The 56,841-nt window shown below is 61.4% G+C and carries 56 protein-coding genes, 1 tRNA gene and 1 pseudogene (1 of these 58 running past the window's edge); 42 read left to right on the top strand and 16 right to left on the bottom strand.

The genetic code is table 11. From position 1 onward, the window contains the following. Positions 1-350 precede the first annotated feature (350 nt). The 22 genes from XaFJ1_RS11835 to XaFJ1_RS11730 all read left to right on the top strand — a co-directional run bounded on the left by XaFJ1_RS11835 (position 351) and on the right by XaFJ1_RS11730 (position 19,401). Positions 351-1,622 (top strand): cation:proton antiporter, encoded by a 1,272-nt coding sequence (locus tag XaFJ1_RS11835; RefSeq protein ID WP_012916911.1) that lies wholly within the window; start codon positions 351-353, stop codon positions 1,620-1,622. Positions 1,623-1,712: 90 nt separating this feature from the next. Then, complete coding sequence (locus XaFJ1_RS11830; protein ID WP_012916910.1) at positions 1,713-2,042, top strand: FmdB family zinc ribbon protein; 330 nt, start codon at positions 1,713-1,715, stop codon at positions 2,040-2,042. A gap of 186 nt (positions 2,043-2,228) precedes the next feature. Next, positions 2,229-3,980 (top strand): aspartate--tRNA ligase, encoded by a 1,752-nt coding sequence (aspS, locus tag XaFJ1_RS11825; RefSeq protein ID WP_012916909.1) that lies wholly within the window; start codon positions 2,229-2,231, stop codon positions 3,978-3,980. A 41-nt stretch (positions 3,981-4,021) separates the two neighbouring features. Then, positions 4,022-4,324, top strand: coding sequence for a hypothetical protein (locus XaFJ1_RS11820; RefSeq protein WP_045756986.1), 303 nt, complete (start codon positions 4,022-4,024; stop codon positions 4,322-4,324). 3 nt (positions 4,325-4,327) lie between these two features. Beyond that, entirely contained in the window at positions 4,328-4,846 is a 519-nt protein-coding gene (locus XaFJ1_RS11815) for a GNAT family N-acetyltransferase (protein WP_012916908.1), read from the top strand. Between the two features lie 157 nt (positions 4,847-5,003). Next, complete coding sequence (locus XaFJ1_RS11810; protein ID WP_012916907.1) at positions 5,004-5,624, top strand: esterase/lipase family protein; 621 nt, start codon at positions 5,004-5,006, stop codon at positions 5,622-5,624. A gap of 79 nt (positions 5,625-5,703) precedes the next feature. Continuing rightward, positions 5,704-6,438 (top strand): YebC/PmpR family DNA-binding transcriptional regulator, encoded by a 735-nt coding sequence (locus tag XaFJ1_RS11805; RefSeq protein WP_012916906.1) that lies wholly within the window; start codon positions 5,704-5,706, stop codon positions 6,436-6,438. A 167-nt stretch (positions 6,439-6,605) separates the two neighbouring features. After that, a complete protein-coding gene (ruvC, locus tag XaFJ1_RS11800) occupies positions 6,606-7,118 on the top strand; it encodes a crossover junction endodeoxyribonuclease RuvC (RefSeq protein ID WP_045757374.1) in 513 nt (170 codons plus the stop codon). Between the two features lie 163 nt (positions 7,119-7,281). Continuing rightward, positions 7,282-7,866, top strand: a complete 585-nt coding sequence (gene ruvA / locus XaFJ1_RS11795) for a Holliday junction branch migration protein RuvA (protein ID WP_012916904.1) — start codon at positions 7,282-7,284, stop codon at positions 7,864-7,866. A 60-nt stretch (positions 7,867-7,926) separates the two neighbouring features. Then, entirely contained in the window at positions 7,927-9,840 is a 1,914-nt protein-coding gene (locus XaFJ1_RS11790) for a potassium transporter Kup (RefSeq protein WP_012916903.1), read from the top strand. A gap of 160 nt (positions 9,841-10,000) precedes the next feature. Further along, positions 10,001-11,035, top strand: a complete 1,035-nt coding sequence (ruvB, locus tag XaFJ1_RS11785) for a Holliday junction branch migration DNA helicase RuvB (RefSeq protein ID WP_045756985.1) — start codon at positions 10,001-10,003, stop codon at positions 11,033-11,035. Between the two features lie 61 nt (positions 11,036-11,096). Beyond that, the gene (gene ybgC, locus XaFJ1_RS11780; protein WP_012916901.1) at positions 11,097-11,570 is read left to right on the top strand and encodes a tol-pal system-associated acyl-CoA thioesterase; all 474 of its coding nucleotides are present in this window, start codon (positions 11,097-11,099) and stop codon (positions 11,568-11,570) included. Next, positions 11,567-12,343 (top strand): protein TolQ, encoded by a 777-nt coding sequence (gene tolQ, locus XaFJ1_RS11775; RefSeq protein ID WP_012916900.1) that lies wholly within the window; start codon positions 11,567-11,569, stop codon positions 12,341-12,343. Before ybgC ends, tolQ begins: the two co-directional genes overlap by 4 nt. 37 nt (positions 12,344-12,380) lie before the next feature. After that, on the top strand, positions 12,381-12,818 hold the full coding sequence (gene tolR, locus XaFJ1_RS11770; protein ID WP_012916899.1) for a protein TolR: 438 nt from the start codon (positions 12,381-12,383) through the stop codon (positions 12,816-12,818). Then, positions 12,808-13,809: a cell envelope integrity protein TolA gene (gene tolA, locus XaFJ1_RS11765; RefSeq protein ID WP_012916898.1), complete on the top strand. Its 1,002-nt coding sequence runs from the start codon at positions 12,808-12,810 to the stop codon at positions 13,807-13,809. Before tolR ends, tolA begins: the two co-directional genes overlap by 11 nt. A gap of 179 nt (positions 13,810-13,988) precedes the next feature. Further along, the gene (tolB, locus tag XaFJ1_RS11760; protein ID WP_012916897.1) at positions 13,989-15,308 is read left to right on the top strand and encodes a Tol-Pal system beta propeller repeat protein TolB; all 1,320 of its coding nucleotides are present in this window, start codon (positions 13,989-13,991) and stop codon (positions 15,306-15,308) included. A gap of 68 nt (positions 15,309-15,376) precedes the next feature. Next, a complete protein-coding gene (gene pal / locus XaFJ1_RS11755) occupies positions 15,377-15,895 on the top strand; it encodes a peptidoglycan-associated lipoprotein Pal (protein ID WP_012916896.1) in 519 nt (172 codons plus the stop codon). 3 nt (positions 15,896-15,898) lie between these two features. Continuing rightward, positions 15,899-16,714, top strand: coding sequence for a tol-pal system protein YbgF (gene ybgF / locus XaFJ1_RS11750; RefSeq protein WP_045756984.1), 816 nt, complete (start codon positions 15,899-15,901; stop codon positions 16,712-16,714). Positions 16,715-16,763: 49 nt separating this feature from the next. Beyond that, positions 16,764-17,441, top strand: coding sequence for a 7-carboxy-7-deazaguanine synthase QueE (gene queE / locus XaFJ1_RS11745; RefSeq protein WP_012916894.1), 678 nt, complete (start codon positions 16,764-16,766; stop codon positions 17,439-17,441). Between the two features lie 106 nt (positions 17,442-17,547). After that, positions 17,548-18,213, top strand: a complete 666-nt coding sequence (queC, locus tag XaFJ1_RS11740; RefSeq protein WP_012916893.1) for a 7-cyano-7-deazaguanine synthase QueC — start codon at positions 17,548-17,550, stop codon at positions 18,211-18,213. Between the two features lie 64 nt (positions 18,214-18,277). After that, a tRNA-Lys gene (locus tag XaFJ1_RS11735) sits at positions 18,278-18,353 on the top strand. Positions 18,354-18,963: 610 nt separating this feature from the next. Continuing rightward, positions 18,964-19,401, top strand: coding sequence for a hypothetical protein (locus XaFJ1_RS11730; protein WP_012916892.1), 438 nt, complete (start codon positions 18,964-18,966; stop codon positions 19,399-19,401). Here the strand turns inward: XaFJ1_RS11730 and XaFJ1_RS11725 are convergent. After that, positions 19,385-20,899 carry an MASE1 domain-containing protein gene (locus tag XaFJ1_RS11725; RefSeq protein WP_012916891.1) on the bottom strand — a complete coding sequence of 505 codons (1,515 nt, stop codon included), beginning with the start codon at positions 20,897-20,899 and terminating at the stop codon, positions 19,385-19,387. The genes XaFJ1_RS11730 and XaFJ1_RS11725 overlap by 17 nt on opposite strands. A gap of 774 nt (positions 20,900-21,673) precedes the next feature. Continuing rightward, positions 21,674-21,958: a 3TM-type holin gene (locus tag XaFJ1_RS11720; protein ID WP_045756983.1), complete on the bottom strand. Its 285-nt coding sequence runs from the start codon at positions 21,956-21,958 to the stop codon at positions 21,674-21,676. Positions 21,959-22,208: 250 nt separating this feature from the next. Here XaFJ1_RS11720 and XaFJ1_RS11715 point away from each other — a divergent pair, with 250 nt between their 5' ends. Beyond that, positions 22,209-22,691, top strand: coding sequence for a hypothetical protein (locus tag XaFJ1_RS11715; protein WP_012916887.1), 483 nt, complete (start codon positions 22,209-22,211; stop codon positions 22,689-22,691). On the opposite strand, the gene XaFJ1_RS11710 is transcribed toward XaFJ1_RS11715, so the two are convergent. After that, the gene (locus tag XaFJ1_RS11710) at positions 22,670-23,740 is read right to left on the bottom strand and encodes a cytochrome-c peroxidase (RefSeq protein ID WP_012916886.1); all 1,071 of its coding nucleotides are present in this window, start codon (positions 23,738-23,740) and stop codon (positions 22,670-22,672) included. The genes XaFJ1_RS11715 and XaFJ1_RS11710 overlap by 22 nt on opposite strands. Before the next feature lie 191 nt (positions 23,741-23,931). Between XaFJ1_RS11710 and XaFJ1_RS11705 the strand changes: the two genes are divergently transcribed. The 5 genes from XaFJ1_RS11705 (at position 23,932) to XaFJ1_RS11685 (ending at position 39,190) form a co-directional block, all read left to right on the top strand. Further along, positions 23,932-32,154 (top strand): IPT/TIG domain-containing protein, encoded by an 8,223-nt coding sequence (locus XaFJ1_RS11705; protein ID WP_012916885.1) that lies wholly within the window; start codon positions 23,932-23,934, stop codon positions 32,152-32,154. After that, positions 32,141-37,579, top strand: a complete 5,439-nt coding sequence (locus XaFJ1_RS11700; protein ID WP_012916884.1) for an RHS repeat-associated core domain-containing protein — start codon at positions 32,141-32,143, stop codon at positions 37,577-37,579. The genes XaFJ1_RS11705 and XaFJ1_RS11700 overlap by 14 nt, the downstream gene beginning before the upstream one ends. A 15-nt stretch (positions 37,580-37,594) precedes the next feature. Continuing rightward, on the top strand, positions 37,595-38,110 hold the full coding sequence (locus XaFJ1_RS11695) for a hypothetical protein (protein ID WP_012916883.1): 516 nt from the start codon (positions 37,595-37,597) through the stop codon (positions 38,108-38,110). A 94-nt stretch (positions 38,111-38,204) separates the two neighbouring features. Then, on the top strand, positions 38,205-38,672 hold the full coding sequence (locus XaFJ1_RS16390; RefSeq protein ID WP_155395659.1) for a hypothetical protein: 468 nt from the start codon (positions 38,205-38,207) through the stop codon (positions 38,670-38,672). After that, positions 38,663-39,190: a hypothetical protein gene (locus tag XaFJ1_RS11685; protein ID WP_161525187.1), complete on the top strand. Its 528-nt coding sequence runs from the start codon at positions 38,663-38,665 to the stop codon at positions 39,188-39,190. Before XaFJ1_RS16390 ends, XaFJ1_RS11685 begins: the two co-directional genes overlap by 10 nt. Positions 39,191-39,572: 382 nt before the next feature. Here XaFJ1_RS11685 and XaFJ1_RS11680 read toward each other — a convergent pair. Then, positions 39,573-40,399: pseudogene (locus tag XaFJ1_RS11680) on the bottom strand (IS3 family transposase). 138 nt (positions 40,400-40,537) lie between these two features. Here XaFJ1_RS11680 and XaFJ1_RS11675 point away from each other — a divergent pair. The 3 genes from XaFJ1_RS11675 (at position 40,538) to XaFJ1_RS11665 (ending at position 41,695) form a co-directional block, all read left to right on the top strand. Further along, entirely contained in the window at positions 40,538-40,810 is a 273-nt protein-coding gene (locus tag XaFJ1_RS11675) for a hypothetical protein (RefSeq protein WP_045756980.1), read from the top strand. Then, on the top strand, positions 40,807-41,067 hold the full coding sequence (locus XaFJ1_RS11670) for a hypothetical protein (RefSeq protein WP_155394443.1): 261 nt from the start codon (positions 40,807-40,809) through the stop codon (positions 41,065-41,067). Before XaFJ1_RS11675 ends, XaFJ1_RS11670 begins: the two co-directional genes overlap by 4 nt. Before the next feature lie 214 nt (positions 41,068-41,281). Further along, positions 41,282-41,695, top strand: a complete 414-nt coding sequence (locus XaFJ1_RS11665; RefSeq protein ID WP_045756978.1) for a hemagglutinin repeat-containing protein — start codon at positions 41,282-41,284, stop codon at positions 41,693-41,695. A gap of 413 nt (positions 41,696-42,108) precedes the next feature. Here XaFJ1_RS11665 and XaFJ1_RS11660 read toward each other — a convergent pair whose 3' ends face one another. The 4 genes from XaFJ1_RS11660 to XaFJ1_RS16555 all read right to left on the bottom strand — a co-directional run bounded on the left by XaFJ1_RS11660 (position 42,109) and on the right by XaFJ1_RS16555 (position 43,493). Beyond that, positions 42,109-42,303 carry a hypothetical protein gene (locus XaFJ1_RS11660; protein ID WP_012916875.1) on the bottom strand — a complete coding sequence of 65 codons (195 nt, stop codon included), beginning with the start codon at positions 42,301-42,303 and terminating at the stop codon, positions 42,109-42,111. 88 nt (positions 42,304-42,391) lie between these two features. Further along, the gene (locus tag XaFJ1_RS11655; protein ID WP_012916874.1) at positions 42,392-42,856 is read right to left on the bottom strand and encodes a phage terminase small subunit P27 family; all 465 of its coding nucleotides are present in this window, start codon (positions 42,854-42,856) and stop codon (positions 42,392-42,394) included. Beyond that, the gene (locus tag XaFJ1_RS15945) at positions 42,843-43,049 is read right to left on the bottom strand and encodes a hypothetical protein (RefSeq protein WP_012916873.1); all 207 of its coding nucleotides are present in this window, start codon (positions 43,047-43,049) and stop codon (positions 42,843-42,845) included. Before XaFJ1_RS15945 ends, XaFJ1_RS11655 begins: the two co-directional genes overlap by 14 nt. A 252-nt stretch (positions 43,050-43,301) precedes the next feature. Next, positions 43,302-43,493 carry an HNH endonuclease gene (locus XaFJ1_RS16555; RefSeq protein WP_425477010.1) on the bottom strand — a complete coding sequence of 64 codons (192 nt, stop codon included), beginning with the start codon at positions 43,491-43,493 and terminating at the stop codon, positions 43,302-43,304. A gap of 281 nt (positions 43,494-43,774) precedes the next feature. Between XaFJ1_RS16555 and XaFJ1_RS11645 the strand changes: the two genes are divergently transcribed. Together XaFJ1_RS11645 and XaFJ1_RS11640 are read left to right on the top strand one after the other, a co-directional pair. Further along, positions 43,775-44,245 (top strand): DUF3489 domain-containing protein, encoded by a 471-nt coding sequence (locus tag XaFJ1_RS11645; RefSeq protein WP_012916871.1) that lies wholly within the window; start codon positions 43,775-43,777, stop codon positions 44,243-44,245. A gap of 158 nt (positions 44,246-44,403) precedes the next feature. After that, positions 44,404-44,667 (top strand): hypothetical protein, encoded by a 264-nt coding sequence (locus tag XaFJ1_RS11640; protein WP_012916870.1) that lies wholly within the window; start codon positions 44,404-44,406, stop codon positions 44,665-44,667. Positions 44,668-44,781: 114 nt separating this feature from the next. Here the strand turns inward: XaFJ1_RS11640 and XaFJ1_RS11635 are convergent, their stop codons facing one another. The 8 genes from XaFJ1_RS11635 to XaFJ1_RS11600 form a co-directional block, all read right to left on the bottom strand. Next, entirely contained in the window at positions 44,782-46,080 is a 1,299-nt protein-coding gene (locus tag XaFJ1_RS11635) for a site-specific DNA-methyltransferase (protein WP_012916869.1), read from the bottom strand. Positions 46,081-46,248: 168 nt separating this feature from the next. Continuing rightward, entirely contained in the window at positions 46,249-46,677 is a 429-nt protein-coding gene (locus tag XaFJ1_RS11630; RefSeq protein ID WP_012916868.1) for a DUF6362 family protein, read from the bottom strand. Then, the gene (locus XaFJ1_RS11625) at positions 46,670-46,873 is read right to left on the bottom strand and encodes a hypothetical protein (protein WP_012917098.1); all 204 of its coding nucleotides are present in this window, start codon (positions 46,871-46,873) and stop codon (positions 46,670-46,672) included. Before XaFJ1_RS11625 ends, XaFJ1_RS11630 begins: the two co-directional genes overlap by 8 nt. A gap of 4 nt (positions 46,874-46,877) precedes the next feature. Beyond that, a complete protein-coding gene (locus XaFJ1_RS11620; RefSeq protein WP_012916866.1) occupies positions 46,878-47,342 on the bottom strand; it encodes a crossover junction endodeoxyribonuclease RuvC in 465 nt (154 codons plus the stop codon). A gap of 144 nt (positions 47,343-47,486) precedes the next feature. Then, a complete protein-coding gene (locus tag XaFJ1_RS11615) occupies positions 47,487-49,751 on the bottom strand; it encodes a phage/plasmid primase, P4 family (RefSeq protein WP_012916865.1) in 2,265 nt (754 codons plus the stop codon). After that, entirely contained in the window at positions 49,748-49,999 is a 252-nt protein-coding gene (locus XaFJ1_RS11610; protein ID WP_045756975.1) for a hypothetical protein, read from the bottom strand. Before XaFJ1_RS11610 ends, XaFJ1_RS11615 begins: the two co-directional genes overlap by 4 nt. A gap of 2 nt (positions 50,000-50,001) precedes the next feature. Next, the gene (locus XaFJ1_RS11605) at positions 50,002-50,277 is read right to left on the bottom strand and encodes a hypothetical protein (protein ID WP_012916863.1); all 276 of its coding nucleotides are present in this window, start codon (positions 50,275-50,277) and stop codon (positions 50,002-50,004) included. A 113-nt stretch (positions 50,278-50,390) separates the two neighbouring features. Beyond that, on the bottom strand, positions 50,391-50,654 hold the full coding sequence (locus tag XaFJ1_RS11600) for a helix-turn-helix transcriptional regulator (protein WP_012916862.1): 264 nt from the start codon (positions 50,652-50,654) through the stop codon (positions 50,391-50,393). 63 nt (positions 50,655-50,717) lie between these two features. Here XaFJ1_RS11600 and XaFJ1_RS11595 point away from each other — a divergent pair, with 63 nt between their 5' ends. The 9 genes from XaFJ1_RS11595 to XaFJ1_RS11555 form a co-directional block, all read left to right on the top strand. Then, positions 50,718-50,963 (top strand): hypothetical protein, encoded by a 246-nt coding sequence (locus XaFJ1_RS11595; RefSeq protein WP_045756974.1) that lies wholly within the window; start codon positions 50,718-50,720, stop codon positions 50,961-50,963. Positions 50,964-51,056: 93 nt separating this feature from the next. Beyond that, positions 51,057-51,248, top strand: coding sequence for a hypothetical protein (locus XaFJ1_RS11590; protein WP_012916861.1), 192 nt, complete (start codon positions 51,057-51,059; stop codon positions 51,246-51,248). Beyond that, positions 51,245-51,697 (top strand): DUF2924 domain-containing protein, encoded by a 453-nt coding sequence (locus tag XaFJ1_RS11585; protein ID WP_012916860.1) that lies wholly within the window; start codon positions 51,245-51,247, stop codon positions 51,695-51,697. Before XaFJ1_RS11590 ends, XaFJ1_RS11585 begins: the two co-directional genes overlap by 4 nt. After that, a complete protein-coding gene (locus tag XaFJ1_RS11580) occupies positions 51,694-53,082 on the top strand; it encodes a recombinase family protein (RefSeq protein ID WP_012916859.1) in 1,389 nt (462 codons plus the stop codon). The genes XaFJ1_RS11585 and XaFJ1_RS11580 overlap by 4 nt, the downstream gene beginning before the upstream one ends. Beyond that, positions 53,082-53,453 (top strand): hypothetical protein, encoded by a 372-nt coding sequence (locus tag XaFJ1_RS11575; RefSeq protein ID WP_012916858.1) that lies wholly within the window; start codon positions 53,082-53,084, stop codon positions 53,451-53,453. Before XaFJ1_RS11580 ends, XaFJ1_RS11575 begins: the two co-directional genes overlap by 1 nt. After that, complete coding sequence (locus XaFJ1_RS11570) at positions 53,450-54,040, top strand: hypothetical protein (RefSeq protein WP_012916857.1); 591 nt, start codon at positions 53,450-53,452, stop codon at positions 54,038-54,040. Before XaFJ1_RS11575 ends, XaFJ1_RS11570 begins: the two co-directional genes overlap by 4 nt. Further along, positions 54,037-54,255, top strand: a complete 219-nt coding sequence (locus XaFJ1_RS11565) for a hypothetical protein (protein WP_155393717.1) — start codon at positions 54,037-54,039, stop codon at positions 54,253-54,255. The genes XaFJ1_RS11570 and XaFJ1_RS11565 overlap by 4 nt, the downstream gene beginning before the upstream one ends. 55 nt (positions 54,256-54,310) lie before the next feature. Next, positions 54,311-55,165 carry a hypothetical protein gene (locus tag XaFJ1_RS15935; RefSeq protein ID WP_012916856.1) on the top strand — a complete coding sequence of 285 codons (855 nt, stop codon included), beginning with the start codon at positions 54,311-54,313 and terminating at the stop codon, positions 55,163-55,165. A gap of 167 nt (positions 55,166-55,332) precedes the next feature. Next, positions 55,333-56,841, top strand: partial view of an XVIPCD domain-containing protein gene (locus tag XaFJ1_RS11555; protein ID WP_238988310.1) — the 5' portion only. Its footprint extends 1,134 nt past the window's final position; 1,509 of the gene's 2,643 nt are visible here — the first part of the coding sequence; the start codon lies at positions 55,333-55,335; its stop codon lies off the right edge, out of view.

Here is a 56,841-nt window from a genome sequence, read left to right as displayed (position 1 = left end):
TCGGTGAAAGATCGTCTATGAAGATATGAAGGTTGATCCGATGCGACACGGCGGCGCGATGAAGGTGCTGTCCACGCTGTCCAAGCCGGTGCGATGGCGCATGTCGGTTTGGTGACCGGCCCGTAGATTTGCTCTGGATTCTTTGGTGCGGTGTGGCGCAACGATGGCAAGGCAAAAGTGCGCTGTTGTGTGTTTGCCGTTGACCCAGGCTTGCGCTGTATGCCGCGATGGTGCGGCGTGATGGCACGGACACGGATGAAGCGTCATCATCGCCATTGCCGTCGGAAACCAATCCGCGACATCCTCCTCGCCTAGCGCGACCACGCATGCGCGACAGAACGGACTGCTCGATGTCTCACGAACTGATCTATTTGCTGTTGATCTTCGCTTTGCTGGTCATTCCGCGCGCGCTACAGCGTTTCGCGATGCCAGCGCCGTTGAGCTGCCTGTTGTTCGGCATCGTGGCGATGCTGGCGATGGGGGCCAAGGCGCACGACCAGGTGGTGAGTCTGCTGGCGACCCTCGGGATTTCTTCGCTGTTCCTGTTCGCGGGCCTGGAGGTGGAGTTGAAGGCCTTGCGTCGCGGATTGTGGCCGTTATTGCTGCATCTGCTGGTACGCGGCGGCACCTTGTTCGGGACTGGCTGGTTGGCTTGGCGCTATGCCGGGCTGCCGTGGCAGGCTGCGGGTCTGCTGGCCCTGGCACTGCTGACGCCGTCCACGGGGTTCATCATCGATTCGCTGGGGAGGCTTGGGCTCGATGAGGAGGAGCGGTTCTGGGTCACCAGCAAGGCCATCGCCGGCGAATTGCTGGCGTTGGCGGCCCTGTTCGCGATCCTGCAGGCCAGCGATCCGTGGCGGATGGGACTTTCCAGTCTGGCGCTGGCGGCGATGTTGATCGGTCTGCCATTGCTGTTCGTGGGGCTGGGGCGTTGGGTCGCGCCACAGGCGCCGGGATCGGAATTTTCGCTGCTGGTGATGGTCGGTCTGATCGCGGCCTATATCACCTATTCGCTGGGCGTGTACTATCTGGTCGGTGCGTTTATCGCGGGATTGGTGGCGCGCCTGTTGCGCCAGCGCATGCCGTTGCTGGCCTCCGACGAGAACCTGCACGCGGTCCGGCTATTCGCTTCGTTCTTCGTGCCGTTCTATTTTTTCAACGCCGGCACCAAGGTGCCGAGCGGGGCGCTGAGCCTGCACGCGCTGGGGCTGGGACTGGCATTGACCGCCTGCGTATTGCCGCTGCGCATCGGCATGGTCTGGTTGCAGCGCCGGATGCTGTTCGGCGAGGATGCGCGCAGTAGTCTGCGGGTCTCGTTGGCGCTGGCGCCGACGCTGATCTTCACCCTGGTGCTGGCTGGTATTTTGCGCGATCGCTTCGTTATCGCCGAGGCGCTGTTCGGTGCGCTGCTGTTGTATGCGGCGTTGAGCACGTTGTTGCCTGCGCTGTTGTTGCGCATGCCCTTCGATGTGACGTTGGTCGAGGCCACGCCCGCCCCCGCAGCGCCTGGGCATGTCAACGTCGCGCCCGCGCCCGGACAGACGCAGTCTGTCACCCCGGCCGCGCCATCGACGATCGCAGCGGCCACGCCGTTGGCGACTCCGGAATCGCCGCCGCGATAGTCGTAACCGGGCTCCATCTGAACCCCGTGCTTGAAAGCGAGCGGTTGGCCCTCATATTTGCCTTCCCGTTCCTGTTGCGTTTTTGCCGCCATGCCGATTTATGCGTTCCAATGTGCTGCGTGCGGTCACACTTTCGATCGTCTGCAGAAGTTGTCCGATCCTGATCCGGAAGTCTGTCCGGCCTGCGCCGCATCTGCGGTTAAACGTCAGCTCACCGCCCCGGCGTTTCGCTTGTCTGGCAGTGGCTGGTACGAGACCGATTTCAAGAAGGACGGCGAAAAGAAGCGCAATCTGGTCGGATCCGAGAGCGGTGGCGAGACGAAGCCCGCAGCGGCCTCCGAGGCCGCGCCTAAGCCAGCGGCTGCGGCGTCGAGCCCAGCGTCGGCACCTGCGGCTCCGGCCAAACCGGCGGCGCCCTAGGACGCCGCAGCGTTTCGCCAGGCGGTTGTCAGCCAAACGTAGCGTGGGTGTGACACTGCTGACGACCTGTGCTTCTTACCAAGGCCGGCTGCGCCAACGGCGATTTGCCCGGGCCGGCGCGGCACCGCAGAATATCCGGCTTGCCGGTGCCTTCTGCGCTGGTCGCCCCCTTGCTTGGAGCTTGCGATGCGTACCCACTTTTGCGGCCTGGTCGATGAGACGCTGATCGGCCAAACCGTCACCTTGGCCGGCTGGACCGATGTCGCGCGTAATCTCGGCGGTGTGTGTTTCATCGATCTGCGCGATCACGAGGGCATCGTCCAAATCATGGTGGAGCCGGAGAACGCCGAGGTGTTCAAGGTCGCCGCCAGTCTGGGTTACGAGGATGTCCTGCAGGTCGAGGGCGTGGTGCGTGCTCGCCACGCGGTCAACGACAAGCTGCGCAGCGGCAAGGTCGAAGTGATCGCTAGCGCCATCAGCGTACTCAATAAAGCCGCGCCGCTACCGTTCCACGCACATGAAAATCCGGGCGAAGAGACCCGGTTGAAGTACCGTTATCTCGACCTGCGCCGTCCGGAGATGCAGCGCATGCAGCGCACCCGTATCAAGCTGGTGCAGGCGCTGCGCCGCTACCTTGATGAGCGCGGATTCCAAGACATTGAGACGCCGATTCTGACCAAGGCCACCCCGGAAGGCGCGCGCGACTTTCTGGTTCCGGCACGCATGCACCCAGGCGAGTTCTATGCCTTGCCGCAGTCGCCGCAGTTGTTCAAGCAGATTCTGATGGTGGCTGGCTTCGATCGTTATTACCAGATCGCGCGCTGCTTCCGCGACGAGGCGCTGCGCGCCGACCGTCAGCTCGAATTCACTCAGCTCGATATGGAGTTCGCCTTCGTGCGCGAGCGCGACGTGCAGGACTTCGTGGAGGCGATGGTCCGCACTATCTTCAAGGACGTCGTCGATGTCGAGCTGGATGCCGGCTTCCCGCGCATGACCTGGGCCGAGGCGATGCGCCGTTACGGCTCGGACAAGCCGGACTTGCGCATCGACCTTGAGCTGGTGGACGTCGCCGAACAGGTCAAGGCCTGCGATTTCGCGGCGTTTTCCAGCGCGGCCAACGATCCCGATGGCCGCGTCGCCGCGTTGCGGATTCCGCGCGGTGCCAGCCTGTCGCGCAAGCAGATCGACGAGTACGCCGCGCATGCCGCCAAGTACGGTGCCAAGGGCCTGGCCTACGTCAAGATCGCCGACAGTGGCGAGATCAGTTCGCCGATCCAGAAATTCTTCGACGGGGCCGCGTTCGACGCGCTGCTTGCCCATGTCGGTGCCGGTCGCGGCGACATCGTGTTCTTCGGCGCTGGTGCCTACACCAAGGTGTCCGATTTCATGGGGGCATTGCGGCTGAAGGCTGGCAAGGACTTCGGTCTGATCGCCGTGGGCTGGCGTCCGCTGTGGGTCACCGATTTTCCGATGTTCGAATGGGACGAGGAGGCGCAGCGCTACGTGGCCCTGCATCACCCCTTCACCGCGCCAGCGGTGGACGATATCGCCACGTTGCGCGCACATGCCAAGACCGCCGTGTCGCGTGGCTACGACATGGTGCTCAACGGCAACGAAATCGGCGGCGGTTCGATCCGTATCCACCGTCCGGACATGCAGAGCGCGGTGTTCGAACTGCTGGGCATCGGCGCTGAGGAGGCGCGGGCCAAGTTCGGCTTCCTGCTCGATGCGTTGAACTACGGCGCGCCACCGCACGGCGGCATTGCCTTCGGCATCGACCGTATCGCGGCATTGATGGCCGGTACCGAGTCGATTCGCGACGTGATTCCGTTCCCCAAGACCACCGGCGCGCAGGATCTGATGACCGATGCGCCGTCGCCGATCGCCGACACCCAGTTGGCCGAGGTGCACGTGCAGGTGCGGCCGCGCGCGCTGTAGTTTTCTTTATCCATCCCCCCGCCTTAGCGAAAGAGAGTCACATGAGCGAGAACGCATTCAACTTGGAGTGGGAAACCCTCGGCAATGAGGGTGCAGTGGATGCCATCGTCACCCAGCGCGCGCGCGTATTCGGCGGATGGCTGGTGCGAGTGGGTAACGGTGCTAATGCGCCGCTGGCCTTCGTAGAGGACCCGGAGGGCCGCTGGGACGGCGAGGACTTCGGCGAAGACGATTACGAATACGAGGAAGATGAAGACGAAGAGGAGGAATACGACGAAGACGAAGAGGGCGAGGAAGAGGAAGGCGACGACGAAGCCTCCGACGCAGAACACGCGGCGCGCTGAGCGGTGCAGATCCGCCGCGCCAGGCTCGACGATGCCGAGGCGGTGACGCGAATCGCGACGACGACCTTCAGCGAAACCTTCGGTCATCTCTATCCCGAATCGGAACTGCGCGCCTTTCTGACCGAGGCTTATTCGCTCGCACGTGCGCGGCTCGTGTTGACGCATCCGGACTATGCGCTCTGGTTGGTCGAGCACGATGGCGCGGTGATCGGGCATGCAGCCGCCGGCCCCTGCGGGTTGCCGCATGCGCAGGTACGCCCCGGCGACGGCGAACTGAAGCGGCTGTACCTGCTACGCGCCTACCAGAACAGCGGTTGGGGCAGTCGTCTGTTAGAGACCGCACTGACTTGGCTGGAGCGCGACGGCCCGCGCACGCTGTGGGTGGGCGTGTGGTCAGAGAATCTCGGTGCGCAGCGCTTCTATGCGCGCTACGGTTTCGAGAAGGTCGGGACTTACGAATTCCCGGTGGGTCAGGTCCGCGACCTGGAATTCATCCTGCGCCGGCCGTCGCCGCCTAGCTAGTCGATGCTCATGAAGTGGTTATGGAATGAAGGTAGCGCTGGGCGTGTGCGGCCGATCGTCCCGGGTCAGGCGATGCCTCGCGACCTGCGCCAGGATCGGTGCGGCGGTTTTCTAGGCGATAGCTATTGCCGCGTCGGCGTTACCGGTGGCTGAGAGCATGCGTGCGCAGGTGCTGTTGCTGCATGGGATCTGGAATGCGCGGCCATACCTGCTGCCATTGGCGCTGCGGCTGCGTCGGCAGGGATTCCATGTGACCAGTTTCGGCTATTCGACGGTCTTCGGCGGCGTCGATACGGCGTTGCTGCGGCTACACGCGCGCATCGAGCGTCTAGCCGCATCGGGGCCGGTGGCCCTGGTCGGGCACAGCCTGGGTGGCCTGATCGTACTGCATGCCTTGCGCCAAGCGCCTTCGCTGCCAGTGACCCGGGTAGTGTGTCTTGGCAGCCCATTGGCAGGCAGTGCCGTCGCCCATGCCCTGGTGTATCGCGGCCTTGGTATGGTGTTGGGGCGCAGCGCCGGGTTGCTGCAGCAGGGACTACGTGGTTGGGATGGCGCAGCGCAGGTCGGGGCGATCGCTGGAACGCTGCCGCGTGGGCTTGGTAAGCACTTCGTCGCAATGGACCGGTTTTCCGACGGTACCGTGGCCCTCGCCGAGACCTGGGTGCCGGGGCTCAGCGACCATTGCCAGGTCCGGGCCAGCCATAGCGGACTGCTGTTCTCTGCGCAGGCGGCGCGTCAGGTTGTGGCGTTCCTGCGCGACGGGCGCTTTTCCGCATGAGTGGCGTCCATCTAATGGGGCGCGGCAGCGCAATCGAGTAACATCCGCCGCTTGTCCTTACAGATGTCCGGAACGCCCCATGGGTAGAGGCCCCTCGATCGAAGCCCGCAAGAACGCATCCGATGCGAAGCGCGGCAAGATTTTCACCAAGATCATCCGCGAGATCGGCGTTGCCGCACGCGCTGGCGGCGGCGACCCGTCGAACAATCCGCGGCTGCGGGTGGCGATGGACAAGGGGCTTGCCTCGAACATGTCCAAGGATGTGATCGAACGCGCGATCAAGAAAGCCACTGGCGAGCTGGAAGGGGTGGAATACGAAGAAATCCGTTACGAGGGGTATGCGCCGGGCGGGGTGGCGGTGATCGTGGACTGCCTGACCGACAACCGCGTCCGCACCGTGGCCGACGTGCGCCATGCCTTCAGCAAGTGCGGTGGCAACTTGGGGACCGAAGGTTCCGTCGCCTTCATGTTCAAGCGTTTGGGGGTGCTTAGCTTCGCCTCCGGTGCCGACGAGGAAGCAATCACCGAGGCGGCGATCGAGGCCGGCGCCGACGACATCGTGGTCTATCCCGAGGATGGGGCGATCGACGTACTGACCGCGCCGGACACGTTCCAGACGGTCAAGGACGCCATGGACGCGCTCGGTTTGGTCGCCGACCATGCCGACATCACCTTTCGTGCCGACAACGACATCGCGGTGGACAGTGACACCGGCACGCAGGTGCGCAAGCTGCTGGACATGCTGGAAGACCTCGACGATGTGCAAAACGTCTATTCCAACGTGGATCAGGCTGCATTGAGTGGCGGGGGTTGATGGTGTGCTCGCCGGGATCCTGTGGGCTTCCTGTGGGCGGGAGGCGAAACGGCGTGTTGCCCAGGTCTGATGCGCCGTCGTCGTGGCGTGCCCTGCCAGCATCCGGTGCTCGCACGGCAAGCCCTTCGCGGCCTGCGTCGCCGCTCTTCAGTCCTGGCGACGTTCGCATTCTCGGCATCGATCCCGGTTCGCAGCGCACAGGTGTGGGCATCATCGACGTGGATGCCGCTGGTCGTGCCCGGCACGTCTACCATGCGCCGTTGCGGTTGCTCGGCGAAGGCGATTTCCCACAGCGGCTCAAGCGTCTGCTGCACGGACTCGATGCGCTGATCGAGGAGTATCGGCCGCAGGAAGTGGCGATCGAACGTGTATTCATGGGCAAGAGTGCCGATGCGGCGCTGAAACTCGGTCACGCTCGTGGTGCGGCGATCTGCGCGGTGGTGCTGCGCGACTTGCCGGTGCACGAGTACGCTGCCAAGGAAATCAAGCTGGCTCTTGTCGGCAAGGGCGCGGCGGAGAAACAACAGGTGCAACACATGGTCGGGTTGATGTTGAGCCTGAGCGGTAAATTGCAGGCCGACGCCGCCGATGCGCTGGCGGTGGCCATCACCCATGCCCATGTGCGCGCCACTGCGCAACGCCTGGGCGTGGGCACGCAACAGGCATGGAGTAGAAAATGAGCGAGCATCGCGGCACCCGGAGCATTGGCGGTAGGCACACGACTTGCCACGTGGTCGGTGTGGGAGCGCATGATCCGGTGGTGGCTCTGCGATTCTTGTCGGTCCGGCGATTGGCTGTTGCGCATCTGTATTCGCACGTTGCGCCTTGCGCAGGGGTATTACGATGATCGGTCGTCTGCGCGGTATCCTCGCCTACAAACAGCCGCCATGGTTGGTGATCGACGTCGGCGGTGTCGGTTACGAAATGGAGGCGCCAATGAGCACCTTCTACGACCTGCCCGACGTCGGTCGCGAGGTCATCCTGTTCACCCACTACGCGCACAAGGAGGACAGTGTCGCGTTGTACGGTTTCCTGCGCGAGGGCGAGCGGCGCCTGTTCCGCGATGTGCAACGGGTCACCGGCATCGGGGCGAAGATCGCCTTGGCGGTACTGTCCGGGGTTAGCGTGGACGCGTTCGCCCGGCTGATCACCGCCGCCGACGTTACCGCATTGACCCGTATTCCCGGCATCGGCAAGAAGACCGCCGAGCGGATGGTGGTGGAGTTGCGCGACCGCGCGGCGGACTTCAGCGGCGGCGCACCGATCACTGGGCAACTGGGTGCCGATGCGGTCTCCGAGGCCACATCGGCGCTGCAGCAGCTTGGCTACAAGCCTGCTGAAGCGGCGAAGATGGCGCGCGAGGCCGCCGCCGATGGCGACGAGGTCGCCATGGTCATTCGCAAGGCGCTGCAGTCGGCGCTTCGCTGATCGGTCGGTGGCTCCGTCTTTCCCCGCGTATTCTTCACGTCTTGGCGTTACTCTGTGATCATGTCCAGCTCTCCAAGTTCCGCCTCCCGCCCAGGGGGGCACGATCCACATGGCAAACCGGGCCTCGGCCTGATGCTGACGGCGATCGGCGTGGTGTTCGGCGATATCGGCACCAGCCCGCTGTACACGCTGAAGGAGGCGTTCTCGCCGCACTATGGGCTCAGCCCCGATCACAACACGGTGCTGGGCATTCTCTCGCTGGTGTTCTGGGCGTTGATGCTGGTGGTCACGCTCAAGTACGTCACGGTGATCATGCGCGCCGACAACGATGGCGAGGGCGGCATCATGGCGTTGACCGCGCTGGCGCAGCGTACCTTGCCGGCCGGTTCGCGCTCCATGTACGTTGTGGGTATTCTCGGGATCTTCGGTGCGTCGCTGTTCTTCGGCGATGGTGTGATCACCCCGGCGATTTCGGTCCTGTCGGCGGTGGAGGGCCTGCAAGTGGCTGCGCCGCGGCTGCAGCCGTTCGTCGTGCCGATCACCTTGCTGGTGCTGGTGGTGCTGTTTCTGGGGCAGCGCTTCGGTACCGAGCGTGTCGGCAAGGCGTTCGGGCCGATTACCCTGATCTGGTTCGTGGCGTTGGGCGCAATCGGCGTCTACAACCTGGTGCAGGCGCCGGAAGTGCTGTACGCGCTCAATCCGTGGTGGGGCATGCGTTTCTTCGCCGAACATAATTGGCATGCGGTGTTCGTACTCGGTGCGGTGGTGCTCGCGGTCACCGGTGGCGAAGCGCTATACGCGGACATGGGACATTTTGGCGCCAAAGCGATCCGACGCTCGTGGCAATTCGTGGTGTTGCCGATGCTCACCCTGACCTATCTGGGGCAGGGAGCATTGATGTTGCGCCACCCCGCCGCCGTGAATAATCCGTTTTACGAGGCCGTGCCGGCGTGGGCGTTGTATCCGATGATCGTGCTGGCCACCGCGGCGACGGTGATCGCCTCGCAGGCATTGATCACCGGCGCCTATTCGGTCGCCAGTCAGGCCATGCAGTTGGGCTATATCCCGCGCATGCACATTCGCCACACCTCCGATTCCACCATCGGCCAGATCTACGTGCCAGCGGTCAACTGGTGCCTACTGGCGTTGGTGGTGGTGGCGGTCATCGGTTTCGGCGACTCGGCGTCGCTGGCCACCGCTTACGGCGTCTCCGTGATCGGTACCATGTTGATCACGACGGTGCTGATGATCATCTATGCGCGCGCCAATCCGCGTGTGCCTGCGCCCTTGCTGTGGTTGTTCGCGCTGGTGTTTCTGACGGTGGACGGCGCGTTTTTCTACGCCAACATCATCAAGTTCATGGACGGTGCCTGGTTCCCGCTGTTGCTCGGCCTGATCCTGTTCACCCTGATGCGCACTTGGCGCCGCGGCCGCAAGCTGTTGCACGACGAAATCCGCAAGGACGGTATCAAGCTCGATACCTTCCTGCCCGGGTTGATGCTGGCCCCACCGGTGCGCGTGCCCGGAACCGCCGTGTTCCTCACCGCCGACCCGATGGTGGTGCCGCATGCGCTGATGCACAACCTCAAGCACAACAAAGTGCTGCACGAGCGCAACGTCTTCCTGACCGTGGAGACCCTGCCGGTACCATATGCGACCGCCAAGCAGCGGCTGAAGATGGATGCCATCGGCGACGAGTTCTACCGTGTCTATGTGCGCTTCGGTTTCATGGAGACTCCGGATGTTCCGCTGGCGCTGATGCGTTCCTGCGACCAGGGCGGGACGTACTTCGATCCGATGGATACCACCTATTTCGCCAGCCGCGAGACCATCGTCGCCAGTGCCAATCGCGGCATGCCGATCTGGCGCGACAAGCTGTTCGCGCTCATGCACCGCAATGCCGCCCCCGCCACGGGTTTCTTCCGCATCCCCGGCAACAGGCTGGTGGAGTTGGGTGCGCAGGTGGAGATCTGAGTGGCCTGGGCGTGGGATGCGCAAACGCGGCAGCGTACGCAGTCCTTGCCTACAATAGACGCATGCCGACCCGTGCCAGCGCCACTGTTCGTTCGTCGATGATCTGCCCGATGGGCGGAGCCTGTGCCCGCGCCCGTGCTCCACGTCCCGAGTGCGGCTGATGGAGCGCATCATCGCCAGCAGTGCCACCGGTGAGGACGAGGCGGTCGAAGCCAGTATCCGGCCCAAGCGGCTGGACGATTATCTTGGCCAGCAGCCGGTGCGCGAGCAATTGTCGATCTACATCGAAGCGGCCAAGGCGCGCGGCGAGGCGCTGGACCATGTGCTGATCTTCGGGCCGCCCGGACTGGGCAAGACCACGCTCAGTCACGTCATCGCCAATGAATTGGGCGTCAATCTGCGGGTGACCTCCGGCCCGGTCATCGAAAAAGCCGGCGATCTGGCCGCGCTGCTGACCAATCTGCAGCCGCACGATGTGTTGTTCGTCGACGAGATCCACCGTCTGTCGCCGGTGGTCGAGGAGGTGCTGTATCCGGCGATGGAAGATTTCCAGATCGACATCATGATCGGCGAGGGGCCGGCCGCGCGCTCGATCAAGATCGATCTGCCGCCGTTCACGCTGATCGGCGCCACCACGCGCGCGGGCCTGCTGACCGCGCCGCTGCGCGATCGTTTCGGCATCGTGCAACGCCTGGCGTTCTACACGCCGGAAGAGCTGGCGCGGATCGTGCGCCGCTCCGCCGGCATCCTCGGGATCGCGTGCGACGCCGACGGCTGTGCCGAGATCGCGCGGCGCGCGCGTGGCACCCCGCGCATCGCCAATCGCCTGCTGCGGCGGGTCCGTGACTTCGCCCAGGTGCGTGCTGGCGGGCACATCGACCTGGCGGTTGCGCAGGCGGCCACGCAGATGCTCAAGGTGGATGCCGAAGGCTTCGACGAACTGGATCGGCGCCTACTGCGCACGATCATCGACTATTTCGACGGCGGCCCGGTCGGGGTCGAGTCGCTGGCTGCCTCGTTGTCTGAGGAGCGTGGCACCCTGGAGGACGTGATCGAGCCCTATCTGATCCAACAGGGCTATCTGATCCGCACCGCGCGCGGGCGGATGGCTACCAACAAGGCGTATCTGCATCTGGGCTTGCAGCCCAAGCGAGACCCTGGCCCCGAGGCCCGTGACGCGGGGGAGTTGTTCTGATGCGGACGAGGAGCGCGATGAACGCCGCCATCGGCGCTTCACACTCGCGAAGGAATCAGTCATGACCACCGAGTCCCGGGTCACTGGCCCCGAGCCCCAGCCTCTATTCAGTTGGCCGACACGCGTCTACTGGGAAGATACCGACGCCGGTGGCGTGGTCTACCACGCGCGCTACGTTGCCTTTCTGGAACGTGCGCGCACGGAGTGGCTGCGCGCGTTGGGATACGGTCAGGAGCGTTTGCGCCTGGAGCACGATCTGGTGTTCGCGGTGCACGCGATGCAGCTCGACTTCCTGCGCCCGGCACGCCTGGACGATTCCCTGCAAGTGGGCGTCGCGCTGTCGCAATGCAAGCGTGCCAGCCTGCTGTTCGCGCAGTCGATTCACCGCGACGGCGAATTGTTGTTGCGTGCGCAGGTGAAGGTGGCGGCGCTGGGCGCTGGCAGCTTCCGTCCTCGCGCCATCGACGATGTGTTGTACGCCGCATTGAACGCTATTCAAATCACTCAAGCCGAATCACTGAGGAACGACGGATGATTGCATTGCTTCTGGCCCTGCAGGACACAGTGGTGGAGACCCTGCCGCAGGACGTGACCCAGACCGCCGCGCAGGCCGTCGCCAGCACTGCCGCCCATGGCGGTATCAATTACTTGGACCTGATGGTCAAGGCTAGTTTGCCGGTCAAGGTGATCGTGCTGCTGCTGCTGCTCGGCTCGCTGATCAGTTGGGTCATCATCTTCCGCAAGGGGCGGGTGTTCAAACAGGCCAATCGCGAGGCTGACGCGTTCGAGAACCGCTTCTGGTCCGGTGCCGACTTGAGCAAGCTCTACGCTGGGGCGACCGATCGCAATCGCGTGGTCGGTGGCCTGGAGGCGATCTTCGAGGCGGGGTTTCGCGAATTTGCCCGCCTGCGCGACAAGCGTCATCTCGATGCCCGGATACAGCTGGAAGGTGCGCAGCGGGCGATGCGCGCCACCTATGCGCGCGAAGTGGATCGTTTGGAGCGCAATCTTGAATTGCTCGCCAATATCGCTTCCAACGCTCCCTACGTGGGCCTGGTCGGCACCGTGTTCGGCATCATGGTGACCATGCACGACATGATCAACAGCGGCCAACAGGCGGGTATCGCTGCCGTGGCGCCGGGTATTTCCGAGGCGTTGTTCGCGACCGCAATCGGTTTGTTCGTGGCGATCCCGGCGGCGTGGGCGTACAACCGCTTCAGCACTCGGGTCGAGCGTCTGGCCGTACGCTTCGAGACCTTCTCGGAGGAATTCAGCTCCATCCTGCAGCGCCAGGCCAGCGGCGACTGAGCGTCGCCCGCCTGTCCACGACTCCCAGGATTTCCGCATGACTGCCGCCATTTCCCGCCGCAAGCGCCGCAAACTCAAATCCGAGATCAACGTCGTGCCTTACATCGACGTGATGCTGGTGTTGCTGATCATCTTCATGGTCACCGCGCCCTTGCTCAGTCTGAGCGTGGACGTAGATCTGCCCGATTCCACCGCGCGCTCGGTGGAAAGCAAGAAGGACCCGGTGATCGTCACCGTGGATGCCGATGGTCAGTACACCTTGACCCTGCAGGACGGTAAACCGGAGAAGATCGCCAAGCCGGAGCTAGAGGCGAAAGTTCGTGCATTCGTCGGCCAGAACAAGAACGTGCCGGTGTTCGTCGCCGCGCCCGGCAGTTCCAACTACCAGTTGGTCATGGACACCATGGTTCTGCTGCAACAGGCGGGCGTTCCCAAGGTCGGTCTGATGAGTCAGCCGGGACACAATGCACGCTGACGTCGATTCCCGACCGCCGCGTCTCCAAGACGACGGCGATGGCCTGATCTTCGGCATCGCCTTGGCCTTGGCGGTGCACGTGCTGATCGCGCTGCTGCTCTACCTTGCCTGGTGGTGGTCGCCGGTGCGTCAGGTGGAGCCGGCGGCCGGCTCGCCGATGGTCGAGGCCGCGCTGGTGGTCTCGGCGTCGGACGTGCGCTCGGCGCAAAAAGCAGTGCAGGATGCGCCCAAACCGTTGCCGGAACCGCTACCGGAGCCAGTCAAGCAGGTGGCCGAGGAGGACACGGTGCCGCCGCCACAGCCGATTCCAGTGCCGAAACCGCAGCAGGCGCCGACGCCGCAGCAGCAGAAGGCGCAGGATTTCATCCCGGTTCCGGACAAGGTGGACCAGGAGCGCGCCACCCGCGCCGCGATCTCCCAGGAAAAAGAAAAGCAGGAGCAGGAGGCCAAACGCCGTCAGGAACAGATCGATCTGACCGAGCAGAAACGGCAGCAGGAGGCCGAGCAGAAGCAGCGTCTGGCGGCGCAGCAGGAAGAGCAGCGCCAGCAGAAGATCGCCGAGATACGCAAACAGCGCGAGAAGCTCGACCGCGAAGCACAGCTGACCCAGCAGAAGCTGCGTCAGATCGCCGACCTGAGCGCCAAGCAAGCCGCGGCAGCGGCCACGAACACCCCGCAAGAGGCGCCGGGCCAGAACGGCAACAACACCGATTTGCAGGCCAAGTACGCCGCCGCGATTCAACAGGCGGTGCTGAGCCAATGGGTGCGGCCGGATTCGGTGCCGTTGGGGCAGAAGTGCAAAATCGCGATCCGGCAGATCGTGGGCGGACAAGTGATCGAGGCCAAGGTCAGCCCCGACTGCCCCTACGACGAGGCCGGACGGCGCTCGATCGAGGCCGCGGTGCTGCGCGCTCAGCCACTGCCATATCACGGGTTCGAATCGGTGTTCACGCGCGATTTGACCTTCAACTTCACTGCACAGGATCGCTGAGCGGGCGCCGCTGTGCCTAAGCGCGCTTAGGCGGTTGATGGCGTTCAGCGTAGCGCCTGATAGGCGATACTGCGCCATCGTGCTGTCATCGGCTTCACGCGCCGATGGTTCATGATTGCGAATACATTCACCCGCGCATTGCTATTTCTTGCGCCTTTCTGATCCCCGCTGAGCGACCCATGAAGAAATTGCCGCGCTGGTTTGCCGTCCTGATCGCCCTGTTGCTGCCCCTGACTGCGTCCGCCCAGGACAAGGGGTTGGAAATCGATATTGTGGGCGGGAATGCATCGGCGACTCCGATTGCTGTCGTGCCGATGCCTTACCAAGGCTCGGCCGCCGCACCTTCCACCGACGTGGCGGCGGTGGTGCGCGCCGACCTTGACCGCTCCGGTCAATTCCGCGACCTGCCCGAGGCGCAGATGGTCGAGCGTCCGACCCGCGGTAGCGATGTGCAGTACGCCACCTGGCGCGCACTCAAACAGGACTACCTGGTGGTCGGTCGCGTGCTGGACGCGGGCGAGGGTGCCTACCGAGTCGAATACGAACTGTTCGACGTGGCCAAGGGCGAGCGCATTCTCGGTCTGGCGATGACCGCCCGTGCCAATGCAATGCGCGATGTCGCGCATCAAATGGCCGATGCGATCTACGAAAAAATCACTGGCGTGCGCGGCGCGTTCTGGACACGCATTGCCTATGTCACTGCCAGCGGCAAGGATGGGGCCATGCGCTATGCGCTGATGGTGGCCGATTCGGACGGCTACAACCCGCAGACCATCGTGCGCTCGGCCGAACCGCTGCTGTCGCCGAGCTGGAGCCCGGACGGCAAGAAACTAGCCTACGTCAGTTTCGAACATGGCAATTCCTCGATTTATATCCAGGACATCGCCACCGGCGCCCGTCAGTTGGTGTCCAGCTTCCGTGGCATCAATGGTGCGCCGTCGTTCTCCCCGGACGGCAGAAAGTTGGCCCTGACGCTGTCGCGCAGTGGCAACCCGGAGATCTACGTGATGGATCTGGGTAGCAAGCAATTGACCCAGCTGACCAATAACTTTGGCATCGATACCGAGCCGACCTGGGCGCCGGATGGCAATAGTATCTATTTCACCTCCGACCGTGGCGGCCGTCCGCAGATTTACCAAGTGCCGGCGACGGGCGGTAGTGCAACGCGAATCACATTCCAGGGCAATTACAACGCGACTGCCAGCGTGTCTTACGATGGCAAAAAGATCGCCGTGGCCCAGGGCAGCGGCAATAGTTACAAGATCGCGATGATGGACCGTAGCCTGGGAGCGCCGCGTTGGAGCACCTTGTCCACCGGCTCGCTGGACGAGTCGCCGAGCTTTGCTCCCAACGCCAGCATGGTGCTGTATGCGGCACGCGAAGGCGGGCGTGGAGTGCTGTATGCGGTCTCGGCTGATGCCCGCGTCCGCCAGCGTCTGGTCCTGGCCGATGGCGATGTACGTGAACCGTCCTGGTCGCCGTATCGCACCGCGCGTTGACATGTAAGTTTGATGTTAATATCCGCTGTTGAACCCCCTATCGGCCCAGGAGCCATAAAGGTATCGCCATGAACAAGACTACCCGCGTTCTGCTTGTTTCTCTGTTGTCCGTCGCAGCCCTGGCCGGCTGCTCGAAGAAGGTCAAGGAACACCCGCAAACTGACACCACCGGGACCACCGGGAGCACCACCCCGTCGGGTTCGTCGACCTCCGGCCTGTACGGCCCGGGCGATCTGAATACCGATGCCTGCCTGCGCCAGCGTGTGGTCTACTTCGATCTGGACAAGGACACCGTGAAGCCGGAGTTCCAGGCGATCATGGCCTGCCATGCCAAGTACCTGCGTGACCGTCCGTCCTCGCGCATCACCTTGCAGGGCAATACCGACGAGCGCGGCTCGCGCGAGTACAACATGGGTCTGGGCGAGCGTCGCGCCAACTCCGTGTTTTCCGCGCTGCAGGCCAATGGTGGTTCCGCTGCCCAGCTGACCGTTGTCAGCTTCGGCGAAGAGCATCCGGTTTGCACCGAATCGAACGAGTCCTGCTGGTCGCAGAACCGTCGCGTCGAGATTGTCTACACGGCGCAGTAAGGCATGCGTATCGGTGTTCTGACATCGATGATCGTCGCGGTGACCCTTGTGGTCGCCGCGCCGGTTCATGCGCAACGTGCAAGCTTGGCCGACCGCGTTTCCGCGCTCGAGCAGCAGGCGATGAATTCCCAGGGCAACATCGACATGCTGAACCAGCTCAACCAGCTGCGGACGCAGATGCAGTCGATGCAGGCCACGATCGAACAATTGCAACACGACAACGAGCAACTCAAGCAGCAGACCAAGGACCAGTACCTTGACTTGGATGGCCGCTTGAACCAGATCGAGAAGGGAGCTGGTGCCGCCAGTCCGTCGCTCCCTCCGGCCAATGCGGTGGCGCCTTCTGTCGCGCCGACGACAAAGCCGGCGACCATCTCCGAACCGCCGCCGTCGCTGCATGGCGATGCCGGCATGCTGGCCGCCACTGGCGACGAGCGCACCAGCTACAACCTCGCCTTCGACGCGCTGAAGGCTGGTAAATATGCGGATTCGGCGAACCTGTTTCAGAGTTTTCTGCAGAAGTATCCGAACGGCGTCTATGCGCCCAACGCCCTGTATTGGCTGGGCGAGAGCTATTACGCCACCAAGAATTTCGATCTGGCCGAGTCCCAGTTTCGCGACCTGATCGGCCGCTATCCGACGCACGACAAGGCCGCTGGCGCGATGCTCAAGCTGGGCTTGTCGCAGTACGGCGAAGGGCGTGTCCAGGAGGCCGAGCAGACCCTGCAACAGGTGATCGGCAAGTATCCTGGCTCCGATGCCGCGCGTACCGCGCAGGACCGTCTGCAGTCGATTCGCATCGGTCAGCAGTTGCGCTGACCACCTCCGACGCTGCCGCCACCGTCGCGGGAGCACCTTTGATGATGCCATGGCCGCCGTTCCCAGCGAGATCGTCCAAAGCCCGCTTCCACGACTGAAGCTGACGGAAATCTTCCTGTCGCTTCAGGGCGAGGCCGACAGCGCCGGTTGGCCGACCGTGTTCGTGCGGCTGACCGGCTGCCCGTTACGCTGCAGCTACTGCGACACGGCTTATGCCTTTCATGGCGGGCAGTGGTGGGACATCGATGCGATCCTGGCCGAAGTCGCGCGCCATGGCGTGCGCCATGTCTGCGTCACCGGTGGTGAGCCATTGGCGCAGAAGCGGTGTTTGCAGCTCTTGCAGAGTCTGTGCGATACCGGCTACGACGTGTCGCTGGAGACGTCCGGCGCGCTGGACATCGCCGAGGTCGATCCGCGCGTCTCGCGCGTGCTCGACATCAAGACCCCGGCTTCGCACGAAGCGCAGCGCAACCGTTGGGAGAATCTGACGCTGCTGACCGCGCGCGACCAGATCAAGTTCGTGCTATGCGGCCGTGCCGACTACGAATGGGCGCGTGCCCTGGTTGCCGAGCATCAACTGCAGGCGCGTTGCATGGTGTGGTTCTCGCCGAGCAAGAGCGACCTGGACGCACGCGAACTGGCCGACTGGATCGTCGCTGATCGCCTGCCGGTCCGCTTCCAGATGCAGTTGCACAAGTTGCTGTGGAACGACGAGCCAGGGCGGTGAGTTCACTTGGGCGGCTTTTTATTCGTGGCCCGGCGTTTGCCTGCGTTGCATCTGTATCCGTTCGCGTGTTCAGGCTTTTCTTCTTTTTCCACAGATCCGCGTGCCCATGAAAAACGCTGTTGTCCTTCTCTCCGGTGGCATGGATTCGGCCGTCGTTGTCGCTATCGCTCGCGCGCAAGGCTATGCCGTACATGCGTTGAGCGTACGCTACGGTCAACGCCACACCTCGGAACTGGACGCGGCCGCACGTGTGGCTAGCGCCCTGAATGTGGTGGCGCACAAGACCGTCAACGTCGATCTGCGCAGCATTGGTGGCTCTGCCCTGACCGACGACATCGAGGTGCCGGATGCTGGCGGCTCGGGCATCCCGGTGACCTATGTGCCGGCGCGCAACACCATCATGCTGTCGGTGGCATTGGGTTGGGCCGAGGTGTTGGGTGCGGCGGACATCTTCTGCGGCGTCAACGCGGTGGACTACTCCGGCTATCCCGACTGCCGCCCGGAGTTCATCGATGCCTTCCAGACCCTGGCCAACATCGCCACCAAGGCCGGCGTGGAAGGCGCCGGGCTGCGTGTGCATGCGCCGCTTCAACAGATGAGCAAGGCTGACATCGTGCGCGAAGGCGTGCGTCTGGGCGTTGACTTCGGCCTGACCGTCTCCTGCTACCGCGCCGACGCCGCCGGTCGCGCCTGCGGCCATTGTGATGCCTGTCGCTTGCGTGCCGCCGGCTTCGCTGAGGCTGGCGTCCCCGATCCGACTCGCTACGTTTGATTTCGCGAAATGCCCCGCATTGAGGTAGACTGCGCACCCCGGCGCAATGCCGGGGCGTTGTTTTGGGCCGTTAGCTCAGTCGGTAGAGCAGAAGACTTTTAATCTTTTGGTCGATGGTTCGAATCCATCACGGCCCACCATTCACCCAGGACCCAACCGTTCTCCGTTGGGTTTTTTTATGCCCGCAACCCCAGTGTTGGCGGGGCTTCCCGCATTGGCCTCTTGAGCATGCGCCTCCCGCAGGTGCCGTTTTCGGTGCCCATCCAGGCGTTTTTCTCTCTCCGTTCTCTACTGACCTCTTGAACATACAAGAGGCAGAGTCGTGTGTTGATGCGGGTTTACGCGTCATCGGTTTGCTTCTTCGCATGCTCTAGCAGAGGCGACCGAGAATGCGAAATGCGATGCGAGCGGTACAAAAATCGTCTTTTTTGGAGTGTGAAAATTCCATAAATTCCGCCACTATCCGTCAGGTCGGACCCATCGCATCGGTGTGCGTGGACCAGTCTGCGTCAACGCATCGGCGCTGAGCGCATCGAGCATGTCGCGATCTGTCATTGGTTGGCGATGCGTTGTCGTCAATTGCTTGAGCTGCATGGCTGCACGGTGTCTCTAAGGGGCGACGCGTTGTGAAACCTTGCCGTTGGTCAAGATTGCTTGCTTCATTTGTCAACAGGTGACTTGTTGCAGCACGTACCTTGAGTAAGCCTGAAATGCAGGCGAAATCTCCCCATTCAGGGGAAAGGAAAACTCATGGAAATCAAGACAAGCACCATGTTGAGCATCGCATTGTTGGGTGGGCTCCAGGCCGTTGCCATATCGGCTCAAGCTTGCTGCCCTGATCCTACCCACGGAGCACCTAACGCTTCGATGATGGCCACCGGCCTTGGGGAAAGCACTCCAAAGGCTCCTGATCTCTCACTAGATCCGTCGTGGCACATCTACGAGTTTCAGCGCGATGGATTCAGTTATTTGCAGGTCAGTGATCTGACAGGGACAGTGCGCGCTGCAGTGGGCAATATCAACGGCATGTTGTGGGTGCTGCCCATGGGCGTGGACGTGTCGCGCGTGTCGTTACCAGCGAAGGGGAGCGTCCCAAGGGGGACGGTGGTGTACCAGGCCTCGACGTTCATGGTGCGAGTCATACCTGGTCGCCAGGTTAATAAGTGGGAGATCACAGCCGCAGATTAATCTTTTTATTCACTGCTTCTGAAACAAGGAAGCTGATGCTGTAGGCATGGCGGCGCCGGCAGGTGCCGCCATGTGTTTCGAGCCTGGCAGCCAGTTCCCAATCCGTATCGTGTACAACGTGCTTTGTAGGATTCTGCGGCGATGCGTAGGCGATGACGCAGACCGCGATCCCTTGGTGATGTCTCGTGCGCCAGACCCTTGCCTTGATGAGATGTCTACTCGCTAATGGTAGCGAATCGATCACATTGAGTACGCTGCGATAGGCGGCCAATTGCAATCCTACCGACAAGCGCTTGGAGTCACCCTTCAGGCTGAGCCGGAACTCCGTATTACACAGGTTGCTAAACGTCATCGAGCGCAATATGTCATACAGTCCATGTGTTTCGATGCCGAGCGGGTACAGCGCGGTCACGTACTCGTCGAGAAGCCGGGCCTGGATCATTCCGGTTCGTGTCATTTCCATCGCTGCTGCATGCTGGCCCTTGGAGCGAAGGTACGCAACGATATCCTTGCGCATTTTGTTGATATGCACAGTGATGTCGCTGTACTCGACGACGCGCCTTCTGAGTGTGCGTTCGGCTTGCAGGTAGCTGGCTTGTGCGAGCTGGAGGGCTTGCTCTCGAGCATGACGGAAGCGCCGTGCCCGTTCAAACGCAGAGGACAAACGGGAGCCGAAGACGAACATCCCCGTGGCGATTGCTGCAAGTGTCAGTTGTATGAGAAACGCGTCGGCGTTGTACGCACCATACGTTCTTGCGTCGGTTAGCATGATACCGATGGCAGCGTTGGCCAGTACGATGCCGATTGCCGCTCCGCTCCAGCCGTGTAGCAGCGTCAGCATAATTGCCGGAATGACCATCATCGCCATGAGCATTTGATGCAATGGACGGTCTTGGGTGATGACTGCCATGATCAACAGTGCTACCACCACTCCCGTGGCCAGGATGCCATCCTTCAAAAATCGGGAATTGGCTACTTCGTGTTCTTTGCGCCGTAGCCACAGCAGCGCAGGCATGATGAACATCAGCATGCCCATGTAGTCGCCGAGCCAGTAACGTACCAGCATCTCTATTGGCTTAATATCAAGGATGCTGTGGCCCTCTAACGCGGCACTCAAGGCCATGTTGCACAGAGTGCTCCAAAGTGCCAGCGCCAATGCCAGCGGTAGTAGCAGGCATTCTTTTTCCAGAAGTCGCACCATATGTCGCCTGGCGGCATGTGCCATCAGCGCCACGCATGGCATCAGTAGGAAGGGACTCGTGTATGCCCACACCCGATTGGTTCCGCCCTCATGCACCATTGGCACGCGGATCATTAGTAGTGCTGCTGCATCGCCGAAAAGCAAATAAGGCCATAGCCGGTAAGGCAGGAAGAGTAGGGTCGCTGCGCGCAGTCCTGCGGGTAAGTACCATTGATCGACTGAGAGCTGCCAGGCCACTAAAAAGGAAGCGCAGTAAGCCGCACTTAGCAAGAATCCCTTAGCGATGTCTTTTTTCATTCCCCCCGCACTCCTATCCCTGGCTTTTATATCTTGAATATATTATAAATTTTTCATGTGCGGGTAGACATTTATATATGATTATTGGAGGGGTATTTAGGGGTGTTTATGTTTGCAGAATTCGGTGTGGCGCGTATTTATCAATCTTCTTTAAGCGATTGGCGTGCGCTGAGCTAATTGTTCAGCGGTCGCGTAACGAGTTCATCGATCCATCGAACATACTCATGTCCTTGCGCCTCTATTTGAGAGTGGTAAACGAAATCTAGTGAATGGGGAGAACAGTTGGGCAGGGGCGATACTGATGAGCGTTGGCGCGATCCGACCCAGATGCAGCGCGCGTGGCAGGCGCCTGACGCAATGGGTGCGCCAGGCACGGACAGAGTGCCCAAACAGATGTGCGCCCACGGCCGACGAGGGCTGGGGGTGTCTTGAAGCTGATTCGAGGATGGGATGCCTGCTCAAGCCATGGACCTTATGCGCAGGTGATGCCGATGTGCCAACCGTCGTCTTATTGGATACGACATTGTGCCGGGGCTGTCAAAGACATGGCCATCTGGGGATGCAGCGCGCGCATGAGTCCGGCACTGGAGCACAGTACCCGCCGCCATGCGGAGGCTGTCGGCAATCAACGTGGTGGGCTGCGCAGGCATGGACGCAAAGCCGTCAAGGCATGAGGGCGTTACGCTGCTCCTTTTACGCGCTCGACCACATGCAGTCCGCCCAATCCCAACATGCCGAGCGTGAGGGTGGCGAGCGGTCCAATGTCGAGTGAGGTCAGGTTGAGAGGATGGGCCGACGGCTGCTGCCACCGCGTTGGTGAGTGGCCCGCCGACGAAGTTCCAGCAATACCCGGGCGACGCAGACCCAGCCCAACCCTCCGCGCCAGTGTTGCAGAGGGTCGGAACTCTGCGCTTTGGCTTTGTCGATGTCGGTCTGCGTTTGAATGAGCGTCAGCGTCGCCGCCAGCTTGGTCTTGTCCTGCTCGGTTTTGTCGGGGAAGAACATCCCGATGATGCTTTTGGCCGCTTCCGCCGCCGTACCGATGCCGCTGATGTCCATGGTGATCTCCTCAAGCGTAGCAGGCGACAGGTTCGCAACCCTGTGCCCATTGATAGTCGACGGTGTGGTCACCGCTGCCGACGAATGCGATCAGCCTGGTCAGCGTCATGCGGCTGTCGAGGATGGCCAGTTGCGCGCCTCTGTCGCAGCACATCGCAGTTGAATCGCCTGCGCGCGTATGCCTGCTGTCATCTAAATGGCTGATTATTGATAGACTCGCGCCGAACCTGGCACATATAAGGAGTGGGAAATGAGCAAGCCGTTGTATGGAAGTCTGCTGATGGTGGCGGTCGCGTTGTGCGGTTGCACGGGCGCTGGTTCGGGGACTGGCGCTGCGGCGCAGGCATCGGCCGCTCAGACGCAAGGGCCGTTTGCGATTCGGCAGATTCTGCTGGGTGGGGAAAGCGGCACGCTCAACGCAGGCCAGCCGCCCAAGCCGGTCACGCCGCAGACCACGGTTGTCGTCACTGTCGCGTTGAATGCTGCCGCGCGCGAGCCGCAGCCCCTCTCGCTGCGCCTGATCGATGTCTCGAACGGAAAAACGGTTGGCGAACAGCATGCCGTCATCGCGGCAGGGGCGGAGTCGGCACGTTTCGAGTTCAAGCCAGCGCAATCCTGGACATCGGGCCGGCATCTGCTGGAGGCCCGCCTGGGCCAGGCGGGCAAAGTCTTTCAGCGCGAATTCGATGTCGTGCCGGAAACCGCAGGCGGTCACTCCGCGCCGGGTGCCTGAGCATTTCGCAGCGGAGCGTCTTCAAGCGCATACAGGAAGGCACGCAGGTCGCCTTGCTCCTGCGTCGTTAGCGTGATCGGGGTGCCGCGCGTCAGGCTGCGGTAATAGATTTCCCGTTGTATTGCCGCATCCAGCGACGGCACACTGCCGTCGTGCATATAAGGCGCGGTGCGGGTGACATTGCGCAGCGTGGGCGTGCGGTAGGCCGACAGGTTTTCGCCTTGGCCGTCCACGGCGAAACGCCCTAGCGCCGCCATCTCCGGATCCGAGAGCACCAATTCGGCAAGCGGAACTCCCTGCTGCCGTTTGGCTTGAAAGGCGGCGATGGTGGTTTTTACGTGGCCGGCCAGTTGTTCCAAGCCGACATTGGAGTGGTGGAAGCGATTATCGGTGAACGTTGCCGGCGTGCCGTCGAGTCGATGGCACGCGGCGCAGTCGGCTTTCCCTTGGAAGATTGCTAGGCCACGGCGTTCTGATTCTGTCAGCGCGCTGGTGTCGCCGGCGGCATAGGCGTCGTAGCGGCTATGCCCGCCGGCAATAGAATTGAGATAGGCCAGGATCGCACGCGAAATGCGTGCCTCATCGATGTGATCATCGCCGAAGGATGCCTGGAAGCGCTGCCGATAGGCCGCTTGCCGGCGCAACAGATCGACCACCGCCGCCATGTTTGGTTGCGCCATTTCCGCCCGGTTGGTGAAGGCGGCGACCGCCACGCGTTCAATGTGGTCTTCCCGCCCATCCCAGAAATAATGTTGGAAATACGGCAAGTCCAGCAGACTGGGCGCATTGCGCGTGCCGACACGGCCGCCGTCCAGATGCGGAACCGCCTCGGGTTGGGTGAAAGCGTCATCCGCGCGATGGCAGGTTGCGCATGCGAGGGTGCCGGTCGCACTCAACGAGGTGTCATGGAACAGCGCACTGCCCAGCGCGGAGGTGGCCACAGCGGCCTGATGTTTTTCCCGTTGCTGCAGGGAGGTGAGCGCATAGGCCGCAGCCCCGATGGTGAGTGCGGTCCCTGCAAGCAGACTAAGCCAGACGATCCGTCGCATATGGAGGTGGAAATGTTGTCGGGAGTTCAGTATAAAGGCGCGGGGGGACCAGAATCATTCCGCTTACGGGCGGTTGCCAATTGATGGGTCATAGGGGAAAAAGTCGCATGGAAAGGCGATTGAGGGAGCGTGTTGTATCGGTTGGCAAGGCGACCCAGCGCATTCGATGGCGTGTCGCAGGTCCGCTCGGTGTGCTGATCGGCTTATTGCTGTGTTCGCTGTGCGCGTTGGCGACGTCCTACGTGTACGACGCGGGCGGGCGGCTGGTCGCGGTCAGCAACGACACTAGTGCCAGCGGGCGCTACAGCTACGGAAATATCGGCAATCTGGTCGCGGTCGATCGTATCGCCGGCCAACTGGCGATCTTCGCGTTCAGTCCAGGGCGTGGCGCGCCAGGTACATCGGTCACTATCAAGGGCCAAGGCTTCAGTGCGACCGCCAGCCAGAACGCGGTCCAGTTCAACGGTGTGGCGGCGACGGTATCGACTGCCAGCAACACCGAACTGACCGTGGTCGTGCCCTCCGGCGCCACCACCGGCCCCATTGCGATCACCGTCGGCAGCGCCACGGCTAGCAGCGCCGTGAACTTCATCGTGGACGCCGCTGCGGCGGGTCCGACCATCGACACGGTCGCGCCCACCTTGCTGGCGATCGGTGAATCGGTCACTGTCACGGGTAAAGGATTTTTGCCTGTGCAGGGGCAGACGTCGACGTTGCTCAACGCACGCACGGTATCGCCGGCGACATTGTCGAACACCACGATTGTCTTCCCGGCACCAGCCAACGTTGGCAGCGGCAAGGTCACTGTGACCACGCCATACGGTTCTGCGACAAGCGCGCAGGATGTGGTGGTCGTCCCTGCGGGCATCGACAAGACACAGATCGAATCGATCAAACGTCTGACCTTGGGTGCCGCGCCGCAACCTGTGGGCGTCACTGCATCGGGAAATTCGCTGGCAGTGCTCTACGATCTCACGGCTGGCGATTATCCAAGCCTGCAGTTCAGTGGACTCGGTGGGGTGTCGGTCAGTTACACAGTTTATGGCCCGACGAACGCCACACTGGCTTCTGGCTCGGTGAGCGCAAGGACTCCTAGCGTACATCTGCCTAGAGCACCTGCCAGCGGCACCTATTTTGTGCTTCTGCAGCCGTCTCAGGTGCCTGCGACGTGGCAGCTTGCGGTCGAGAAAGCAACGCCGCTGGATGTAAACGGCGCTTCCTTGATCCAGCCGATCATCGGTGCCGCACAAAGCAAACGATTCGTCTTCAACGCAGTCAAAGGCCAGAATCTTGGCCTTGGCCTGAGCGATATAGTTACGCAGAACGCTACAGAGACATCGTCCATTTCCCTGCAAGTTTTCGATTCAGGCAGCGCTCTGGTGGCATATCAGTATTGCTACACAACACACATTAGCGGCTGCCAGTTGAACATACCCAATATACAGATAGGCGCCTATACCGTGGTGGTGTCGCCGCCGTCGGACGGCGACCAGACGATGCAGTTCACGGCCACGCTCTCGACCGATCTCATCGACAGCCTACCTTTGAACATAGCCAAGGCGATCAGCTTGACACGCCACGGCCAGAACGACCGTTTGAGCTTCACCGGCAAAGCGGGGCAGGAGGGACTGGCACTGAGTTTCTCAAGGGTGAGTACGGTACCTGCTAATTCTAATGTCTACTTCACGGTCTATGCGCCGGACGGTTCGCAGGTGAACAGCACGATGATGGGGCGCTACGGCGGAATCTTGAACCTGCCCAAGTTGCCTGCGGATGGTGTGTACACAGTCTTCGTCGATCCGTATTACGGCGAGACGGTCAATGCGACGGTGTTTCTTTCCACGCCGATCAAAGGCACCACGCCGATCGACGGCGTGTCGGGCAGTTACGCCACTACCGAGCCCGGGCAGAACGTGTATCTGAGTTTCACCGCGATGGCTGGGCAGAACCTCGGATTTGCGCTGAGCGACATGGTGACGCCAAACACGACGTTGCAATTTTATCTGCAAGTGCTTGATTCAACTAGTGCTGTTGTGGCCAACCAGTATTGTTTCGCGTCCAATAACGGGTGTCAGTTAAACCTGTCCAACCTGGCGGGGGGGACGTATACCGTGGTGGTATCGCCGCCATCGGACGGGGACCAGACGATGCAGTTCACGGCCACTCTCTCGGCCGATCTTGCCGACAGCCTGCCGTTGAACACGGCCAAGGCGATCAGCCTGACACGACGTGGTCAGAATGCGCGCCTGAGCTTCAGCGGCACGGCGGGGCAGCAGGGGCCGGTGCTGCGCGTCTCTGGGCAGAGCACGGCGCCTGCCAATGCGTCTGTTTATTACACCGTCTATGCGCCGGACAGGTCGCAGGTGAGCGCCATGGCAGTGGGCGGAGTGGGGAATAGTAGTAGGACCTTGAACATGCCCAAGCTGCCGGCGGACGGTATCTACACGATCTTAGTCGATCCGTATTACGGCGAGACGGCCAATGCGACCGTGATGCTCTCCGCGCCGATCAACGGCACCGCGCCGATCGACGGTACGCCGGGGAGCTACGTCACCACCGTGCCCGGACAGGACGTGTCTCTGACTTTCACCGCCACGGCGGGGCAGAACCTTGGGTTTGCGCTAAGCGACATCGTGACACCGAATTCGACGTCTCCCATCTATGTGGATGTGCGGGATCCCAACGGCAATGGTGTGTATGGTGTGTATTGCTATGCGTCCTATAACGGCTGTCAGGTGAACCTGTCCAACCTGGCGGGAGGGACGTATACGTTGGTGATGTCCCCGCCATCGGACGGGGACCAGACGATGCAGTTCACTTCCGCGCTCTCGGCCGATCTCACCGACAGCTTGTCGTTGAATACCGCCAAGGCGATGAGCCTGACACGGCGCGGCCAGAATGCCCGCCTGAGTTTCAGCGGTAAAGCGGGGCAACAGGGACTGGCGCTGCAAGTTTCGGGGCAAAGCACGGCGCCAGCCAATGCCAATGTCTACTACACCGTCTACGCGCCGGATGGGTCGCAATTGAACAGCATGGGGCTCATGGGGAATGGGAGCGGGACCTTGAACCTGTCCAAGCTGCCTGCGGACGGGACATACACTGTCTTTGTGGACCCGTATCTCGGCGAGACGGCCAATGCGACCGTGTTGCTCTCGGGGCCCATCACCGACACGACACCGGTCGACGGCACGCCGGGCAGTTACGCCACCACTGTGCCTGGGCAGAACGTGTCTCTGAGTTTCACTGCCACGGCGGGGCAGAACCTTGGATTTGCGCTGAGCGACATCGTCACGCCGAACACGACTTCATCCATCTATCTGCAAGTGAGCGGTCCCAACGGCAATGCGGTGGCCTCTCAGTATTGCTACGCGTCCAATCACGGCTGTCAGGTGAACCTGTCCAACCTGGCGGCGGGGACGTATACCGTGGTGATGTCGCCGCCATCGGATGGTGACCAGACGATGCAGTTCACGTCCACTCTCTCGGCCGATTTCACCGACAGCTTGTCGTTGAATACAGCCAAGGCGATGAGCCTGACGCGTCGTGGTCAGAATGCTCGCCTGAGCTTCAGTGGTACGGCAGGCCAACAGGGGCTGGCGCTGCAAGTCTCGGGGCAGACTACGGCACCGGCTGGTGCCAAGGTCTACTACACCGTCTATGCGCCGGATGGGTCGCAGTTGAGCAGCATGTTGGTGACGGGCAGTGGGAGCGGGACCTTGAACCTGTCCAAGCTGCCTGCGGATGGGACGTACACGGTTTTCGTCGATCCGTATTACGGCGAGACGACAAATGCGACCGTGCTGCTCTCCGCGCCGATCAACGGCACCACGCCGATCGACGGCACGCCGGGGAGCTATGCCACCACCGTGCCTGGTCAGAATGTGTACCTGAGTTTCACCGCGATGGCGGGGCAGAACCTCGGATTTGCGCTGAGCGACATCGTGACACCGAACGCGACGTCGCCCATCTATCTGCAAGTGCGCGATCCCAGTGGCAATACGGTTGCTTCTCAGTATTGCTATGCGTCCAGTAACGGCTGCCAAGTGAATCTGTCTAATCTGGCAGGAGGCACGTATACCGCAGGGATTTCGCCACCGTCGGACGGCGACCAGACGATGCGGTTCACGTCCACGCTCTCCGCCGATCTTGCTGACATCCTGCCGTTGAACAAGGCGAAGGCGCTGAGCCTTGCGCGGCGTGGCCAAAATGCCCGCTTGAACTTCAGCGGCAAAGCAGGGCAACTGGGAATGGCGCTGCAGGTCTCGGGCCAGAGTACGGCACCGGCCAATGCTTATGTCTACTACACCGTCTACGCGCCGGATGGGTCGCAGTTGAACAGCACGGTAGTGACGGATAGTAGAAGCGTGACTTTGAACCTGTCCAAGCTTCCTGCGGACGGGACGTACACGGTCTTCGTCGATCCGTATTACGGCGAGACAGCCAGCGCTACGATACTTTTGTCCTCGCCCATTACCGATACAGCGCCTATCGACGGTGCGTCTGGCAGCTATGCCACCAGCGTTCCCGGGCAGAATGTATATCTGAATTTCACTGCCATGGCCGGCCAGAGCCTGGGATTGGGGTTGAGCAGCATAGTGACGCCAAACACGACGTCGAATATGTCCATGCAGGTATTTGATTCCGTAGGTAATGCGGTGTCGCGCAATCAATATTGCTACGCGCAAAATGATGGCTGCCAGGTGAACTTGCCCAATCTGGTTGGAGGTACATATACCGTGGTCGTGGTGCCGCCGTCGGATGGTGACCAGACGATGAGGTTCACCTCAACGTTGTCCACGGATCTCAACGGCACTCTGACGCAAGGCACAGCCAAGGCGGTGAGCTTGACGCGTCGTGGTCAGAATGCTCGCCTGAGCTTCAAGGGCACGGCGGGACAGGCATTGACGCTAAGCGCTTCGGGTCAAAGTACTGTGCCGGCCAACGGCGTTGTTGGCTACACCGTTTACGCGCCGGATGGATCGCAATTGTATGGCACTTGGGTAAGTGCCGATACAGCTCTGAACTTGCCAAATTTGCCGGCGGACGGGACATACACGGTCTTCGTTGATCCCTCTTTTGGTGAAACGATAAATGCGACTGTGCTGCTATCGCAGGCCATCACCGGCACGATGCCAGTCGATGGTAATCAGGGTAGTTATGCCACCGCCATCGCAGGGCGGAACGTGTATCTGAGTTTCACCGCTAGCGCTGGGCAGAACCTAGGGTTGGGGTTAAGCGATATCGTGACGCCGAATACGACATCGAAAATATCCTTACAAGTTTTTGATCCAGCCGGTAATACGGTGACCAACATGCCTTGTTATGCGGCCAATCATGGTTGCGATGTGAACCTGTCCAATCTAGTCGGGGGTGCATATACCGTTGTGGTGTCGCCACCGTCGGACGGGGATCAAACGATGAAGTTCACGGCCACGCTCTCGGCCGACCTTGTTGGCAGCCTGACGCTGGGTAAGGTTAACGCTATGAGCTTGACCCGCCCTGGTCAAAATGCCCGTTTAAGTTTCACTGGCGTAGCGGGACAGATGCTGGAGATGCAAGTCTCGCGACAGAGTACGGTGCCGGCCAATGGCACTGTCTACTACACAGTTTACGCGCCTGATGGTTCTCAATTGAGTAGCACGGAGTTTGACGACTCGGATGAAACTGGCACGTGGAGCATACCCTCGCTACCGTCGGACGGCACGTACATGATTTTTGTCGATCCTTTTAATGGTGCTACGGCCAATGCAAATCTCTCGCTCTCTTCGCCCATCAACGCCATAGCGCCTGTTGACGGTACATCGGGCAGCTATGCCACGACAATGCCTGGGCAGAACGTGTATCTGAGCTTCAACGCCACGGCTGGACAGAACCTGGGTATGGCACTGAGCGACATCGTGACGCCGAACTCGACGTCTCCCATGTATTTATCAATTAATGATCCAAATGGCGCATTTGTGGTCTACCAATCTTGCTTGGCAGCCAATAACGGCTGTCAATTGAATTTGACTAATCTTTTGGGGGGTACTTATACCGCGGTGATTTACCCGCCGTCGGATGGCGACCAAACCATGAAGTTCACCTCCACGTTGTCCACGGATCTCACCGACAGTCTGGTGCTCGGCACGGCCAAATCGGTGAGCCTGACGCGGCGCGGCCAGAATGCTCGTCTGAGCTTCAACGGCACGGCGGGACAGCAAGGATTGGCTTTGCAGGTTTCCGGGCAAAGCACGGTGCCGACGGCGCGCGGTGTCTATTACACGGTCTATGCGCCGGATGGATCGCAATTGAACAGCGCATCGATCACGGCCAGTGGCAGTGTGAACCTGCCCAAGCTGCCGGCCACCGGCACGTACATGGTCTTTGTAGACCCTGGTTACGGCGAAACCGCGAGCGCCAGCGTGTTGCTCTCGTCTTCCTCGTCCATCACTGGCACGGTGCCGGTCGACGGTACGTCGGGGAGCTACACCACCACCATGTCCGGGCAGAAGGTGGCGCTGAGTTTCACCGCCACCGCCGGGCAGAACCTGGGGTTTGCGCTGAGCGATATCGTCACGCCGAACACGACGTCCAACCTGTCTCTGCAAATCGCCGATTCCGCCGGCAACGTGGTGGGTAGCCAGACCTGTGCGGCGGCTAATAACGGCTGTCAGGTGAATCTGTCCAGCCTGAATGCGGGGACGTACAGCGCTGTGGTGTCGCCGCCGACAAACGGCAACCAAACGATGAAGTTCACCGCCACGCTCTCCAGTGATCTCACCGACAGTCTGGTGCTCGGCACGGCCAAATCGGTGAGCCTGACACGGCGCGGCCAGAACGCCCGTCTGAGCTTCAGCGGCACGGCGGGGCAGCAGGGATTGACGCTGCAGGTTTCCGGGCAAAGCACGGTGCCGACAGCGCGCGGTGTCTATTACACCGTCTACGCGCCGGATGGATCGCAATTGAACAGCGCGTCGATCACTGGCAGTGGCAGCGTGAACCTGTCCAAGTTGCCGACTACCGGCACGTACATGGTCTTTGTCGATCCCGGTTACGGCGAAACCGCCAGCGCCAGCCTGTTGCTCTCGTCTGCCTCGGCCATCACCGGCACGGTGCCGGTCAATGGCACGCCGGGGAGCTATGCCACCACGGTGCCCGGACAGAAGGTGGCGCTGAGTTTCACCGCCACCGCCGGGCAAAACCTGGGCTTTGCGCTGAGCGACATCGTTACGTCGAACACGACATCGACCATCTCCCTGCAAATTGCGGATTCCGCCGGTAACGCGTTGGGCAGCCAGACCTGCGCGGCGGCCAATAACGGTTGCCAGGTGAACCTGTCCAACTTGAAGGCGAGCACGTACAGCGTGGTGCTGTCGCCGCCGTCAGCCGGCGACCAGACCATGAAGTTCACCGCCACGCTGTCCACCGACCTCACCGATAGTCTGGTGCCAGGCACGGCCAAGGCAGTGAGCTTGACGCGTCGTGGGCAGAACAGCCGTCTGAGCTTCAGCGGCACGGCGGGTCAGCAGGGGCTTGCGCTGCGGGTGTCGGGGCAGAGCACGGTGCCGGCCAGTCGCACGGTCGATTACACGGTCTACGCGCCGGATGGATCGCAATTGAACAGCCAGTCGGTGGCGACGAACGGCACCTTGAACCTGTCCAAATTGCCGGCGACCGGGACGTACACCGTCTTCGTCGATCCGCATTATGGTGAGACGGCCAGCGCCAGCGTGCTGCTTGCGTCGGCCGTCACCGGCACGATGACGGTCAATGGCACGCCGGGCAGCTCCGCGACCACCGTGCCCGGGCAGAAGGTGTACTTGAGCTTCACCGCCACCGCCGGGCAGAACTTGGGCTTTGCGCTGAGCGACATCGTCACGTCGAACACCACGTCGACCATGTCCCTGCAAATTGCAGATCCCACTGGCAACGCAGTGGGCAGCCAGACCTGTGCGGCAGCCAATAACGGTTGCCAGGTGAACCTATCCAACCTGAAGGCGGGGACGTACAGCGTGGTGCTGTCGCCACCGCCGGATGGCGACCAGACCATGAAATTCACCTCCACGCTGTCCACGGACCTCACCGATCGCTTGGTGCTGGGTACGGCCAAGGCAGTGAGCCTGACGCGTCGCGGGCAGAACAGCCGCCTGAGCTTCAGCGGCACGGCAGGGCAGGGGTTGGTGCTGCGGGTCTCGGCGCAAACCACGGTGCCGGCCAGTCGCGCGGTCGATTACACGGTCTATGCGCCGGATGGAACGCTCTTGAACACGGTTTCGGTGAGCGCGAGCGGGTCGTTGAACCTGAGCAAACTTCCAACCACTGGAACCTACACGGTCTTCGTCGATCCGCACTACGGCGAGACGATCAGTTCGCAACTGCTGGTGGGCACCAGCACTCGCTCTCAAGCCAAGGACATCTCCCATGCCAACCCCTAAGATCGCATTGACAGGATGGATATGCAGCATCGGCCTGGGAATGGTCGCGGCCTTGGCGAGCGTGCCTGCGGGCTGGGCGCAGCAGGGGTCCGATGCGCCGCGTGCCGCATCGACGCCGGCGTCCGCTGCGCAGGTGATGGCGTCCACGCCGCCGCGCGTGGTGCTGGAGGGCGGTCGGCTGCTGCAGATGGAGTCCACGGGCCAAACGCTCGTGTTGACGACGGCGGACAGCCCGCATCCGCTGCGCACCTGGCCGCTGCTGGAACCGCGCCAAGGCGCCAGCCTGACCCGCCTGGCCGATGGGCGGGTGCTGCTGTGGGGCGGCGCGGGCGACGATGGCGCGCTGCGCAAGACCGGCGTGTTGCTCGATCCGAGCAAGGACGGCTGGGGGCCGACGGCGCTGGATGGCGTGCAGCCGCGCGCCGGCCATAGCGCCACGCTGTTGAGCGATGGCCGCCTGCTGGTGGCCGGCGGTCGCGGTGCGCCTGCTCAGGCGCAGCTATGGGATCCGCGCACGCAACAGGTGACGCAGATCGCCATGCCGGCACGAGTGGGGCAGACCGCCATGCTCCAGGCCGATGGCAAGGTGCGCCTGTCGGGTGGTACGGATGGCCGTGGGCAGCCGGCGTCGCAGGATGTGGTGTTCGATCCGGCCACGGGAACATTCGCCTCGGCGGGTCCGGTGGGCGCGGCGTTCGGTACGCCGCTGGCCGTAGCTGCGGCGTCGCCGAAGGACCAGGACGAGCGGGTCGATCCGGCCACGCGCATCGCGCTGCGCTTCACGCGTCCGGTGCGCGGCAGCGAGGTGAACGGCTCCACCGTGGCCCTGATGGGGCCGGCGGGTCCGGTCGAGACGCGGGTGACGACGGCCGAAGGCGGGCGTCTGGTATTTGTGCAACCCGATGCGTTGCTGTTCCCCGGCACGGATTACACGGTGATGGTGGACGGCCTGCATGGGCTGGATGGCGCGGCGCTGCCGCTGTCGGTGATCGAGTGGAAGACCGCCGCGAGCGTGGCGGCGCCGACCGTGCAGGCGTCTGGCGTGGCCGCGCGGCCATCGGCAACGCTGTTGGGCTGCGGCCAATCGCATCCGTTGCCGTGCCGGGCGCATGCGCTGCTCGCCGATGGCACTTGGCGTCCGGGCCAGGACAACACCGATGCGCGCTGGCGGGCGCCCGGCGCCCAACCGGCGCAGCCGGCGCTGAGCGCGTTGGAGGCGGTGGCGATGGCCAGCCAGCGCACCAGCCTCAGCGGCCAGGTGTTGTTGGTGGACGGCCAGCCCATCGCCGGAGTGGCGGTCAGCGTAGGCACGCAGCTCACCCACACCGATCCGACCGGTCGCTTCGTCCTGTCCGGCCTGCCCACCGGCCACCAGGAACTGTACGTGGATGGCAGCGCGGCCAATGCGGCCGGGCGTGAGTACGGCGAGTTCGTGGTCGGCGTCGAGTTGCAGGCCGGGCAGCTCACGCGGCTGCCCTACACGATGTACCTGCCGCGTATCAGCGCCCGCGACACCACCGCCATCGCCTCGCCGCTGAAACAGGATGTGGTGCTCACCCATCCGGATATGCCGGGCCTGCAGATCCACATTCCGGCCGGCACGGTGATCCGTGACCGCAAGGGCGCGCTGGTGCATCACCTCTCCATCGTGCCGACGCCGGTCAACCGCGCCCCGTTCCCGGTGGCGAGCAACTACCCGATGTACTTCACCCTGGAACCGGGCGGAGCCACGGTGCAGGCGCTGACGCCGCAGGCGGCGCAGGGGATCAAGATCCTGTACCCGAACTACGACACGCTGGCCACCGGCACACGGGCCAATTTCTGGATTTACGACCCATCCGAAGGTTGGCGGGTGTACGGGCAGGGGCGGGTGACCAGCGACGGCACGCGCATCGCCCCGGAAGGCGGTGTGGCGCTGTACAAGACCATGGGCGCCAGCTACAGCATCGACCACAACACACCGCCACCGGAGCCAGACACGCCGCACTGCAGCGATGGTTGCGGCAAGGAGGCTGGTGGCAGTGGCGCGACGGCGGGTGATCCGATCGACCTGTACACCGGAGAATTTTCCTATACCGAGACCGACGCGGTGGTGCCGGGCCTGTCGCCCCTGGTAGTGACCCGTGTCTATCGCCCGGGCGACCCCAACAAGCAGGACTTCGGGATCGGTACAGCGGCCAATTTCCGCTACCGGCTCTACGCTCCTCCCTCCAATTTGCAACACGGGGGGTGTGCTGGCGGCGGTCAGTGCCCCACCACGACCGATTACAACCAACTGCAACTGGTGCTGCCCGGCGGCATGCCGGTGACGTTCGCGCGCGTGTCCGGCACCAGCGGCAGCTTGGCTGGGCAATGGCAGCAGACCGGCTCGGTTTCCGGTTATGCCGGTGCGACCATCACCCAGGGCACCTCGCGCGGCCACGGCTACCTGCTGACGTTGCGCGACGGCAGCATGATGTATTTCAACCAGTATTCGCCCAACAGTCTGGAGTGGACCCTGGACCGCTTCGGTAACCGGGTGGATTACACCTACGACGCCGGCCTGGTCAACCACATCGTCGTCAGCCACATCGTCTCGGCCATGGGGCGTTCGCTGAGCATCGGCTACGACAGCAACAACCGCATCAACACGCTGAGCGACCCGCTGGGCAACACCTGGTCCTACGCCTACAACGATGATGGCTACCTGTCGCAGGTGACCCGACCAGATGGCAGCACGCGCAGTTATCACTACAAGATCCGCCAGGCCACCGACACCTTGCCGTACCAGGCGCGGTTGGAGTCCATCGCCGACAGCAAACAGCAGCGTGTGGTGTTCAACGAGTTCGAGAGCGCCAACGGCACCTGGACGGGTCGGGTAGTCAAACAGACCCAGGCCGATGGCGGGGTGCTGACGATCAACTACGCGCATGTGGATGGCGGCACCACCGGGGTGCTGGTGACCAAGCCGGACGGCAGCCAGCGCCGGGTGGTGTTCGACCCGGTCAGTCACTACCCCAGCAGCGACACCCTGGCCTACGGCACGCCCCTGGCGCAGACCATCACCTACGAACGCACCGCCAGCGGCCAGACCACCGCGCGCACCGACGCCCTGGGCCGGCGTACCGAGTACGCCTACGACAGCGCCGGACGTCCGCTCCAGATCACCCAACTGGCCGGCACCGCGCAGGCACGGACCACCACGGTCAGCTACACCGGCGATGGCGATCTGGCCGCGATCACCGATGCCCTGGGCCGCACCACCAGCTTCGCCTACACGAACCGCTGCCTGACCTCGGTGACCACGCCGCTGGGCCAGACCAGCACCGCCACCTGCAACGGCGCCGGGCAACGCCTGAGCGTGACCGACCCACTCGGCCACACCAGTAACTTCACCTGGAGCAACGACGACCTGACCGCGATCACCGACGCGTTAGGTAGGCAGACGCAGTTACGCTACGACGCGCTGGGCCGCTTGATCGGCGTGCAGGACGCGCAAGGCAACGTCTCGCGCTTCGAATACGACGCATTGGGCCGGCAGACCAAGGCGGTCGATCCGCTGGGCAACAGCGTGTCAACGGGGTTCGATGCCAACGGCAACGTGTCGGCGATCCTGCTGCCGAACGGTGCGGGTGTCACCTACGCCTACGACGCACTCAACCGCCGCATCAGCCGCACCGACGCGCTGGGCCAGGCGGAGAGCTGGACTTACGACAGCATGGGCCGTGTCGCTAGCCACACCGATCGACGCAACCGCACCACCACCTACAGCTATGACGCGTTGGGCCGTCCGAGCACCGCCACGCTACCCGGCGCGGGCGGCACCTTGAGCGCCAGCTACGACGCCGGCAACCGGCTGGTGGCGCTGTCCGACAGCCTGTCGGGCACGCTGAGTTGGAGCTACGACGGCTTCGACCAGGTGACCCAGGCCAACGGCCCGCAAGGCAATATCCTGTATGGCTACGACGCCGTGGGCCGGCGGACAAGTATGCAGGCGGCCGGACAGGCACAGGTCATCTATGCCTACGATGACGGTAACCGTCTGACCGGCATCAGCCAGGGTAGCGACACGGTGAGCTTCGCCTACGACAGCGCCAACCGGCCGAGTAGCATGACGCTACCCAATCAGGTGCAGACGGTGTACGTGTACAACGACGCCAACCAGGTCACCGGCCTTGCTTGGGGCAAAGCGGGGCAGACGGCGCTGGGCAGCCTGGGCTACGGCTACGACAGCCGAGGGTTACTCGTCGCGCAGACCGGCAGTCATGCTCCGCAGGCGCTACCAACGGCCAGCACCAATAACGTCTTCGACGACAACAACCGGCAGACCCAGGCCAATGGCGTCGCCATGAGCTACGACGCCGACGGCCACCTGCTTACGGACGGCACAAGAACCTACACCTGGGACGACCGCGACCACCTGAGCCAGATCAGTCAAGGCGGGACTGTCATTGCCAGTTACAGCTACGACGCACTGGGTCGTCGCACCGCCAAGACCGAGAGTGGCGCGACCACGCAATACCTGTACGACGGCCGGAACACCGTACAGGAAACGCAGGGAGCGACGATCAACCCAATCCTGACCGGCCTGGGCATCGACCAGCGCTATGCGCGCGACGATAACGGTGGACGTACCTATTTCCTGACCGACGGGTTGGGCAGCACCCGGCTGCTGACCGATACGAATGGGAATGCGGTCCAGCGGTACGACTACGATCCCTACGGCACCACCACGCAGAGCAGCGCCAGTTACAACAACCCGTATCAGTACACGGGGCGGGAACGCGATGCCAGTGGGTTGTACTACTACCGCGCACGGTATTACACGCCGGAATTGGCAAGGTTCATCAGCGAAGACCCGATTAAGTTGGCGGGTGGGGTGAATACTTACGCTTATACGGGCGGTAACCCAGTCATGTATCGAGATCCCGTTGGACATGAATTTGTTACCGCTGCTATTGGCGCGGTTTTAGGTGGTGTGGCAGGTTATGAAGCAGGTGGCTGGCAAGGTGCTGTCGCTGGCGGATTAGTTGGAGGCGTTGTTGGATTTGTTGCGCCTCAAGCTTCGGCATTCGTTGGTACTTTAGCCGGTGAAGGACTGGCTGGGATGTTTGCAAGCGCAGGTGCAACCGTTGTAATTGGTGGAGCATCTGGAGCTGGGGCTACAGTTTTGGGTAACGAAATTTATAACGCGACTCGATCCCCGTGCGAAAAGCAAAAGCGTTGGAACGATGACATCGTTTACGGTACGGCATTGGGAGCGATGGCTCCATTGATGAGTGGCGAAGCATTTATTGTTGGTGCTGGTGAGGAGGCGGTTGGTGCAGCAACTTCCAATGTTTTTTCTGGCATTACTGGTGTTATTAATGCTATTGGAACTGCTCTGGATCCGGATGCGTCTCATGGTTTCCGCTCTCCAAGTGAGAGTGGTTGTGGCTGTCAATAGTAGAGAACAGAATTCATGAATGAGCAATTTCCAGAAACTTTCAAATTCAAAGGATTTTGGCCTGCATTTATTATCATGTCACTTTTTGTATCATTATGGGTATTTATTGCCATTACGGTGCCAATGCAAGGGGGAGGCTTGGGTGGAATTATTTTTTGCCTTGGAGTCGCAGCGCTTCTGTCCTTGATAGTTTGGATATTTTTGGTTGGAAAGTCGGATATTGTAATCGATGAAAATTCGATAACTAGAGTGTTTTTAGGAAAAAGGCTGCAATCTATGGCATGGACTGACGTCGAGCGCATCGTTGTTTTTCCTATGCGCGCTCCTGGAATGAGTCGGGCTATGACTTCATACAATATAATTCCATCTGCTTCATCTGGAAAAGTAAATTTCCCGCGAAAAATATATTTTGGCGATCAAAAAACAGATTTAACGGATCTTATAAAGGTAATGAATTTTTTCATTGCCCGACATAATATCACGGTGGAACATAAATCAGACGGCCGCACCACTGTCACAAATTCGCTCTAACAAGGAATTGGTCGTTTACAGATGTTAATTCGATCATGTATCGATCGGTGGACATGAATTTGTTACCGCTGCTATTGGCGCGGTTTTAGGTGGTGTGGCAGGTTATGAAGCAGGTGGCTGGCAAGGTGCTGTCGCTGGCGGATTAGTCGGAGGCGTTGTTGGATTTGTTGCGCCTCAATGGTCAGCAGCTGCTGCTGATTTCGTGGGCGGAGGTATTGCTGGAATGTTTGCTGGTGCAGGTGCAACAGTTGCGCTCGGTGCAGGGGCTGGAGCTGGGGCTACGGTTATGGGTAATGGGCTTTATAACGCGACTCGATCCCGCTGCGAAAAAGCCAAAAGCTGGAACGATGATATTTTGTATGGTACGGCATTGGGAGCGATGGCTCCATTGATGAGTGGTGAAGCATATATTGTTGGTGCTGGCGAGGAAGCAGTTGGTGCAACAACTTCTAATGTGTTCTCTGTCCTTACTGGCTCTATCGCTGCTGTTGGAACGGCTTTGGATCCAGAGGCATCTCATGGCTTCCGCTCGCCAAGCGAGAGTGGCTGTGGTTGTCAATAGTAGGGATAAAATTTATTAATCATAAATTTCCGCAAACTTTTAAGTTTAAAAGATTTTTGCCGGCGCTTGTAATTTCTGTATTTTTTATATTTTTATGGATTTTTATTGCTATTACAGTGCCAATGCAAGGAGGTGGTGTGGGTGGAGTTTTGTTTTGCCTTGGCATGGCGGCGCTTCTGTCCTTTCCAGGATGGATTTTTTTGAAAAGTAGATCGGATATTGTGATCGATGAAAGTGCGATAACTAGAGTGATTTTAGGGAAAGATCTGCAATCTATGGCATGGGCTGATGTGCAGCGCATTACCGTTTTCCCAATCCGTGCCCCTGGGGTTAGTCGCAATGTGACTGGTTACAACATTATTGCGTTAGACTCTAAGGGGGGGCGAAAAATACACTTTAATGATCAATATACGGATTTAACTGAGCTTGTTGATGTGATTAATTTTTTTATTGCGCGGCATAATATAAAGGTTGAACATAAATCAGACGGTCGCACCACTGTCACAAATTCGCTCTAATGGTAACTCGATCATCTATCGAGCGGTGGACATGAATTTGTTACCGCTGCTATTGGTGCGGTTTTAGGTGGTGTGGCAGGTTATGAAGCAGGTGGCTGGCAAGGTGCTGTCGCTGGCGGACTAGTTGGAGGCGTTGTTGGATTTGTTGCGCCTCAATGGTCAGCATATGCGGCTGGCTTGGTAGGGGAAGGTCTTGCTGGGATGTTTGCCAGTGCAGGTGCGACAGTAGCATTTGGTGCAGGATCTGGAGCTGCGTCTACGGTGGCTGGTAACGAAATTTATAACTTAACTCGATCGCCTTGCCAAAAAGAAAAGAGTTTGAGTGATGGTATTTCGTATGGCATGGCGCTGGGGGTGACCTGAGTGCGAACTTTGTAGCCAGTCAGGCAGTGAGTCCGGAGGGAATGATATCGGGTTCGATCCAGTTCCGCCGGATGGTGGCCGGCGGTTTGTCAGCATGCGCACTTGCGGCCGCTGCTCGTTGTAGAACTGCCGCCAACGCTCGATTAGCACCTTCGCTTCGGTCCGACTACGGAACCATTCGCGGTTGAGCGGCTCGTCGCGCAGCTTGCCGTTGAAGCTCTCCACGAAGCCGTTCTGCCACGGGCTGCCCGGTGCGATGAAGGTCGGGCCGATCGCTGCATCGCGCAGACAGCGCATGACCTTGGCTGCGGTGAACTCCGCGCCGTTGTCCGAACGCACGAACGCCGGCTTGCCGTACAGGCGCATCAATCGCGATAAGGTCAGGATTACGTCTTGCGAGCTGAACCTGGCGCCCACCTCGATGGCCAAGCATTCGCGGGTGTATTCGTCGATCACACACAACAGCTTCAAGCCGCGGCCGTCGACCATCTGGTCGTGGACGAAGTCGTAGCTCCATACCGCATTGGGCCGCACCGCGCCGGGCAGACGAATGTCGCTGCCGCTGCGCCTGCGTTTCGGTCGCCGAGGCGGGATGTTCAAGCCCAATGCACGCCACAGCCGACGCACGCGGGCTTGGCCCACGTCCAGCCATGCCGCCATGCGCCGATAGCCAAAGCGCGGCACATGCGGCGAGGTGGCCAACAGGCGTTCGCTCAAACTCCGATCCTTCTCCGGCTGGTGCTCGCTGATGTTATGGCCCTTACACAGCGTCGTGATCGGGACGTTTCCCGCTTCGGCTTCGCGCAGGATCGTGATGATCTGCTCTTCGGTGTGTCGCTTCTTCATGAGTTCTCCTTGCTGCTTCAGGCTAGAGAACTCACCTTCCAATTGGCTACACGTTTCGGCTCAGGTCATGAGCGCTGTAGATGCGTTGAGCATCAATGCGGCGGCGAGCACCAATACGCGACCACGCAGATCGCACGCGTGGCAGGCTTGTACGTCACCGGCACCAATGGCAGTGGCATGCTGTCGGTGGTGGGTGGTGGCGACGTGACTCTGCAGGGCGCGCAGGTGCGCAACGCTGGCACCGACGGGGTGATCCAACTGGTGGCCGGTCACGACCAGACCCTTGGCACGCAGACGCTCGCGCACAGCACCGATATCACCGACAACTCGCGCAACTACCACAACGCAGCAGCGAGACCACGTATGTCACAACGAGAGTGCAAGGCGCGGGCGACGTGGTGTTGGCGGTGATCCTTGAAACGGCGCAGAACACGCACAGCGAGGACCACGACAGCCAGCACACGAAACACGGCGTGTTCGGCGACGGCAGTGCCAATTTCACCATTGGCAAGCAATTGATCAGGACCGATGCCACTAGCAAAACGTTGACCCACACCGACAGCACGGTGGGCAGCCAAGCCAAGGGCGATGCGCGGATGCAGGCGCTGGCCGTGGCATCGGCGGCGTACAGCGCGTATGGGGGGGCGTCGCTGGGCAACGCGCTCTAGGCCAACAGCGCCAAGGATGCCGCACAAGTGGCTGGCCTCAACATCGCCATCACCTTGGGCCGCAGCCGCAGCCGCAGCCAGAGCGAGCAGCACAGCGACATCAGCAAGGGCTCGACCCTACATGCTTGCGTCAACGTCAACCTGATCGCCACCAGCGGCGGCGAGGACAGCAACCTCCTGATCCAGCGACCTCAAGGCGTGCAACACCCTGCTGTTGGCAGCCGACCACGACATCACGGTGGAGTCGGCACAGGACAGCAGCGAACAGCACAGCCACAGCAAGAGCGGTAGCGCGGCGATCGGCGTGGTGATCAGCTATGGCGCGGATGGCATGGCGGCGGGTGTGACCGCCAGCGCCAGCAGCGTGCACGGCAAGGCCGATGGCACGGACGTGACCCAACGCAACAGACATCTCTCCGCAGGCAACACCGCCACGATTATCAGAGGCAACGACATCACGCTGGATGGCGCGGTTTTGTCGGCGAATAAGGTGATGGCGGATGTCGGCGGGGACCTGCACATCCACAGCGAGCAGGACACCAGTCACTACGCCAGCCACGACACCGCCTTTGGTGTCAACGCCGATTTAAATCTGACCCCCAGTGGGTCAGTTTTACTTCGGTGCTAACAACCGAGCATCAACACGTTCTGAGCATGCTTGACGGAGGGCCAGATGGCCGAGCTCGACGATCTGCGCCTTCGAGACGTCACCGGCCTAGGCCTAGTCGAACTGCCAGAGGGTCTTGATGGAAGGCATCGTCGCAAGGCGCATCAGCACCGTGCGCTTGCGTTCTTCGCGGGTTGCTTGCTCGCCAGCACACGCTCCAGCAAGTCGGCGAAGCTGGCGCCTTCGCGTGCTGCGCGAGGGAGGGCGTGCCAGTCGCTTCCCAGTCGGGTGGGCTTCAGCTTTTCGCATAGCTCGGCGATGCGGTCATGCTGCGGCCATCACACTAGCTCCAGCAAGGCGTCGTACACTCAGAGCGCATGCTGCAGGCTGCTCTGCAGCTGCAGGATCACGTGCTGACGCGCCGGCACGAGTGTCTACGGAACCCTGAGCTTATAAGGGCGTATCAGACCTTTGACGTGTGGCAGCCGCTCGATGAAGGCGCACAGGTTGTCGGCCGGCAAAAAGGTGCGGCCCTGCTTGTCCTTGAGCTTCGGATTGAAGCGGTAGGGACTGGCTTTGCCGGTGTAGCGCGCCAGGTCGTCCAGTTGGCGTTGGCAGGCGCGTTGCACCCAGCGGCAGGCCAGGTGTCGTCGGTGACCACGGCTTCGACATAGCGATAGGCGAGCGGCGTGTAGTGTGAGGTTGCTATCGCACTACCTAGCCGACGATGTCCGCCCAGGGGTCGTGTTTGTCGACCGACTCCTGCGCGACCTGGACGCGTGATCGGGATGCAGGGGTGAACCCCATCTCCGACTCGTACCCCTTCATCTCCAACGCGAGATCCCGGATCACATCCATCAGCGGGGAGCGCCGCAAGATTCCACTGGGGGTCTTGATGATCATGCCGGCGACACCAGATCGGTTGATCTTTGCCAGCGCCTCGCGGTACAGACCTGCGCAATTGGCCCAGCGTTCCAGAACCGTGGCATCAAGGGAAGAAAATAAACCGAGTGGTGCGTTCTCTACCGCATACGTCCATGCCTCCTTGGCAATGTCAGACATGTACTCCGGTGGCTCACCCAATTGCCCGTCGGGACGGGGCTCATGCGGGTTGGTCCGGCATTTTTGCAGCGTGCCTTTGATCTTCTTGATTGCTACAGGCAGAGGTTTACGACCGCGCATAGGTTTTCAGTTCTGAGGTCATGTCCGCGTGACTTGCCGCAGTCCATGGCGTCGCATCGATCTGTTCGATCTGCGCCAAGTCAGCCTTGTAGTCCCTTGCAACGCTTAGCTCTGACACGGTTCTGTCCAAAAAAAGTTTTTCATTTTGCACGCGCGAAAAATTGAGGGGGCGAGCGGTCTTTTGCGATTGCATCGCAAGGATTTGACCCCCCTACCCAGCATCGAGTCCGATGGATGCCCCGAGCATTGCATGAGCTGCCTACACGGCAGTGAACTGAAACGCATCCCCCTTCAGCTTCGCCTCGAATTTCTGAGCTGCCTACACGGCAGTGAACGTACATCGGTCAGTGCGGGCGCTGCGGCGATTTTTCTGAGCTGCCTACACGGCAGTGAATCGAGCATGCCATGACCGTTGTCATTGTGCATCTGTCCAAATTGTTTTTCATCAAGCACCTTCGCGTCCCTGATGCGATTCCTGGGCCGTCTTGAGTACGTGACAGCGATGGCAGATCGCCTGGCAGTTGTTTGGATGATCGGTGCCACCCTGCGACTTTGGGACGATGTGGTCCACCGCCACGGCTGGCGTCAAGCGTCCTGACTGTTTGCATGGCTGGCATAGTCCTTGATCGCGTTGCATGACGAAGGCGCGCAGTTTCTGCCACGTCGCGCCGTAGCCACGTTGATGTGCATTACGCCGGTCTTTGTGCCAGCCCACCTTGTCACGTTGATGGTCGGCGCAGTAGCCAGAACCATCTGAAACTAGCTTCCCGCAACCAGGATGGCGGCAGGGTGTGGGGGCTTTGCGGGGCATTGATGGCCTGTTCTAAAAAGAAGCAAAAAATGTGCAAAAACCACTTGGCTTTTTAGGTGATTGGAGCGTTCATGCGATCACCAACAAACACGTCGAGGGCGATTCAAATGACCACCCAGCTCACACCAAACCAGCACGCCATCCTGGCCCACGCCCATCAGCACACCGAGGGCAAGATCACTTGGGTTCCCGACAACCTCAACGGCGGCGCGCGCAAAAAAGTGCTCGAATCACTGTTTAATCGCGGATTTATCAAGCAAAACCGCAACGCTTGGATCATCACGGCCCAGGGCTACAAGGCGTTGGGCGTGCCGCGCAAGGCGCCAGTCAGCGCCAAGGCGATAGAGGCCGTCATCGAACAAGCCAAACCGCGCACTCGCGAAAACAGCAAGCAGGCGCAGGTGATCGCCATGCTCAAGCGCCCTGAAGGCGCCACCATCGCGCAGATTTGCGAGAAAACCGGCTGGCAATCACATACGGTGCGCGGCACGTTTGCCGGTGCATTCAAGAAAAAGCTTGGTTTGAGCATTATCTCGGATAAAGCGCCTGGTGGGGAGCGTACTTACCGCGTCGAATGAAAAATAGGGTGAAATCGGTAGGTTGTTAAGGATTTGAAGAGCATCGGAGAATGCTCAAGAAGAAAAAAAATAATCAGAAAATATGCAAAAACAACTTGGATTTCTAGGTGATTAGAGCGTACATACGATCACCAACCAACACGCAGAGGAAGATTCAAATGGCCAGCCGAATCACACCAGTCCAGCTCGCCATTTTGGCCCACGCCGATGATTACAACGAGGGCAAGATCACTTGGGTTCCCGGCAACGTCCAAGGTGCTGACCGCCAGAGGGTGATCGACGGCCTCCGCAATCGGAATCTGATCAAGAGCATCGGCAATGACTGGTTCATCGCCGACGAGGGCTACAAGGCGCTAGAATTTCCGCTCAAGGCGCTGGCCAGGGCCAAGCCGCGCACTCGCGAAAAATGCGCTATCGATTGATCGAGGAAAAGAAGCCAGGCATTGCTTGGCTTCTTGCTCGGATATTGCATGATAACGGTGACGGTGCGCAGCACCGTCACCGGTTGCTGCAAGGCGAGGGCAGGCGGGGGGAATTTACGCCATCCCTGGCTGCTCGGCCTCCAGCGTTGAACCGAATGCCACACCATCGCTGGCGCGTATTGCGGCTTGCCCGGTGTAGTCCTGCCAGCGGCGCACGATCACGTCGACATATTTCGGATCAAGTTCGATCACGCGCGCGCGCCGGCCGGACTTTTCGCAGGCGATGAGCGTGGAGCCGGAGCCGCCGAACGGATCGAGCACGATGTCCTTGGTCTTGCTGCTGTTGCGCACGGCGCGCTCGACCAATTCGACGGGTTTCATGGTCGGATGCAGATCGTTTTTTTGCGGTTTCTTGATTTGCCAGACGTCGCCTTGATCGCGGGCACCGCACCAAAAATGATCGATGCCCTCGCGCCAGCCGTACAGGATGGGCTCGTACTGACGCTGGTAATCCGCACGGCCCATCGTGAAGGTGTTCTTGGCCCAGATGATGAAGGTCGACCAGTGGCCGCCAGCGGCACGAAAGGCCGACTGCAGCGTATCCAGTTCGCTGGAACTCATGGCGATGTAGACCGCACCCTTGGTGCATCCCAGAATGTTCATGCATGCTTCGGTCAGGAAGCCGCCAAAGCCTTCGCCCAAGTTGTCGTTCAGGATCGGACGGTTCTTGTTGCTTGCCTTGTCCTTGGCGGCGTTGGCGTAATTCACGTTGTACGGGGGATCGGTGAAGGCCATGTCGGGCAATTCGTCACCGAGCAGCTGCGTGTAGTCGTCGGCCTTGGTGGCATCGCCGCATAGCAGTCTGTGGTCGCCCAGCAGCCACACGTCGCCTGCTTGGGAGATGGGGGCTTGCGGCACGTCCGGCACATTGTCCTCGTCGGTGAGCCCGTCCTTGGCGGTGTCGTCCCCGGCGATCAGCGCTTCCCATTCTTCCGGGGAGAAGCCGGTCAGGTCGAGATCGAAGCCGGCGTCCTGCAGTTCGGACAGTTCGATGCCGAGCAGGTCGTCATCCCAGGCGGCGTTCTCGCCGATCTTGTTGTCGGCCAGGATCAGCGCGCGGCGTTGCGTGTCGCTCAAGTGATCCAACGGGACGACCGGCACCTCGGCCATGCCCAGCTGACGAGCCGCCAGTAGACGACCGTGTCCGGCGATCACATTGTTGTGGCCATCGATCAGAATCGGCGCGCCCCAGCCGAATTCGCGAATGCTGGCGGCGATCTGCGCGACCTGGGCCTGCGAATGCTGCTTGGCATTGCGGGCATAGGGAATCAGCGAATCGACCGGTCGGTAGTGGAGTTGCAGTGCGCTCATCGGGTTCTGAAAATGAAAAAACCCGCCATGAGTCGTCCTCATGGGCGGGTTGATGGGGTTGGCCAGCCGTGTCGCCACGCTGCGTGCAGTGGCTGACAGGTCTGTCCAGACGATAGCGGAAATACTACCCCCGAACGGCCTGTTGTGTTGCACGCCCCGATGGCGTCAAAACAGACATGCACGGCAAAGCGTGGACAATCAGCGCACGCATTACCCTGGGTTGCTCAGGTTTTTGGAAGACAACCGCAGCCCGTCGCGGTTGAGTTGTTCGGCCACGATCTCCAGCGCCTTGTGCCAACGTCGCCATGCGGTGCTGCGATCACAGGCGAAGCGGGTCGTGATGTCCCGCCAGCCGTAGCGCTTGGCGCGCATCCACACCAGGTGGCGTTGTTCCACTTCCAGCCACAGCACCCATCGCATCGTTTCGAGCATGCGCTCGACATCCTGCGGGCTCGGTGGAAAGGGGCGATAGGGGCGATCCTCTGTGGCGAATGCCTCCCACTGCTGCCGCAGGATGTGGGGCCAGGCGTTGAAGTAGCCGGGTGTGCGAACGCAAGGCAGTCGACGCCCCGTTGAGGCTGCCTCTTCGAAGCGATGCGCAATCTCCTGGATCGTCCACGGAGCATGCCGGTTAACCATGGCGCTTGCTCCCATACAGACGCTCGCCGATGCGCTGCACGATTTCCCGTTCGATGAAATCCAGTCGCTCATCCTGCGCGTTGATGACCAGGATGGCTTGGTCGCGCCATCCTTGCCGTTTGATCGTCTCCACATCCACGCGCTCTGGCTGGAAACGTCCAAGCGGGCTGCGGTAGGTCGGGGTCGGGATTTTCATGGCGTCACACTCCCTGTGTCTGGATGGCCCAGTGCAGCAGGGCCAGTGCATCGGCTTGGTTGTCATCGATGGGGGTATGACCACGTCGCCGAGCGGAGGCGATCATGTCGTCTTTGCCGGCATTGCCCTTGCCGGTGGCGTGCTTCTTGATCGTGCCGACGGGTACGCCCTGGTAGGGGATCTGGTGGTGTTCGCACCATGCGGTCAGATGCCCCATGAAGCCGCCATAGGCATGGGCGGCATCGACGCCGGCATGTCGGCGCACCTCCTCGAAGTACACCGTGTGGATGGGATTGGCGGTGGAGAGCACTTCGTTGAGCCAGCGTTTGAAGCGCAGGAAGCGCATGCCGCCGCCTTCGAATCGCTGCGGGGTGAAGGGCTCGGTGCCGCTGGTGATGGTGCCATCCGAGTGCTGCAGTGCCCACCCAGTGCGAGTGCCCAGGTCCAGGGCCAGGATCGTCGTGTTCATCGTCAAGTGCTCCAAGTCGGGAGGGACTGACAGATTGGACGGGTCACATCGAAACTCCCTCATGAGGTGTGTGCGCGCGTACGCGCGCGTAGGACTTACGATGTAGTGCGTCAAATGCGTCAGTCGGATGTGTCGCAATGGCATTCAGTCGTTGTCGGAGGCGGTGTCAGCGCGCGTGTGCAGGTGCTTGAGACCCACGCCACGGAAGCCACGCAGGCCCGTCGAGTTGCGCCACTTCTCCAGACCACGGGTCAGGAGCAGATCAGCGAAGCGCTTCTGCGAGCCGATGAATTCACCTGCGTCGTCGGCCCACAACTTCCAGTCGTTGAATAACTCGGCAGTGAGCGACTTGGCATTGACATGGCGCACGCAGCGTTCGCCGATCCATCGGCCAAGCGCGTCCTCTGCCTCGAAGTACTCCTCGGTGGCTTGCAGAACTTGCTGCGGTGGCGCAAGCCGTCCGAGGCGTTGCCAGTACAGGCATCCTTGGACGGCCCAGGCAAGGATGCCGTCGCGCTCGTTCAACAGCTTTTCCTGGAGATGTTTGTCGCGGCGCTCGGGTGGCACGGTGATCGTGAACGGGATCAGGTGTAGCCGCCGTTTCATTGCCTCATCGATGTTGCGGATGGCGGGCCTGTGGTTGCCTGCGACGAAAAGCTTGAACTGTGGGAAGAACTCGAAGAAGTCCTGACGCATGAAGCGTGCGGAAATTTTGTCGCCGCCGGTGAGGTTTTTCAGCTTCGACTCGGCCCATCGTCGCCCCTGTTCGGTTTCGATGGCCGCCACGAAGCGCGAACCACGCAGCCCCGCCATGTCGGTCGGGTGCCGGTCGGCGCGTGTCTCCATGAACGTGTCCATCGGCGCGTTGGCTGCGTAGTCGCCGAAGATGGTGACCAGTGTGTTGACGAATACCGATTTCCCGTTCGCACCGGTGCCGTACAGGAAGAACAGCGCGTGTTCCTGCGTGGAGCCGGTGAGTGCATAGCCGACCATCCGTTGCAGATAGGCTTGCAGTTCGTTGTCCTGGTCTGTTATCTCGGCGAGGAACCTCTGCCAGATCGGGCAGCCATCGCTCGGCGTGGCCGTGGTGATCTTGGTGATCCGGTCGGCACGTTCGTGCGTGCGCCGTCGGCCTGTCCTGAGATCAACCACGCCGCCGGGCGTATTGAGCAGCCACGGGTCCGCGTCCCATTCGGCGGTGGTGGCGGCATGCCGGCGATCAGCGCGCGCCAGCCGTTCGACACCGCTGACCGTGCCGGCACTGGCGAGTTTGGTGGCGATTTTTGCGTTGTCGGCGTGGACCGCCGCATGGCGGCAGACGCTGCGGATCAGGTCGGTTGCTGCCAACGTATCCTCGGTGCGCCAGCGTTGTCCGTCCCACACCAGCCACCGGCCCCAGGTGGCGACGTAGCGCCAATCGCGGTGGTAGCGGCGGGTAAAGGCCAGCGCCAACGCATCCTCGGTGCCCGCCACCGATTCATCGTTGCTGACCACTGGCGCGGCATCATCATCGATGGCGTGCATCTGCAGGCGCGGACCGTGCGCGAGGAAGGAGACGATGTCGAACCCCTCGGCCACGGCGTCTGCCGCATCCCAGCCCGCCACGGCATTCTCGGGCGGGTAGAGGATGTGGCAGGAGGTCGCCCCCGCCGACAGAATGGCTTGCGCGGCCTGCGTCGCGTAGTCCCAGCCCGGCTTGTCGCGGTCAGGCCAGATCAGCACCGACTTACCCGCCAATGGCGACCAATCGGTCTTGTTGATCGGGGCGTTGGCACCGTTCATGGCGGTGGTCGCCACAACGCCGCTGGCGATCAACGCCTGCGCGCACTTTTCGCCTTCGACCAGCACGACCTGGCTGGCCGTCACCAACCCCGGCTGGTTGTACAGGGGGCGAGGGTCGGGTGGGGTCATCTTGCCGCGCTTGGCATCCCACGGCCGGTACTGCTTCTTGCGCCCGTGCGGGTCGTAGCGGTAGACGATGGCGATCAATTTGCCGTCGGCATCGAGGTAGTTCCACTTCGCGGTGGCGGGGCCGAGATCGGCCACGGACGCTTGCCTGCGGGCCTTGCGCACCGGCGCCGAACGGACGCGACCGAGCAGATCGGCGGCCTCATTGAGCACCCTTGGGAAGTCGGTATGAGTATCGGCGCCAAGGTGGGCGGCGATCAGATCGAACAGATCCCCGCCCTCGCCAGTGGCACGATCAATCCACAGGCCCGCCTTTTCTCCTGCCAGCACCACTTCGAGACTGTCGCCGGCATTGCCCCGCGTGTCGCCGATGAAGAACGTCGTGCCGCGCTTCTTGCCTGCTGGAAACACGGTGGTCAACACGGATTCCAGGCGCGCGATCAGGCTTGTGCGGATTTCGACGCGTTCGATGTCCCCGCGATGTTTGTTGGAGTCGATCATTCGGCTTCCTCGGTCGAAGTACCAACGTTCGACGTGTCACTGCGCTGGACGAGCGTGCTGCGTGCAGCCCATGCGGACAGTTCCGATAGCCGGTAGCGCACCAGCCCCCCGAGCAGGTAGTGCGGAATCCGGTATTTGTTGCGCATCGCCTGGTCAGAGAACCAGTAGTAGGGCAGGCGCAATGCCGCCGCCGCGTGTTTGGCATCGACCATGGGTTCGATGCTCTCGACGGGATGAGGGTGGGTCATGTTCAGTTATCCCATGCAACGTCGGCGATGCGGTCTGCCCCACACGCGGAGCGTTTGCGTACCTCGGTGTGGAGTTCTTCCAACGCGTTGCGATGGCGGCTCAGTGCCACAGACTCGGTATTGATGGTCTGGATGGCGAAGGCCAGCTGGTCGACCGTGGCGTCTTGGAGTGCGACAACGACGTGTTGCCCATCTGCCCGGTGATAGTGGATTTCGTTAGGAAGGTGTTCGCCATAGAGGTAGGACAGTTTGTGGCGCAGTGATGTGATCAGGTTCATGCGTGTCGCTCCGAAGGGATGGGAAAGGGACGGCGTGTCAGGGTCCAGGGGGTGTGCGGTACCGAACGCACATCGCAGCGATGGCGATGTCAGATCGCCCATCGCCGTCCTGCTCACGGATAGGCCCGAGCGAAGGTCGAGTAGCGCGAGACGCGTTGCTCGAAGGCTTCGACGTCGCAGATCAGGTAAGTGACGCGCGCTCCGAGCTTGCAGAAGACCGGGCCGAGTTGTTCCTGGCGCCAGCGGCGCAGGGTCTTGACGGATAGTCCCCAGCGCGCGGCCAGTTCGCTCTCGTCAAGGGCGATGCGGGTGGTGCTACCGGGATCTTTGCTTTCACAAAGTTGACCGATTTGTGTGGCGGGAAGTCGGGTTGTCATGTCGATACGCCTCTTTGGTGAAATGGGCGCAGCGAAGTTTCCACACGAATTTATGGTTCGTGTATGGTCGGATTTATGGTCGGATTTATGGTTTTTGCGCCGCAGCCGGTATTTGCTGCGCTTGACCAGCCAGGGCAGGACCTCGCGCCCGGCTTTGCCACCGAAGGCATCACCGAGGGACCGGTGGATGGTTCAGGTATGGCGCGATTTATGGGCGGGTTTATGGTTCCTGCCGTCGTCCACGCGAACGAATTCGTCGAGAGACCGCATGGCGTGGTCACGTGGTGGCAAGGTGGTCAGCGAGGGTAGCGGCGCCGAACCGTCGGCCATTACCCTGTGTTGCCATCCACTTCGGAAGTTTAGGCGCACCATCTTCGACGGTTGCTATTCCCCGGAGCCGTCATGAAGCACCTCGAACTTGCACCTCCTGCGACGCTGAGCGCCAGCGCGCGTGCCCAGGAGATCACCACCATCCTTGCAGCGGCAATCGTCCGTACTTTTGTTGTCGAAGTGCGACCCAGTGCCGAGAGTGGACTTGGCTTTCTGCCCGACCAGAGCGTCTATACAACTCCCTATCCGCAGGAGTTTTCATGAACGATCAACACGCCTCTGTCGCTGCTCAAATCGCGGAGCTGTCCAGCCTGCCTATCGCCGATCTTTGGTTGGTGTGGGATCGCTATTTCACCAGCCGTCCCGTTTACCCCCACCGAGGCTTCATTGAGTCGCGCATCGCCTACAAAATCCAGGAACACGCCTTTGGTGGCTTATCCCACACCACGCGCCAGCGCCTGGAGGCCATTGGCGCCAAACACTCAAAGATCAAATTGCGGGCAACGCCGGACGAGATCAACTTTGCACCTGGCACGGTGTTGCTGCGCGAATGGGGGGAGCGGGAACACAAGGTCCGGGTGACGGCGCAGGGGCTGTTCGAGTACGAGGGCAGCATGTTCAAGAGTCTCACCGCCGTTGCCCGTCGCATCACCGGCACGCATTGGTCGGGTCCGCTGTTCTTTGGCCTGAAAGGCAAGGGCGGTGCACGATGAACGATCTCACGCAGATGGCTTCCACCAGGACGCGTAAACGCTGTGCCGTCTACTGCCGGGTCTCTTCGGACGAGCGTCTGGATCAGGAGTTCAATTCCATCGATGCGCAGAAGGAGGCGGGCCACGCCTACGTGGTCAGTCAGCGTACCGAGGGGTGGATGCGGGTGGCCGACGACTACGACGATCCGGGCTTTTCCGGTGGCAACACAGATCGACCGGGTCTGAAGCGTCTGATGGCCGACATCGAGCGTGGTCAGATTGACATCGTTGTGGTCTACAAGATCGATCGTTTGACGCGCAGCCTGGCCGACTTTTCCAAGATGGTCGAGGTGTTCGAGCGCCACGGCGTGTCCTTCGTGTCGGTCACCCAGCAGTTCAATACGACCACCTCGATGGGACGGCTGATGCTCAACGTCCTGCTGTCCTTCGCCCAGTTTGAGCGCGAGGTCACCGGCGAGCGTATCCGCGACAAGATCGCGGCCTCCAAGCGCAAGGGACTCTGGATGGGTGGCGTGCCGCCCTTGGGCTACGACGTGGAGCACCGCAAGTTGGTGATCAACGAAACCGAGGCCGCTGTCGTGCGCCGTATCTTTGCGCAGATGCTGACCATCGGCTCACCCACCCAGATCGCCGCCAACCTGGCCCTGGAGGGCATCACCACCAAGGCGTGGAAGACGCAAGAGGGGCAGGAGCGGGTAGGCACACGCATCGACAAGAAATACCTGCACAAACTGCTGCGCAACCGTATCTACCTCGGTGAGTTGTCGCACAAGGGCAGTTGGTACCCTGGTATGCACGACGCCATCATCGATCCGGGGTTGTGGGGGCGGGTGCATGAGGTACTGGCCAAGGACGGGCATCGCCGAGCGGTGGAGACCAAGACCCGCTCACGCACTGATGCATTGCTGCGCGGCCTGCTGTATGCCCCCTCCGGGGAGCGGATGTATCCGACCTACTCGTGCAAGCAAGGGCGCAAGTACCACTACTACTTGTCCAAGTCCGAATTACGCTTCGGCGCGTCGGGCAAGAGTTGCGAGCGCCTGCCCGCGCTGGAGATCGAGGCGGCGGTGGTGGCACAGATCCGCACGGTGCTGGCCAGCCCGGAGTCGGTGGTCGCCGTGGTGCGGCACATTCAACGCACCGGTGCCAAGATCGATGAGGCCACCACGGTCATGGCGATGGGGCGCCTCAACGACGTATGGGATCAGTTGTTCCCGGTCGAACGTCATCGTATTGCCAATCTGATGATCGAGCGCATCGACCTCGTCGATGCCGGCGAGGTGCGCGGCATCAAGGTGAGGTGGCGGGAGATTGGCTGGAGCGCGTTGATCGAAGAGTTTGCGCCAAACAGCATCGGCGCCGAATTGCTGGAGGTTGAGGCGTGATGGACGCGTCGATGGAAACCTTTGTACTTCTGAAACCTGGCTCCCGTCGCATCCAGCGCGCGGCGGCGGAGCAGGACCGTGTTTACGACGCCAATCTGATAGAAGGGCTGGCGCGTGCCTTCTACTGGCAGCATCTGCTGGACATCGGGGCCATGCCGAGCGGAGCGGCCATCGCGCGTGCGGAGAACCTGGACCAATCGGTCGTCAACGAGTCCAAGCGCATGACGCTGCTGGCCCCTGACATCGTGGAGCAGTGCATGGCGGGCAAGCAGCCACGGCGGCTCACCTTTGCGTGGTTCCAGCGCAACCGTCTGATGGTCGACTGGGATGCCCAGCGCCAGCTCATGGCCAGTCTCGAGGAAAAGGTATGAGCAAACGACATCGCGGGCGCGTCACGGGCGATCCGGTGACGTATCAGATCCCAATGCCAGCAGGGGGGGTGCAGATGGAAACCTTCCTGCCCTGGACGCTGGTACGTAGAGGACTCAAGCAGCAGGTCGTCACCCCGCTGGATGCGCCGCAGGAGTTCGGCGATCAGGCCCGCCGTGAGCGGCAGGTGCGCAAGGTGCCGCAGGACACCGCGTTGATGCGCGTACTCGGCTTGGCGCACCACTGGCAGCGTCTGCTGGACCAGGGACGGTTCGATTCCATGACAGAGATCGCGCAGGCCGAAGGCATCGACCTTGGCCAGGTCAGCAGGATGAGTCGACTGGCGCACCTGGCGCCGGATGTGGTCGAGGCCATCGTCTCGAGGAACCTCGAGGTGGGCGTCAGTCAATTGCTACGCGGCAGGCTGTCCGCGTCTTGGCCTGCACAACGTGAGGCACTCGCGGTAGACCAATCAGGCCATCGAACTGCTGGCGCTGTAGGAAAAGTCTTACAACACGACAGTCAGACTACTGATATACAGGGCGTAGAAGTGACGAGAGACTATGCATGCCGGACGCGGGTGCCATGATGGCCACTCATCTCGCGTGGCGCCTGAGCAGCGCCAAGCCGGCACCGCGCTATCGCGATCACGCCCTGGGCAGTAGGCTGTTTCTTTCCCTTCCCACAGGTGAAACCATGGATGTGCGATCTCCTGTTGCCACGCCGTCCCATGCCGCGCCCACGCTTATCCTGACCGCCGTGCCGGTCACGCACCTGGGCGACCGATCTGGACTGACCGCATGAAAGTGCGATCCGCCCTGATGGCATCCCCCCTTCTCCAAGGCCGAGGTCACGCGCGATGAGCCAGGACACCGACGATCAAGACGATCACAGCGACAATCCCTATCGCCCGCGCAAACTCAAGGTGCGCGATCCGCTGCACGATCTGCAGCTGCTGCGCGATATGGCGATCATCAATGCGCGGGTGCGCGCCGAGCTGGGGCCGCTGCCACCCGGCGGATTGCCGGTGGAACCCAAGCGTAAACCCGCGCCGTGGCCATTCCAATCGACAGCCGCATCCGCGCCCCATTCCCCCGAGGACGACCCGATGAAACTGCAACACCTTGCCGCCACCGCCCTCATGCCGCTGGCACTGACCGCTGCGGGGTGCTCCAAAGGCATCGATGTCGGTAATGACGGCGCCACCGGTCACCTCAACCCGCACCCGGTCAAACGCTACGAAGTGATTGCCACCTCCCATGCGCCGGGGCCGTGGGATACGATCAAGGCGTATATCGGGTATGACGTCATCAATGAAAAATGCGTGCCGCTGATGCCGTTCGTTGGTGTGCGGCAAGTGCCTGGTACCGGGCTCGATGTTCCCATGACACAGGTGGACGATCACACGTGGAAGGGATATTTCTACCGTGACGCCTTGCTGGACGAGGATTACTTCAAGCTTGGAGTGTGCCACTGGGATGCGACCGGTGCTGGTATTTCGGCGATTGGCAAGGGGGTTAGGTTCAATTGGGGTGGTATGTTGAAGGAACTCCTGCGAGAAAGTCAGGAGACCTACTACTTTAAGAAAAGCGCATACGGTAATCGTTCTCTGCACTATCCCACGCTAACACTTGTAGCAGACGACGATGAGGTTGTTCAGCATCCAGAGGCTCATTTCTCAGTCACCATCGCTGTCAAGGAAGCCAAACCATGAGTCTCTCCGATCAAGCACGTGCCGACGCTGCTGTTAATTCCTATAGAAACCGTTCACAGAGTGAAGTTGATAGCACAAAACGTATATATCTAGCTGGTGATAAATATACCGTCTTCGGCTACGCGAACGATCCTATCAGCGGTTTTCATGCCACGGCATATCAGACTGTGGAGAAGCCACATCGCATCATCATTGCCTACCGCGGCACCGATACGGATTTATTTACCGGCGAGACAAAGGCGGAAAAAAGGAGTCATGCGCTCACCACCCTCCAGGACATCGCCGTCGATGCCACGATGGTGCGCGACGCCGTCAATCCACAAAAAGCCGCCGCCGATGCGTTCACGGCGCAGATGCTCGCCAAGGCCGCTGAGCAGGGCATCCCCAAAGATGACGTGACCGTGGCCGGCCACTCCCTCGGCGGCGCACTGGCACAGATCGAGGCGGCCAAATACGGTTTGGCTGGCTCCACCTACAACGCCTACGGCGCGAGGGGGCTGACCGATGGCACCCCACAGCCTGGCTGCCACGTCACCAATTACCGCATGGCCAACGATGTGGTGAGCGCGGCCAGTCCTCATGTCGGCAGCATGGTCTCGTTGGCCAGTCATGACGATGTGCAGAGCCTGCGCGCTGGCCGGTATCTGGATGCGCCCGTCGGCGCACCGCCCCCGAATGTGCTGATAGCAACGCGATGGGGGGACCACGGCGCTGCCCAGCACTTCGGCAGTCAAAGCACGGACAACGTCCTGGCCCCGCAGCGGTTCAGTGAGGCGTCGCAGCGTTACGCGGACCATCAGAGTGCCTTCGAGCATTTTACCTGGGATGTGTCGCACGAACGTGCCGAACTGTCCCAGGCGCTACGTCAGATGCGCGCGCACCCGGGCCAGACCCATCTGCCAGCGGACATCCAGCGGCAGGTGAACGAATATCTGGCGTTGAACTTCGACACGCCGCTGCGCGATGCCATCGAACATGACGCGCACGTGCAGATGGCCGCAGGCGGTCTGCACTATGCCGGCGATGCCGCACGCTTGATGGGCCATGCGGTACACGACATGGACGAACGCATGGCCTCGGCGGCGCATCGGGCGGGCGTTGCGGCCTTTCCCTTGAGTCCCATGGCACCGTTGGCCGGTCTGGCGGCGGGCGAAGCGGCGCACTTGCACGGGCGCGCTGCAGAGGCGGCGGGCCACTTCGTCGGCGATCAATTCGAGTCGGCCAAGCACGCCGTCGAACAGAGTGCGCACTATGTTGCCGAGGCGGCGCAGCTGGTCATCCACGACCCTGACGTCCAGGCGGCAGCGACCAACGTCGTGAATCAGGCGGTCGATCTCTATCATGGCGCGCAGTCCGCCGCGCATTCGTCCGCCGGACAGACCGTTGGGCAAGCATACGACGGGATCAAATACATCGTCTCGCCCGGCATCGACGTGGTCGAGCATGCAGCCGGGCAAGCCTACGACACGCTGACGCATCCGGGACAGTGGTTCCAGCAGAGCGTACCAGCCGCGTCCATCCCTCCCACATCGACGAACCCGGATACGTCTTCCTCCTCTTCATCATCATCCGCTGCCGCGTCCATGCCGCCGCCGGCCATGGACAGGCACACGGGCCTGCAGGACGACCACGCCTTCCAGCAGCGCCAGGAACACATAAGGCAGGCGCAGCAGCAG

The sequence above is a fragment of the Xanthomonas albilineans genome (genome assembly GCF_009931595.1).
GTDB classification, from domain to species: Bacteria; Pseudomonadota; Gammaproteobacteria; order Xanthomonadales; family Xanthomonadaceae; genus Xanthomonas_A; species Xanthomonas_A albilineans.
This window is presented reverse-complemented; position numbering and strand designations above follow the sequence as displayed.

Coding starts and splice junctions, on each gene's coding strand:
- XaFJ1_RS11605 (WP_012916863.1), bottom strand. CDS start 50,277: ATGAACCTGATCACATCACTGCGCCACAAACTGTCCTACCTCTATGGC.
- ybgF (WP_045756984.1), top strand. CDS start 15,899: ATGCGTATCGGTGTTCTGACATCGATGATCGTCGCGGTGACCCTTGTG.
- XaFJ1_RS11590 (WP_012916861.1), top strand. CDS start 51,057: ATGAAGCACCTCGAACTTGCACCTCCTGCGACGCTGAGCGCCAGCGCG.
- XaFJ1_RS11620 (WP_012916866.1), bottom strand. CDS start 47,342: ATGAACACGACGATCCTGGCCCTGGACCTGGGCACTCGCACTGGGTGG.
- XaFJ1_RS11830 (WP_012916910.1), top strand. CDS start 1,713: ATGCCGATTTATGCGTTCCAATGTGCTGCGTGCGGTCACACTTTCGAT.
- XaFJ1_RS11575 (WP_012916858.1), top strand. CDS start 53,082: ATGGACGCGTCGATGGAAACCTTTGTACTTCTGAAACCTGGCTCCCGT.
- ybgC (WP_012916901.1), top strand. CDS start 11,097: ATGACCACCGAGTCCCGGGTCACTGGCCCCGAGCCCCAGCCTCTATTC.
- XaFJ1_RS11835 (WP_012916911.1), top strand. CDS start 351: ATGTCTCACGAACTGATCTATTTGCTGTTGATCTTCGCTTTGCTGGTC.
- aspS (WP_012916909.1), top strand. CDS start 2,229: ATGCGTACCCACTTTTGCGGCCTGGTCGATGAGACGCTGATCGGCCAA.
- XaFJ1_RS11820 (WP_045756986.1), top strand. CDS start 4,022: ATGAGCGAGAACGCATTCAACTTGGAGTGGGAAACCCTCGGCAATGAG.
- XaFJ1_RS11640 (WP_012916870.1), top strand. CDS start 44,404: ATGGCCAGCCGAATCACACCAGTCCAGCTCGCCATTTTGGCCCACGCC.
- ruvB (WP_045756985.1), top strand. CDS start 10,001: ATGGAGCGCATCATCGCCAGCAGTGCCACCGGTGAGGACGAGGCGGTC.
- tolR (WP_012916899.1), top strand. CDS start 12,381: ATGACTGCCGCCATTTCCCGCCGCAAGCGCCGCAAACTCAAATCCGAG.
- queC (WP_012916893.1), top strand. CDS start 17,548: ATGAAAAACGCTGTTGTCCTTCTCTCCGGTGGCATGGATTCGGCCGTC.
- XaFJ1_RS11610 (WP_045756975.1), bottom strand. CDS start 49,999: ATGACCCACCCTCATCCCGTCGAGAGCATCGAACCCATGGTCGATGCC.
- XaFJ1_RS11725 (WP_012916891.1), bottom strand. CDS start 20,899: ATGAAAAAAGACATCGCTAAGGGATTCTTGCTAAGTGCGGCTTACTGC.
- XaFJ1_RS11805 (WP_012916906.1), top strand. CDS start 5,704: ATGGGTAGAGGCCCCTCGATCGAAGCCCGCAAGAACGCATCCGATGCG.
- XaFJ1_RS11710 (WP_012916886.1), bottom strand. CDS start 23,740: ATGCGACGGATCGTCTGGCTTAGTCTGCTTGCAGGGACCGCACTCACC.
- XaFJ1_RS11585 (WP_012916860.1), top strand. CDS start 51,245: ATGAACGATCAACACGCCTCTGTCGCTGCTCAAATCGCGGAGCTGTCC.
- ruvA (WP_012916904.1), top strand. CDS start 7,282: ATGATCGGTCGTCTGCGCGGTATCCTCGCCTACAAACAGCCGCCATGG.
- XaFJ1_RS11600 (WP_012916862.1), bottom strand. CDS start 50,654: ATGACAACCCGACTTCCCGCCACACAAATCGGTCAACTTTGTGAAAGC.
- pal (WP_012916896.1), top strand. CDS start 15,377: ATGAACAAGACTACCCGCGTTCTGCTTGTTTCTCTGTTGTCCGTCGCA.
- XaFJ1_RS11630 (WP_012916868.1), bottom strand. CDS start 46,677: ATGGTTAACCGGCATGCTCCGTGGACGATCCAGGAGATTGCGCATCGC.
- XaFJ1_RS11730 (WP_012916892.1), top strand. CDS start 18,964: ATGGAAATCAAGACAAGCACCATGTTGAGCATCGCATTGTTGGGTGGG.
- tolB (WP_012916897.1), top strand. CDS start 13,989: ATGAAGAAATTGCCGCGCTGGTTTGCCGTCCTGATCGCCCTGTTGCTG.
- XaFJ1_RS11720 (WP_045756983.1), bottom strand. CDS start 21,958: ATGGACATCAGCGGCATCGGTACGGCGGCGGAAGCGGCCAAAAGCATC.
- XaFJ1_RS16555 (WP_425477010.1), bottom strand. CDS start 43,493: ATGCAACGCGATCAAGGACTATGCCAGCCATGCAAACAGTCAGGACGC.
- XaFJ1_RS11810 (WP_012916907.1), top strand. CDS start 5,004: ATGCGTGCGCAGGTGCTGTTGCTGCATGGGATCTGGAATGCGCGGCCA.
- XaFJ1_RS11790 (WP_012916903.1), top strand. CDS start 7,927: ATGTCCAGCTCTCCAAGTTCCGCCTCCCGCCCAGGGGGGCACGATCCA.
- XaFJ1_RS11580 (WP_012916859.1), top strand. CDS start 51,694: ATGAACGATCTCACGCAGATGGCTTCCACCAGGACGCGTAAACGCTGT.
- XaFJ1_RS11700 (WP_012916884.1), top strand. CDS start 32,141: ATGCCAACCCCTAAGATCGCATTGACAGGATGGATATGCAGCATCGGC.
- XaFJ1_RS11655 (WP_012916874.1), bottom strand. CDS start 42,856: ATGCGCGGTCGTAAACCTCTGCCTGTAGCAATCAAGAAGATCAAAGGC.
- XaFJ1_RS11625 (WP_012917098.1), bottom strand. CDS start 46,873: ATGAAAATCCCGACCCCGACCTACCGCAGCCCGCTTGGACGTTTCCAG.
- queE (WP_012916894.1), top strand. CDS start 16,764: ATGGCCGCCGTTCCCAGCGAGATCGTCCAAAGCCCGCTTCCACGACTG.
- tolQ (WP_012916900.1), top strand. CDS start 11,567: ATGATTGCATTGCTTCTGGCCCTGCAGGACACAGTGGTGGAGACCCTG.
- XaFJ1_RS15945 (WP_012916873.1), bottom strand. CDS start 43,049: ATGCAATCGCAAAAGACCGCTCGCCCCCTCAATTTTTCGCGCGTGCAA.
- XaFJ1_RS15935 (WP_012916856.1), top strand. CDS start 54,311: ATGAGCCAGGACACCGACGATCAAGACGATCACAGCGACAATCCCTAT.
- XaFJ1_RS11595 (WP_045756974.1), top strand. CDS start 50,718: ATGGTCGGATTTATGGTCGGATTTATGGTTTTTGCGCCGCAGCCGGTA.
- XaFJ1_RS11565 (WP_155393717.1), top strand. CDS start 54,037: ATGATGGCCACTCATCTCGCGTGGCGCCTGAGCAGCGCCAAGCCGGCA.
- tolA (WP_012916898.1), top strand. CDS start 12,808: ATGCACGCTGACGTCGATTCCCGACCGCCGCGTCTCCAAGACGACGGC.
- XaFJ1_RS11635 (WP_012916869.1), bottom strand. CDS start 46,080: ATGAGGACGACTCATGGCGGGTTTTTTCATTTTCAGAACCCGATGAGC.
- XaFJ1_RS11695 (WP_012916883.1), top strand. CDS start 37,595: ATGAATGAGCAATTTCCAGAAACTTTCAAATTCAAAGGATTTTGGCCT.
- XaFJ1_RS11715 (WP_012916887.1), top strand. CDS start 22,209: ATGAGCAAGCCGTTGTATGGAAGTCTGCTGATGGTGGCGGTCGCGTTG.
- XaFJ1_RS11645 (WP_012916871.1), top strand. CDS start 43,775: ATGACCACCCAGCTCACACCAAACCAGCACGCCATCCTGGCCCACGCC.
- XaFJ1_RS11615 (WP_012916865.1), bottom strand. CDS start 49,751: ATGATCGACTCCAACAAACATCGCGGGGACATCGAACGCGTCGAAATC.
- XaFJ1_RS11570 (WP_012916857.1), top strand. CDS start 53,450: ATGAGCAAACGACATCGCGGGCGCGTCACGGGCGATCCGGTGACGTAT.